Genomic DNA, 56,888 nt, shown 5'->3' with positions numbered 1-56,888 from the left:
CGGACCGGCGAGAAAGGCATGCGGCTCGCCCGGCCCATCCTCGCTGTCGAGGCAGACGACCACCAGGAACGGGCGTGGCGACAGCGGGATGAAGGCTTGGCTGCCGAACGGATGGCGCTCGACCATGGTGAGCTTCAGCGGCATTTCGTAAGGCGTACCGCGCACCATCGAAATCAGCACGCGCGCATTCGGTCCGGCCGCCTCCGCGGTGGCGAGGTCGTGATAGCGCATCGCCTTGCCGGCATTGATCGGGTAGCGGTTGTCGCCGCCCATGTCGATGACGTCGCCGAAGGGCGCGAAGTTCTCGCGGGTCAGCGGTCGGGCGACGATGCGGCTCACCGCGCCTTGCCCCCAAGATAGCCGCCAAGCCTGGCATGACGGTTGACGTCCTTGTACAGCAGATAACGGAAATTACCGGGGCCGCCGGCATAGCAGGCCTGCGGACAAAAGGCGCGCAGCCACATGAAGTCGCCGGCTTCGACCTCGACCCAGTCCCGGTTGAGGCGGTAGACCGCCTTGCCTTCGAGCACATAGAGCCCGTGCTCCATGACATGCGTCTCGGCGAAGGGGATGACCGCGCCCGGCTTCAGCGTCACAATGGTGACGTGCATGTCGTGGCGCATGTCGGCCGGGTCGACGAAGCGGGTCGTTGCCCAGCGCCCCTCCGTGCCCGGCATCGGGCTCGGCGCCACATCCTGGTCGCTCGAGAAGAAGGCTTCCGGCGCGTCGAGGCCGTCGACAGCCTCATAGGTCTTGCGGATCCAGTGGAAGCGGGCAGCAGTGCCGCTTTCATTGCGCACCGTCCAGCCACTGGATGGCGGCAGGAAGGCGAAGCCACCGGGAGCAAGCACGTGTTCTTTGCCGGCAAGCGATACGCTGAGCTCGCCCTCGACCACGAACAGCACGCCCTCGGCGGCGGCATCGAGTTCCGGCCGCCCGCTGCCGCCGCCGGGCAGAACCTCGACGATGTATTGCGAAAAGGTCTCGGCGAAGCCCGACAGCGGCCTTGCGATGATCCAGGCCCTCGTCTCGTCCCAGAACGGCAGCGGGCTGGTGACGATGTCCTGCATCACGCCCTTGGGGATGACAGCATAGGCTTCAGTGAAGACGGCGCGGCCGGTCAAGAGCTCGTTCTGGCCGGGATGGCCGCCATGCGGGGCGTAATAGGTTCGCTCGGCAGTCTTGATCATATCCATGGGGTCCTGGCCCTCAAAACATTACAATGGAAGCATGTCTTTCAGCCGAAGCAGGGCGATGCGTTCGACCTGTCTGCAGGCGGTTTCGAACTCGGTGCCGCGGCTGTTGCCGATCCGCGCCTCGAACTCCGCCAGGATTTCGTCCTTGCTCTTGCCCTTGACCGCGATGATGAAGGGGAAGCCGAAGGTGGTGACGTAGGCGGCGTTGAGTTTCGAGAACAGCTCGCGCTCCTTGTCGGTCAGCGCATCGAGCCCGGCTGAGGCCTGCTCCTTGGCCGATTCCGGCGTCAGGCGCCTGGCCTTGGCCAGCTTGCCGGCGAGGTCCGGGTGGGCGTTCAGCACGGAAAGTCGTTCGGCTTCGCTCGCCGCGCGGAAGACGCGGCAGAGCGCGTTGTGCAGGCCGCCGGCGCTGTCATGCGCCGGGCCGAGCTCCAATTCGTAGGCGCGCTCCGCGATCCAGGGCGAATGCTCGAACACGCCGCCGAAGGCATGCACGAATTCCTCGAATTCCATCCGCGACGGACGCAGCGCCGGCGCCTCGTAGGGGTGCGTTTCGCGCCAGTGTTTGGCGATGTCGATGCGCCGCGTCAGCCATACCTTGTCGTGCGACTTCACATAATCGACGAAGCGCTTCAATGCCGCCACCCGCCCGGGACGGCCGACCAGCCGGCAGTGCAGGCCGATATTCATCATGCGCGGCCGGCCTGCCTTGCCCTCGGCATAGAGCGTGTCGAAACTGTCCTTCAGATAGGCGAAGAACTGGTCGCCTGAGTTGAAGCCCTGCGGCGTCGCAAAACGCATGTCGTTGGCGTCGAGCGTGTAGGGGATGATGAGCTGCGGTTTCTCCAGCCCGTCGCGGTCGAACCAATAGGGCAGTTCGTCGTCATAGGTGTCGGAGACATAGTCGAAGCCGCCTTCCTCGGCGACGAGCCGCACCGTGTTGACCGAGGTCCGGCCGGTGTACCAGCCGGTCGGGCGCGCGCCGGTGACCTCGTAATGCAGCTTGATCGCCTCTTCGAGATCGCGCCGCTCGTCCTCGGCCGCATGGTCGCGATAGTCGATCCATTTCAGCCCGTGCGAAGCGATCTCCCAACCAGCCTCCTGCATGGCGGCCACTTGGTCGGGCGAGCGCGCCAACGCCGTGGCGACGCCGTAGCAGGTCACCGGCACCTGCGCTTCGGTGAACAGCCGGTAGAGCCGCCAGAAGCCGGCCCGCGCCCCGTATTCATAGATCGATTCCATGTTCCAGTGGCGCTGGCCGATCCAGGGAGCCGCCCCAACGATCTCCGAAAGGAAGGCCTCCGAAGCCTTGTCGCCGTGGAGCACGCAGTTCTCGCCGCCTTCTTCATAGTTGACGACGAACTGCACCGCGACATGCGCGCCGGCGGGCCATTTCGGGTCCGGCGGATTGGCCCCATAACCGCGCATGTCCCGATCGTAACGCATTGCCACTCCTGCCCGATGGTTGAGATGAAGATATCGAAAGGAGTGCGCACGCATTCCCCCGAAAATTTTTGAAAGTGCTTTTTGCCGCACTCCGCTCGACCGGGGCTTATGCATCGCCTTTAATTGGCGCACAATCGACCTGAAACGTACCGGGATGGGAGGCGGCCAGTGGCAGAAACGTCGAAAGCCGATGGCGGGCGTCTGACGACCCATGTGCTTGACACCGCAACCGGCCGGCCGGCAAAAGGACTGTCGATCGAGCTTTTCCGCATCGAAGGCCAGAGCCGCGCGCGTCTCAAGACCGTGACCACCAATGACGACGGCCGCTGCGACGCGCCGCTGCTGGCCGACGCCGATTTCCGCACCGGCGAATATGAGCTGGTCTTCGCCGCCGGCGATTATCTGCGCGGCCAGGGTATCGACCTGCCCCAACCCGCCTTTCTCGATATCGTGCCGATCCGCTTCGGTATGGCGGAGCAGCGGCATTATCATGTCCCGCTCTTGATTTCGCCCTATGGCTACTCGACCTATCGGGGGAGCTGAGACATGGCTGAGACCCGCAATCAAATACGCTTCATCCTGAACGGCAGCGACGTGGCTCTGAAGGACGTCGCGCCCGATGCGACGCTGCTCGACTGGCTGCGGCTCAACCGCTCGCTGCGCGGCACCAAGGAAGGTTGCGCCGAGGGCGACTGCGGCGCCTGCACGGTGCTGGTCGGCAAGCTGTCGGCCGAAGGTCTCGTCTACGAAAGCGTGAATGCCTGCATCCGCTTCATGGGGTCGCTCGACGGCACGCATGTCGTGACTGTGGAACACCTGCGCGGCAACGGTGAGAAATTGCATCCGGTGCAGCAGGCGATGGTCGATTTCCACGGCTCGCAATGCGGCTTCTGCACGCCGGGCTTCATCATGTCGCTCTATGGGCTCTGGATGAAGACCCCCGATCCGTCCAACGCCGCGATCGAAAAGGCGCTGCAGGGCAATCTCTGCCGCTGCACCGGCTACGAGGCCATCATGCGCGCCGCGCACGCCATTTCGAGCTACGGCAAGGCGTCGAAGGACCCGCTGGCGGTGGAGCGCAAGGACATCACCGCGCGGCTGAAGGTGTTGCGTGATGGCGCCAGGGTCGAGATCGGGTCGGGCAAGGCGCGATTGATCGTGCCGGCCAGCGTCGACGATTTCGCCGCTTTGCTCGAAAGCGAACCGGGCGCCACCATCGTCGCCGGTTCGACCGATGTCGGCCTGTGGGTCACCAAGCAGATGCGCGACATCTCGCCGGCGATCTTCATCGGTGGCCTCGACGGCTTGCGTACGACGTCGGAGAAGGATGGCGTCATCACCATCGGCGCCGGCGTCACCTACACCGAAGCCTTCGAGACGCTGTCGAAGCGTATCCCGGCATTGGGACCGCTCGTCGACCGCATCGGCGGCGCGCAGGTGCGCAACATGGGCACGATCGGCGGCAACATCGCCAACGGCTCGCCGATCGGCGACACGCCGCCGCCCTTGATCGCTCTCGGCGCGCAGCTGACGCTCCGCAAGGGCAAGGCGCGTCGCACGATACCGCTCGAAACCTTCTTCATCGCCTATGGCAAGCAGGACCGCCAACCCGGCGAATTCGTCGAATCCGTGCATGTGCCCGTGCCGGCAAAAGGAACGAAGTTTGCCGTCTACAAGGTCACCAAGCGCCGGGACGAGGACATCACGGCGACGCTCGGCGCATTCTACCTGACTTTGGCCAAGGATAGCACGGTGGCCGACATCCGCATCGCCTATGGCGGCATGGCGGCGACGCCGAAGCGCGCCACTGCGGTCGAGAAGGCGCTGATCGGCAAGGCCTGGAATGAAGCGACGGTGGAGGCCGCGATGGCTGAGTACGCCAAGGATTTTTCGCCGCTCACCGACATGCGGGCGACCGCCGAATACCGAGCGCTGGCAGCGAAGAACCTTTTGCTACGGTTTTATATCGAGACGACCGGAACGAAGGCGCCGTTCCAGGTCTCGCGCGACGAGGCGGCCTGATGCGTCCGCAATCCAACATATCGAGGCAAAGCGCCGGGCGGTCGCGAGTAGCGTCCTTCTCCCCGTTCACGGGGAGAAGATGCCGGCAGGCAGATGAGAGGCAGCGCCATCGTCGATCGTCTCGCGCGAATTCGTCAACGTCAGCGCTGCCCCTCATCCGACCCTTCGGGCCACCTTCTCTCCGTGAACGGGAAGAAGGAAAGGAGGCTGAATGAACAAGCACGCCACACCCAGCCTCAAGGCTGAAAAGATCGTCGGCGGCGTCGCCACCGACCAGCGGCACGATTCCGCGCACAAGCATGTCAGCGGCACCGCCGTCTATATCGACGACATGCCGGAGCCCGCCGGCACGCTGCATGTCGGCCTCGGCCTCTCCAAGGTCGCGCACGGCGCGTTGAAGAGCGTCGACCTGTCGGCCGTGCGCTCGGCGCCCGGCGTGATCGATGTGCTGACCTATGCCGATGTCCCCGGCGGGAACGATGTCTCGCCGAGCAACATGCATGACGATCCGGTGCTCGCCGAAGCCAACGTGCAGTTTTACGGGCAGCCGATCTTCGCAGTGGTTGCCGGGACGCGCGAGGAAGCGCGACGCGCCGCGCGTCTCGCAAAAATCGAGTATGACGAGCTTCCGGCCGTCATCGACATCTGGAACCTCGATCCGGTCAAGGACAGGCAGGTCACCACGCCGCTGACCCTGAAGCGCGGCGATGCCGCCGCGGCGATCGCGGCGGCTCCCCGCCGCATCAAGAACCGCATGTGGCTCGGCGGCCAGGATCATTTCTATCTCGAAGGCCAGGTCTCGCTGGCGATCCCTGGCGAGGACGACGAGGTGATCGTCTATTGTTCGACGCAGGGCCCGAGCGAAACGCAGCATCTGGTCGCGCATGCGCTCGGCGTGCCGAGCCATGCTGTCACGGTCGAAGTGCGCCGCATGGGCGGCGGCTTCGGCGGCAAGGAAACCCAGGCCAACCAGTGCGCGGCGATCGCCGCCATTGCCGCCAAGAAATTGAAGCGCGCGGTCAAGATCAGGCTCGACCGCGACGAGGACATGACCGCCACCGGCAAGCGGCATGATTTCGCCATCGATTATGAAGTCGGCTTCGACGACGAGGGCAACATCCTCGGCGTCGACTTCACCTATGCGCTGCGTTGCGGCTTTTCCGCCGATCTGTCCGGTCCGGTCGGCGACCGCGCGCTGTTCCACTGCGACAACGCCTATTTCTATCCGGCGGTGCACGCCAAGTCGGCGCCGCTCTACACCAATACCGTCTCCAACACCGCCTTCCGCGGCTTCGGCGGCCCGCAAGGCATGGTCGGCGCCGAGCGCGTCATCGACGAGGTGGCCTTCGCCGTCGGCAAGGACTCGCTCGAAATCCGCAAGCTGAACTTTTACGATCCCATGGAGGCGATCGGCGAGCGCAGCATCACGCCCTACCACCAGAAGGTCGAGGACTGCATCATCCAGCGCATCGTCGCCGAACTGGAGGAAAGCGCGAACTATGCGCGGCGCCGCCGCGAGATCAGCGCCTTCAACAACAACAGCCGGTTCGTCAAGCGCGGGCTGGCGATGACGCCGGTGAAGTTCGGCATCTCATTCACCAAGACGGAGGCCAACCAGGCCGGCGCGCTGGTGCATGTCTATGCCGACGGTTCGGTCCACATGAACCATGGCGGCACCGAGATGGGCCAGGGCCTGCATCTCAAGGTGGCCCAGGTCGTGGCGGAAGAATTCCAGATCGATCTCGACCGGGTCAAGATCACCGCGACCACCACCGCCAAGGTGCCGAACACCTCGCCGACGGCCGCGTCTTCCGGCGCCGACCTCAACGGAATGGCGGCGCAGGACGCCGCCCGCCAGATCCGCAAGCGGCTGACCGACTTCGCCGCCGACAAATACCAGGTGCCGCACGACCAGGTCGTGTTCCTGCCCAACCGGGTGCGCGTCGGCAATCAGGAAGTGGCCTTCAATGATCTTGTCAAGCAGGCCTATATCAACCGCATCCAGCTCTCGGCGGCCGGTTTCTACAAGACGCCGAAGATCCATTGGGACCGTAGCAAGGGCCGCGGCCATGCCTTCTACTATTACGCCTATGGCGCGGCCTGCTCGGAGGTCTCAGTCGACACGCTCACCGGTGAATATGTCGTCGAGCGCACCGATATCCTGCACGACGCCGGCCGCTCGCTGAACCGGGCGATCGACCTCGGCCAGATCGAGGGCGGGTTCATCCAGGGCATGGGCTGGCTGACGACGGAGGAATTGTGGTGGGACGATAGCGGCCGGCTGCGGACGCATGCGCCGTCGACCTACAAGATCCCGCTCGCGTCCGACCGTCCAAAGATCTTCAACGTCAAGCTGACCGACTGGTCGTCGGCCTATGAGCCGACCATCCATCGCTCAAAGGCGGTCGGCGAGCCGCCGCTGCCGCACGGCATGTCGGTGCTGCATGCGCTGTCGGACGCGGTCGCGAGCGTGGCCGACCACAAGATCTGTCCGCGCCTGGACGCGCCGGCGACGCCGGAGCGGGTGCTGACGGCGATCGAGCGGTTGAAGCGGGAAGCCGAAAAGCCGGCCTAAAACGTGCAATTCGGCCGAAAAACACTATATTTCGGCGCTAGGGCATGATCCCGAAAAGTGGGAACCGGTTTTCGGAGAAAGATCATGCTCCAACGAAGAGTTAGATCGTGAGGGCGTTCAATGAAACGCCATCACGATCTAGGAATGCAGACGATGAACTCGAAAGTGCAAAGCCTGAAGACGTTTTTCGGCAAAGCTGGCCGGGTCGCTCTCGTCGAGGTGGCGGCCACCAAAGGCTCGACACCGCGCGAGGCCGGCGCCTTTATGCTTGTCTCTTCGTCATCGATCTTCGGTACGATCGGGGGCGGTCAGCTCGAATATATGGCGATCGACAAGGCGCGGCAGATGCTGCGCTCCTCGCCTCGCGACAATGGGGAGGGTGAACAGGCCCGCATCGAGGTCGATGAGGTCTGCGCCACGCTCGACGTGCCGCTTGGGCCGGAAATCGGCCAATGTTGCGGCGGACGTGTCGAAGTGCTGATCAGATTGGTCGATAGGACAATCGAAGAAAGGCTGATCGCCAACGCAGAAGCCGAAGAGGCGCATCTTCCGCATGTCTATCTCTTTGGCGGCGGCCATGTCGGCCAGGCGCTGGCCGCGTCGCTGGCGCTGCTGCCGATCCACGTCGTCGTCGTCGAAACCCGCGCCGACGCGCTGGAAGGCATGCCGGAAACGGTGGAGACCCGGCTGACGCCGATGCCCGAAGCAGTAGTGCGCGAGGCGCCGGCTGGGTCGGCCTTCGCCATCCTAACGCATGACCATGCCTTGGATTTCCTGATCGTCGCCGAAGCATTGAAGCGCGGAGATACCGCCTATGTCGGCATGATCGGCTCGAAGACAAAGAAGGCCACTTTCAAGAGCTGGTTCCTGAAGTCGGCCGAGGGCAGCGAGGCCGAATTCAATCGCCTCATCTCGCCGATCGGCGGCAATGCGGTGAAGGACAAGCGGCCGCCGGTGATCGCCGCGCTTGCCGCCGCCGAGATCATGACCACGCTGGTGTCGCGCGCCTCGGATACGCCAAGCGCGGCCAGTGCTGAAAAGGCGATGGCCGGCTGATCCGGCCGGCCAAGCAAGAACAGTTCCCGGTTATTCCTTTTCCTGCGTGTGCGCCTCCAGGAACCACAGCAATTTATCGAGCGAGCGAGAATAGGCGGTGAAGATATCGGCGGTGTCGGCATCGCCGGCGTCGTCCGCCTCGTCGATCGCTTCGCGGGTCAGCTTGGCCGCCGCCGCATAGCGGTCGATCAGCGCCGCCAGATGATCCTTGGTCTTGTGGATGTCGGTCGGATAGGGTTTTAGCCTGGTCGTCTTCGACACGTCCTGCGAGGTGCCATGCGCGGTGCCGCCGAGCTGGACGGCGCGCTCGGCGACGATGTCGACATGGCCGTCGATCTCCTCGCGGAATTCATCGAGCATCTCATGGATGGCGATGAATTGCGGGCCTTTGACGTTCCAGTGCGCTTGCTTGGTGATCAGGGCCAGGTCGATAGCGTCGGCAAGCCTGGCGTTGAGCAGGTCGATCGATTCTTTCTTGGCATCGGATTTGAGGTCGTTCTTGGTGACGATGGCGTCCATGGTTGGCTCCTGTCGCGCTGCATCGATGGCTGGGGACTGAAGGACGGCCCGAACGACCGCCAATCGTCAAAACGGCGATGGGTCGAATTTCGTTCCGCATTGGATTGAAGCGCTGGCTCCGATCGCAGATGTGACTGGCGCTCACCGCTGCTCGCCGCTTTCTTCATTTCCCAAGACGGCCCGAAACGTGTTTGTTGCGCCCACGCACAACGAGGCCAGGAACATGGATGTATTGAAGATCGCAGCATTTTCAGACGGCAACACCGGCGGTAATCCGGCCGGCGTGGTGATTGGCGAAGCCTTGCCCGATGCGGCCGACATGCAGCGCGTCGCGGCCGAAGTCGGCTTTTCGGAAACCGCCTTTGCCGCGCCCGAAGGCGATCAATGGCGCGTGCGCTACTTTTCGCCGGAGTCGGAAGTACCGTTCTGCGGCCACGCCACCATCGCGCTTGGCGCGGCGCTGGTCGGAAAATTCGGCGACGGCACTTTCAAGCTGACCCTCAACCAAGCCGACATCACCGTCGAGGGTTTTCGCAATGGCGCCAACTTTGCCGCCGCCCTGCGGTCGCCGCCGACGCGCAGCCGGCCGGCGCCGAAGGAACTGGCCGGCGAGGCGCTCGCCTTGTTCGGCTATGAGCCGGGCGATCTCGATCCGGCCATTCCGCCGGCGCTCATCCATGGCGGCGCCGATCATCTCGTGCTGGCGCTGAAGTCGCGCGAGGCGTTGGCCGCCATGGTCTATGATCTGAAGCAAGGCCAGTCCTTCATGCGGCGCGAAGGCCTGGTCACGATCCTACTCGCTTATGCCGAGACGCCGCGCCTCTTCCACACGCGCAATCCATTCGCTTCCGGCGGCGTCTATGAGGATCCGGCGACAGGGGCGGCGACTGCGGCCTTTGCCGGCTATCTGCGCGATCTCGGCTGGCCGCATGGCGGCTCGATCGACATCGTCCAGGGCGAGGACATGGGCATGCGTTCGCGCCTCCATGCCGATATTCCGCCGACCGCCGGCAGCTCGATCAGGGTGTCCGGAGCAGCCCGGCTGATGGACTGAGCAAACTTAGATCGGCCGCTTGAGGCCGAGATGTTCGCGCAGCGTGCGCCCTTCATAGTCCTTGCGGAACAGCCCGCGCCGCTGCAGTTCGGGCACGACCAGCGTCGCGAAAGCGTCGAGCTCGCCCGGGAACCAGGACGGCATGACGTTGAAACCGTCGGCGGCGCCGCCTTCGAAGCGGGCCTGCAACTCGTCGGCGATCTGCTCCGCCGTGCCGACGATCCGCCAATGGCCGCGCGCGCCGGCAAAATAGCGCGCGAGCTGGCGGATCGACAGGCCATCGCGACGCGCCTGCTCGATGACCAGCGCCTGCCGGCTCTTCATGCCTTCGCCTTCCGGCAGTTCGGGCAGCGGCCCATCGATCGGATAGCGACCGAGGTCGGAAATGCTGAGGTAGCTGGAGAGCAGCGCCACGCCGACATCGTCGGGGATCAATTCCTGCAGCGCGTCGTATTTGGCCTGCGCCTCGGCTTTCGTGGCGGCCACGACCGGCGCGACGCCAGGCATGATCTTCACGTCGTCCGGCTGTCGTCCATAGGCGGCGAGCCGCCCCTTGAGGTCGTCGTAAAAGGCCTTGGCTTCCTCGAAAGTCTGCGCCGCCGAGAACACGACATCGGCGGTGCGCGCGGCAAGATCCTTGCCGTCGTCGGAGGCGCCCGCCTGCACCATCACCGGCGCGCCTTGCGGCGAGGGCGGGATGTCAAGTGGATCGCGCACCGAAAAGCTCTCGCCGTCATGGCCGGGGACGCGCCGGTTCCACAACCCGGTGATCACCGTGGCGAATTCCCGCGCCCGCGCATAACGGTCGGCATGCGGCCGCAAACCCGTCGCGCCGAAATTCGCGGCCTCGATCGGACTGGCCGAGGTGACGAGGTTCCAACCGGCCCGACCGCCGCTCAGATTGTCGAGCGAGGCAAAAGTCCGCGCCAGGCCGTAGGGCTCGTTGTAGCTGGTCGATGCCGTGGACACGAGGCCGATGCGCTCGGTCTGCGCGGCCAGCGCCGAAAGCAGGCTGATCGGCTCGAAGCCGATCGAGCGCGAGGTCTGGCTGGCGATGTTGATATTGGCCTCGCGCAGTCCGGCGGCGTCCTCGCAGAACACCATGTCGAACTTCGCCGCTTCGGCCGTCTGCGCCAGCTTTATGTAATGGTCGATGTCGATGCCGGCTCTCACATGCGCGTCCGGATGACGCCAGGCGGCGATGTGATGGCCGGTCGCCCACAAAAATAGGCCGAGCTTCATCTGACGCGCGCTCATGGCTTGCTATCCTCACTCAACCCAAGGCGATCGCGCAGCGTTTTGCCCTGTGCCTTGGCAAATCCGTGTCGCTTGAGTTCCGGCAGCAATCGCTCGACAAAAGCCTCCACGGCGGCAGCCCGAGGCTGCACAGTCAGAACGATGCCGTCGCAGCCGGATGAGAGGCATAGGTCCTCCAGACTACGGCCATCGTGTTCGGGCCCCCCATCGGCCACCGCCAGCACCTTGATCGCCACCGGGTCGCGCCCTGCTTCGTGCGCCCTGCGTTTGATCTCATCGCGGGTCGCTCTCGCGCCCGACGGTTCAAGCTTGTCCAGCAGCACGACATCGGCGCGGCGGCTGGCGAAATCGAGCTCCGTCCCTGCCAAGCCGGACATCACCAGCACTGGCACGTCTTGCGGCGAACGGGCGACATTGAGCGGCCCGGGCACCGAGAAGAATTCACCGGTGAAGTTCGCCGGGTGCATCTTGTCTGGATCGTGGAAGCGGCCTGATGCCTTGTCGAACAACAAGGCGTCATGTTCCCAGCCGATCCACAAGAGCCGCACAATGTTGATGAACTCCCAGGCGCGGCGGCGAAAATCATCGTCGGAGAAACCTTCCGGCCGGCTGAAATTCGCAGCTTCGCGCGGGTTCTGCGCCGTCGTGGCGTTCCAGCCGACGCGGCCATGGCTGATGATGTCGAGCGAGGCAAAGCGGCGCGCCAGGTTGTAGGGCTGATGCGCGAGCTTCGAGGCGCTGGCGACGAGCCCGATCTTGTCGGTCACCGTCGCCAGGGCGGCCAGCAGCGTGGTCGCTTCGAACGGGCTGCTCGATGGCTTATCGGCGGAGTCGGAAATGATGACCATGTCCACGCCCGCCGCCTCCGCGTTCCGCACCAAGGCGGTGATCTGGCCGAAGTCGAGGACGTCTTGTCCGTCGGCGGCGGCGATGTTGAGCGAAATGGCGAGATGCATGGTGCGGTCCTTCGGTCGCCTTGAAAATCGGCAGCCGTTTTCGCTACCAACCTAGGCTCGCTTTCGCGCAAGGCAACGGGAGCAAGTGGGCCACCGGACTGTCACTTGCCAGCCAGCCTCGCGTGTGTCGAGATGGAGGTCTTGACGGCCCGAAGACGATTGGCCTGAACGCCCGTCAAGTCGTCATTCCATGGCGGAGCAAGGAGCGAAGCGACGCGGCGCAGACCATTCCGTGACTTCGAAGCGTTGCGACGGTGCAGAATTCTGCTCCCCAGCACCCCACGATCAAAGTCACGGAATGGATCCTCGGGTCTGCGCGCCGCTTCGCGTCGCTCCGCCCGTGGATGACGACGTCACGGATGCTTCGGCCAATCGCGACACAACGCTACCAGCCCTTACTTGCCGGCCAAGAGGTCCTTGATCAGCCGCTGGCAGCGCTCGGCCATGAAGTCGAGCAGCAGCCGCACCTTCGGATCCTGCAGCTTCTTGTGCGGATAGACGGCGGCGAATTGCACCGGCGTCGGCGGCGCCTGAGGCAGGATCACCTTCAGCCGCCGGTCGCGGATGAACGGCTCGACCTCGAAACGCGGCTTGTTGATGATGCCGCGCCCCGACAAGGCCCAGCCGGTCAGCACGTCGCCGTCGTCGGTGTCGTAGGGACCGTGCACCTCGAATTTTTGCGGTCCGTTCGGCGTCTGCAGCGTCCAGACATATTCGCGCGCGCCGGCATAGCGCAGCATCAGGCAGTCGTGCTTCTTGCCGATCAGTTCCTGCGCCTCGGCCGGCTCGCCGCGGGCTTCCAGATATTTAGGCGCCGCCACCAGCACGCGCTCGCATTCCATGATGCCGCGCATCCTGAGGCTCGAATCCTCGATGATGCCGAGCCGGAAGGCGACGTCGATGCCTTCCTTCATGATATCGACATTGTGGTCGGAGAGCCTGAGCCGCACCTCGATATCGGGGTATTTGTCGTGGAAATCCGGTATGCCGGAAGCGATCAGCCGCCGGCCGAGGCCGAGCGGCGCCGTGACCCTGATGGTGCCGCGCGGCTGGCCGGAAAGTGCCGCGACCGCGGCTTCCGCTTCGATGATCGCGTCCAGCACCTGCTTGGCGCCGGTATAGAACACCGTGCCGTGCTCGGTCGGCATCAACTGCCTTGTCGTGCGGTTGAACAGCCTGACTCCGAGATGCTTCTCCAGTTCCTTGATGCGATTGGAGGCGACCGCCGGCGAAATGCGCATGTCGCGCCCCGCCGCCGACAGATTGCCGAGCTCGACGACACGGACGAAGACGGCGATGTTGTCGAGATAGGCCATGCGGCGGCTTCCGTGGCTCTGAAAAGGCTGGGCGAAGCAAGCCTAGTATTTTTTATTTTTTTTTGAAAGTCATCGCGCACCTCGCCTCTTTTCGTTTGCGCGCCAGCCCGTAAAGTCCCTCTCATCGGCAAGGACGAGTTCCCAGGGGCCACTCGATGACGGATTTCGCGATTTTCTGGGACTGGCTGAGTTTTGCGGTCCGCTGGCTGCATGTCATTACCGGCATCGCCTGGATCGGCTCGTCCTTCTATTTCGTCGCCCTCGATCTTGGGCTCCGCCAGCGTCCCGGCCTGCCTGCCGGCGCCTTCGGCGAGGAATGGCAGGTGCATGGCGGCGGCTTCTACCATATCCAGAAATATCTGGTGGCGCCGGCCGAGATGCCGGAACACCTCACCTGGTTCAAATGGGAATCCTACGCCACCTGGCTGTCGGGCTTCGCCATGCTCTGCGTGGTCTACTACGCCGGCGCCGATCTCTTCCTGATCGACCCCAATGTGCTCAACATCTCGGTGCCGGTCGGCATCCTTCTGTCGCTGGCCACCATCGGCGTCGGCTGGATCGTCTACGACCTGCTCTGCCGCTCACCGTTGGGTAAAAGCGATACCGGGCTGATGCTGGTGCTCTACTGCGTGCTGGTGTTCATCGCCTGGGGGCTTACACACCTCTTCACCGGCCGCGCCGCCTTCCTGCATCTCGGCGCCATCACCGCCACGATCATGTCGGCCAATGTCTTCATGGTCATCATCCCCAACCAGAAGATCGTCGTCGCCGACCTGATCGCCGGCCGCAAGCCAGACCCGAAATACGGCAAGATCGCCAAGCAGCGCTCGCTGCACAACAACTACCTGACCTTGCCGGTCCTGTTCCTGATGCTGTCGAATCATTATCCGCTGGCTTTCGGCACCCAGTTCAACTGGGTCATCGCCTCGCTGGTCTTCATCATCGGCGTGCTGATCCGGCACTATTTCAACACGGTGCATGCGCGAAAGGGCAACCCGACCTGGACCTGGCTGGGCGCCGCCGTGCTGTTCATGATCATCATCTGGCTGTCGACCGTGCCGAAAGTGCTGACCGGCGAGCCGAAGGCTTCCGCCGCGTCGGCCGCCGCCCAGGTCTACATCGCTTCGGCCCACTTCCCGGCCGTGCGCGACACCGTGCTCGGGCGCTGCTCCATGTGCCATACGGAAGAGCCGGTCTATGAAGGCATCTACCATCCGCCGAAGGGCGTGCTGCTCGACACCGACGAGCGCATCGCCGAGCATGCGCGCGAGATCTATATCCAGGCTGGCCGGGCGCATGCCATGCCGCCCGCCAATGTCAGCCATATAACCGACCAGGAACGGGCCCTTCTGGTCGCCTGGTTCGAAGGCGCCGGAAAGTGAGCATGACATCGAAACTTCTGCGCGGCCGCACGCTGTCTTTCCTGCGCTGGCCCGAAGCGATAGACGACCATTCCGCCTGGCGCTACGAGGAGGATGGCGGGTTGCTGATCGACAACGGCAAGATCGTTGCCGCCGGCTCCTATGCGGAGGTCTTGAAGAAGGCGGGCGCCGGTGTCGAGACGATCGACCATCGTCCGCATCTCATCCTGCCGGGCTTCCTCGACGCCCATGTGCATGTGCCGCAGATGCAGATCATCGCCTCTTACGGCGCCGAGCTGCTCGACTGGCTGAACAAATACACGTTTCCGGAAGAATCGAAATTCCAGAACGCGCAGCACGGGCGCCGCATCGCCAGGCTGTTCCTCGACGAGATGTTGCGGCATGGCACGACGACGGTCGCTGCCTATTGCTCGGTCCACAAATCTTCCGCCGAAGCCTTCTTCGCCGAGTCGCATGAACGCAACATGCTCAACATCGCCGGCAAGGTGATGATGGACCGCAACGCACCGGACGGCGTGCTCGACACGCCTCAGACCGGCTATGACGATACCAAGGCGCTGATCGCCGAATGGCACGGCAAGGGCCGCCAGCTCTACGCCATCACGCCGCGCTTCGCGATCACGTCAACGCCCGAGCAGATGGAGATGGCCGGCGCGCTGTGCCGCGAATATCCCGATCTCCACATGCAGACGCATCTGTCGGAAAACCACGCCGAGATCGCCTTCACCCAGGAGCTCTATCCCTGGTCGCGCGACTACACCGACGTCTATGAGCATTACGGCCTGCTCGGCAAAAAGAGCCTGTTCGGCCACTGCATCCATCTTTCCGAGCGTGAGGCCGATGCGCTCTCGCGATCGGGTTCGGTCGCGGTGTTCTGCCCGACCTCCAATCTTTTCCTGGGCTCCGGCCTGTTCGATTATCAGCGCTATCGCCAGCGCGAGGCACCGCTCAGGATCGCGGCCGCCACCGATGTCGGCGGCGGCACCAACTATTCGATGCTGCGCACCATGGATGAAGGCTACAAGGTCATCGCGCTGAACGGTGAGAAGCTCAACCCTTTCCAGTCCTTCTGGCAGCTGACGCGCGGCAATGCCGAGGCGCTGTCGGTGGCCGACAAGGTCGGCACGCTGGACGAAGGCACCGATGCCGATATCGTCGTGCTCGACGCCCACGCCACGCCGGGCATGCGGCTCAGGATGGAGACGGTGGAAACGCTGGCGGAAGAACTCTTCCTGCTGCAGACGCTGGGCGACGACCGCGCTGTGCGCGAGGTCTATGTGGCGGGGCGGCCGGCGAAGAGCGCCGTTGCGGCGTGAGCTTTGATGCGCTCTCGGCTTGACCCGGCGTCGGTCATCGGCCAAAGCGTGCCTCGACGCTGACAGGGGAACGCCATGGCCACCGCCGACGACATCGCTCTGATCAAGAAACAGGAAGCCACGCTGGTCTTCCCGGCCTTCGACGAGGCCGTCGCTTTCAAGATCGGCTCTGCCATTAGGGACCGGGCGCTGAAGGAAAACCTGCCTGTTATCGTCGACATCAGGACCTTCGACCGGCCGCTCTTCTACGCCGCGATGCCGGGCTCGAATGCTTCCAATCCCGACTGGGCACGGCGCAAGATCAACGTCGTGAAGCGCTATCTGAGAAGCACCTATCGCCTGGTGCTGGAGCAGCAGCGACCGGACCGCACCTTCAAAATCGGTGAAGGCCTGGATATCGCGGACTATGTGTTGGCCGGCGGCGGCTTCCCGGTCACAGTGAAAGGTGCCGGCGTCATCGGTGTCATCGCGGTCTCGGGCCTGCCGGAACGCGAGGATCATGGCGTCGTGGTCGACGCGCTTTGCGCTCATCTTGGCATCGATGCGAGCGGGCTCGCGCTGCCGCCGGAAGAAAAATGACCGACCCGAAAAGCTTCCTGACCTCGATCTTCAACGCCGCCGTCGCCGCCGCCGACCCGGAAAAGACGATCCGCAGTCATTTGCCGGCGAAGCCGAAAGGCCGCACCATCGTCATCGGCGCGGGAAAAGGCTCGGCGCAGATGGCGGCAGCCTTCGAGAAGCTCTGGGACAGTCCCATCGACGGCCTTGTCGTCACCCGCTACGGTTACGGTGCCAGATGCGAGCGTATCGAAATCATCGAGGCGGCGCATCCGGTGCCGGATGCCGCCGGCCTGGAAGCCTCGCGCCGGCTGCTTGAGAAGGTACAGGGCTTAACCGCTGACGATCTGGTGGTAGCGCTGATCTCCGGCGGCGGCTCGGCCCTGCTGCCATCGCCGGCTGCTGGATTGACGCTCGCCGACGAGATCGCTGTCAACGAGGCGCTGCTTGCCTCCGGCGCGCCGATCGCGGCGATGAACACTATCCGCAAGCATGTCTCGACCGTCAAGGGTGGACGCCTGGCCGCGGCCGCTCATCCGGCGCGCTTGGTGTCGCTGGTTGTCTCCGACATCCCCGGCGACAACCCGGCGCTGGTTGCTTCGGGACCGACCATTCCCGACACAGGCAGCCGCGAGGATGCGCTGGCGTCGATCGCCGCCTATGGCATGAAGCTGCCGGCTTCGGTGATGGCGCACATTCAGTCGCCCGCAGCCGACGCGCCGCGCCCCGACGATCCGCGCTTCGCCGGCAACGAAGTTCACCTGACCGCCTCGGCCGGCGTCTCGCTGGAAGCCGCTGCCGCCGAAGCGAAGCGGCAAGGCATCGAGGCCGTCATCCTGTCGGATTCGATCGAAGGCGAGGCGCGTGAGGTCGGCGGCGTGCATGCCGCGATCGCGCGCGAGGTGGCGACCCGCAACCGCCCCTTCGCCAAGCCGGTGCTGATCCTGTCAGGTGGCGAGACCACTGTGACCTTGCGCGCCAAGGGCAAGGGTGGCCGCAACTCGGAATTTCTGCTTGCCTTCGCTATCGGCATCGACGGCGTGAACGGCATACATGCGTTGGCCGCCGACACCGACGGCATCGACGGCTCCGAGAACAATGCCGGCGCCTTCGCCGACGGCTCGACCGTGGCGCGCATGCGTGCGGCAGGCGCCGACGCCAAGGCGATGCTCGCCGGCAACAATGCCTGGACGGCTTTCAATGCGGTCGGGGATCTGTTCGTGCCGGGTCCGACCGGGACGAATGTCAATGATCTACGGGCGATACTCGTCCGTTAGACGACGACCGCCGTGTCATCTTTGCGAGCGTAGGCGCTGCCCCTCATCCGCCCTTTGGGCACCTTCTCCCCGTGAACGGGGAGAAGGCGATAGCCGCGCCACGCTGGCGATTGGCGAAGCGCTGCGCGACAGCTCTTTCTCCCCGTCACTATACGGGGAGAAATGCCCGGCAGGGCAATGAGGGGCAGCGCGGACGATCGCCGCTTAATCGGCATTGCATGAGTGATCGAAAGAGAAGCGGCTAGCAATACCCTATCACGCCCTCATCAGCCCCTTCACCTTCCGCATATCCTGCAAAAACCGGTCCCTCTCCGCCTCCTTGTCCTCCCGATCGCGGATGCGCAGGATGAAGGAGGGGTGGATGGTCACAAACACGCGCAAGCCATCCTCGCGCTCGATCACATCGCCGCGCATCTTGGTGATCGGCACGGCCTTGCCGAGCAGCGACTGCGCCGCCGTCGCGCCGAGCGCCACCACGAGGTTCGGCTTGACGAGGTCGAGCTCCTTGTCCAGCCACCAGCGGCAGGCCTGGATTTCGCCGGCATTGGGCTTCGAATGGATGCGCCTCTTGCCGCGCGGTTCGAATTTGAAGTGCTTCACCGCATTGGTCACATAGACCTTGCGGCGATCGATTTCGGCATCGTCCAGGGTGCTGTCGAATATTCTGCCGGCCGGGCCGACAAATGGCTTGCCGGCCAGATCCTCCTGATCGCCGGGCTGTTCGCCGACGAAGACTACGTCCGCGCTTTCTGGTCCTTCGCCGAACACGGTCTGCGTTGCGTCATGCCAAAGCGGGCAGCGGCGGCAGCCTTTCGCCTCTTCGCGCAACTCCGGAATGTCTTCGGCTTCAGGCGCCACCACATCGGCCGGCTCGGGCGTCGGCCAATGCTTGACCTTCACCTTGGCATGGTGCGGTGCTGGGGTGGTTGGCATCCGGGCGATCATCTCTGACGCGGCTCTGTCTGCTCCTGCTATCAAATCTGGAATGAGCGAGGCCACGGGAAGGTTCCGCCAATATTTCTTCGGCATCTCCTGCCGTCGCCAAAGCGCGATCGCCGCGCCTGTCAGGCCCTGCGCTCACACCTCGTGCAGATAGAGATGATAATCCAGCTCGCTGACGGTGCGGGCGACACGCAGATATTCCGCCTGCTTGATCGCCACGAAGGTGCGATGCAGGTCGGCGCCGAGCGCTGATTTCAGGAAATCGGAGCCCCTGGCCGCCTCGATCGCGGCGCGCCAGTCGGCCGGCATGGTCGACTTCTCCGGGGCCTGCTCGTAGCCATTCCCGGTCGTCTCGGGGCCGGGGTCCAGACCCTCATCCAGGCCTTTGACGATGCCGGCCAGCACCGTTGCGGCGATCAGGTAGGGATTGGCGTCGACGCCCGACGGCCGGTGCTCGATGCGGCGGTTCTTGGCGTCGCCCGCCGGCACGCGCAGCGCCACCGAGCGGTTGTTGACGCCCCATGTCGGCGCCACCGGCGCGTAGGATTGAGCGACGAAGCGCCGCCATGAATTGGCATGCGGGGCAAACACCAGCATCGATTCCGCCATGGTGTGGATGAGGCCGCCAAGCGCATTGAGCAGTGTTGGCGACCACTTTTCACCGGCGGCCTCTGTGAAGACGTTCCGGCCCGCATCGTCCTGCAGCGAGACATGGAAATGCATGCCCGAGCCGGCATAGGCCTCGATCGGCTTGGCCATGAAGCAGGCAGTAACGCCGTGCCGGCGCGCCTGTGCCCTGACCAGCCGCTTCAGCATGACGAGGTCGTCGGCCGCCCGCATCACGTCCTTGCGGTAGTTGAGCGTCAGCTCGTACTGGCCGGGCGCGTACTCGGAGATTACCGTCTCGGTCGGAATGCCTTGCGCCTTGGCGGCCGCGTAGATGTCGGAAAACAGCGGCTCCATGCCATGCAGATGGTCGACCGAATAGACCTCGGTCTTGGCCGAACGGCGGCCGTCGAGCACCGCGCGGGCGGCTTGCACCTTGCCGTCCGCGTCGCGTTCGTTGGCAAGGAGAAAAAATTCGAGTTCGAAGGCGCCGGCCGGATGCAGGCCGCGTGCCGCCAGCAGTTCCACCTGCCTTGCCAGCACCAGCCGTGGGTCTGAGGTCATCGGCTCGCCGTCGAGGTGGTGCATCGACATCAGCACCTGGCCGCGCGGCGGTTTGGTGCCGAAGAGCGGCGCCAACGTGCCTGGGATCGGCCATGCGCGCAGGTCTCCGTCGCCGGTGTCCCAGACCAGCCCGGTTTCGTGCACGTCCTCGCCGGTGATGTCGAGGCCGAGGATCGAGATCGGAAGATGCCGGCCGCTCTCGAAAATGCCCATCAGCTCGTGCCGGCGCACGATCTTGCCGCGACCGATGCCGTTGGCGTCGGTAAGCACGATGTCGAAAGCCTCGATCTCGGGATGCGCGTCGAGAAAGGCCTTCGCCTCGGCGGGCGTCGAGCCGGAGGGCGAAGTTGTTACGGCGTTCGGATTGTCCATCGCCGCTTTTCTCACGCCGTAAGCCTTGCCGCAACCGCGGCGAAGGCGGCGATCAGCCGGCTCACTTGCGCTGAAGTCGTTGCCGGCGAGATAAGCATCATGTTGTGGAACGGCGCGATCAGCACGCCGCGATTGACCAGCGCCACATGGATTGCGGCCTCCAACTCAGGCGCATGCGCCTTTTCCGCCTCGCCGCCATTGTGCAGCGGCCCGGGCGCGCAGATGAACTCGACGCGGGCGCCGATACGCGCGACATGCCAGCGCAGCTTGTTGCGCGCGATAACGGAGGTCAGCCCGGCGTCGAGGCGGCGCGCCAGCCGGTCCATATGCGCATAGGCCTCCTCGGTCATCACCTCTTCCAACGTCGCCCGCATCGCCGCGAATTGCAGCGGGTTCGCCGACAGCGTCGTGCCCATGCCGGAATAGCCGGGCTCCTTCACCCGGTTGTAGGCGCCGTAGCGCGTGGCGGCCTCCTCGCTCATGCCCCAGATGCTCGCCGGCACGCCGCCCGCTACCGGCTTGCCGAGCACGAACAGGTCCGGCTCTAGCCCGTGCTTGCGCGTGTAGCCGCCGGGGCCGGTCGAAATCGTGTGCGTCTCGTCGATCAAAAGCAGCGTGCCGGCATCGCGGGTCAAACGTCGCAGCGCGTCGTGAAAGCCGGGTTCCGGCAGCACCATGCAGGAATTGGTCAGCACCGGCTCGGCGATGACGCAGGCGACGTCGCGGTCAGCCAGCGCTGCTTCCAGTGCGGCAACATCGTTGAATTCGACAACCCTCGTTGCCCGTGGCAGGTCGCGGAATTCGCCGGCCAGGCCCGGCCGGTTCACAGGCTTGCCGTCGATCAGCCGCACCATCGTCTCGTCGACCGAGCCGTGATAGCAGCCGTTGAAGACCAGGATCTTTTCGCGCCCGGTCACGGCACGGGCGACGCGCAGCGCGAAGCGATTGGCGTCGGTGGCGGTCGTGGCGATCTGCCAGTAGGGCAGGCCGAAGCGCTGCTGCAGCAGCGCGCCAATCGCCAGCGCATCCTCGCTGGGCAGCATATAGGTCAGCCCGCGCCCGGACTGCCGGCGGATGGCGCGGGCGACCGCCGGCGGCGAATGGCCGAGCATCGAACCGGTGTCGCCAAGGCAGAAATCGTCGAGCTTGTTGCCGTCGATGTCGGTGATGGTGGCGCCTTTCGCGCCGTCGACCAGGATCGGGAACGGCGTCGGCCAGTCGGTCATCCAGTGCATCGGCACGCCGCCGAGGAAACCGGCGATGCCGTTGCCCAGCTTCGCCTCGGATTTCGGCCGTGCCTTACGGAAGGCGGCCGCCTCTGTCTCGCGCAATTCGGCGATGCGGGCGACGTCGATGCCGCCGATGGAAGTTTGGTCGATTGAATGCATGAAGCCCCCTCAGGCAGTAGGCAGTAGGCAGTAGGCAGTAGGCAGTAGGCAGTAGGCAGTAGGCAGTAGGTGCCGTCGTCCCTAAGCTATTCCCTACTGCCTACGCAGCGATATCGATCACGCCGCAATCGCCGGTCGCGCTGCCGAACACGATGCGGCGCTCTTCCTTGTCCCACATCATGGAGGTGATGGCGCCCTTGCCGGGGCGGCGCAGCAGCACTTCCTTGGCGTCGGCGAAGCGCGCCGCGATCACCATGCCGTCTTCGTAGCCGATCGCCACGACATCCTGGCTCGGATGGCAGGCAACGCATGTCACCATGGTGTTGCCGCGCGTGCCGAGCTCCAGCGGCGCCTTGCCCATCGGCCCGTCTTTGCTGGCGAAGGGCCAGACGATCGCCGCCGGCGCGCCCGAGCTCGCCAGCCATTTGCCCTTCACGCTCCAGGACAGGCTTTTCACCTTGCCCGGATAGCCGCTCATGCGCATGTGCTTGCCGTCGGCAAGCTTCCAGCCATGCAGCGCGTTTTCCTGCATGGTGGTGACGAGGAAGGCGCCGTCCGGCGAAAAGATGATGCCGGTATGGGCGCCCGCCCATTCGAGCTCCACCGGCTTGCCCTCGGCGGCCGGGAAATGCAGCGTCGCGCCATTGTAGCGGGCGACGCCGAAACGCATGCCCTTGGGCGAGAAGGCGAGCCCCTCTACCGAGCGCGGATGGTTAAATTCCTTGATCTTGCCGTCGGCGAAACGCACGAAGGCGGTCTTGCCCGAGGCATAGGCGATAGCGCCCTGCGGCCCCGAGGCGACGCTGGTGATCCACTTTTTGCCGGCGCTGGCCAGTTCGTCCACCTCGCCACCGGCCTTCACGGCAAACACCTTGCCGTCCTCGCCGCCGGTGATCAGCCGGTCGTTGGCCGCGTCGTGGAAGGTGGCAAGCAGGCCGTCATTGGCCTGCACCGTCTTTTGTCCATTGTCCAACCGATGGATCGCGCCGTCGGCCAAAGCGAAATGCGGCACGTCGTTGAGGAACACGGCCGCAACGCAATGGCCTTCGAGATCAAGCGGGGCGACTGTGGGCATGCAAGCGGTCCGTTCGAGAATAGCCAGCGCGGCTGGGTGTGGCTCCACCTTCTCCCCTTGTGGGAGAAGGTGGATTGGCGCGTAGCGCCAAGACGGATGAGGAGTGGGTGACGGATCGCCGTCGCTGCCAAGCTGGAGCACCCTCATCCGACCTCGCTTCGCGAGGCCACCTTCTCCCACAAGGAGAGAAGGACGAAGGGGCAGCGCTAGCGCCTGAAAGTCAGGAAATCAAGCCGCTTGGCAGGCTTCAAAACTCTTGCGCAACCGCTCGGCGTCGAGATCGCGGCCGATGAAGACCAGCCGGCTTTCGTGTTTCTCGCCGTCCTTCCATGCGCGCTGGTGATCGCCCTCGAGGATCATGTGCACGCCTTGCAGCACATAGCGGTCCTCGTCGCCCTTCAGCGCGATGATGCCCTTCAGCCGCAGGATGTTAGGCCCTTCCATCTGGGTCACTTTCTCGATCCAGGGGAAGAATTTCTTCGGGTCCATCTCGCCGCCGCGCAGCGACACCGACTTCACCGTCACGTCGTGGATGTCGGAGGCATGGTGGTGATGGTGATGATCGTGGCCGTCATGATGATGATGGTCGTGGTCGCAGTCCGGCCCGCATTCATGGTCGTGATCGTGGTCGTCCGCGTCGAGGAAGTGCGGATCGTTCTCCAGCGCGCGCGACAGGTCGAAGGCGCCGCGGTCGAGCACTTCGCTAAGCGCCACGCCGGAGCGCTGGGTGCGATGGATCCTGGCCGCCGGGTTGATGGCGCGGATCGTCGCTTCGACCTTTTCCAGCTCTTCGGGCGTGACGAGGTCGGTCTTGTTCAGCACCACCACGTCGGCGAAGGCGATCTGGTCCTCGGCCTCCTTGGAATCCTTCAAGCGCAGCGGCAGGTGCTTGGCGTCGACCAGCGCCACAACCGCGTCGAGCTTGGTCTTGGTGCGCACGTCGTCGTCCATGAAGAAGGTCTGCGCCACCGGCACCGGATCGGCGAGGCCGGTGGTCTCGACGACGATCGCGTCGAAGCGGCCAGGCCGTTTCATCAGGCCTTCGACGACGCGGATCAGGTCGCCGCGCACCGTACAGCACACGCAGCCATTGTTCATCTCGTAGATTTCCTCGTCGGATTCGACGATCAGGTCGTTGTCGATGCCGATCTCGCCGAACTCGTTGACGATGACGGCGTAGCGCTTGCCGTGATTCTCCGACAGGATGCGGTTGAGCAGCGTCGTCTTGCCCGCGCCGAGATAGCCGGTGAGAACGGTTACGGGGATTTGCGTCTGTGTATCGCTCATGGTTTGCCTCGAAAATCTTGGCCTCGAAAATCTTGAATTGTCGGCCTCATATAGGATGGGTGCCGCGCTTTTGCACGCGCCAAACCGATGGACCAGGCCGGCCTCTAGGCGGGATGGCGCCAAGCGCGGATCAGCGGCGGCCGAGGCGGGCCAAACTCAGGAGCCGCGCGGGCGCCCAATGGCCTTCACCAGCGTCCGCTGTGAATCTCTCCGGCGCAAAAGTCGTTTGTCATCTAACTGAAATAAACATCTGGCATCACCTGCGCGGGCACCGCAATGCTTGCCGGCAAAGCGTTCTGCAAGCCGGACTCTTTAGATCGTCATTTGCCAGCCGTCGGACAGCCTCTATGCTTGCCCGCGCCGGTTCGGCCGAAGAGGGAACGACCATGGCCAAGGCGGACAAGACAGCGACAATGAGCCGGCTGCATTCGGCGGCAAGGCTGGCGCGCACGGCGCTCGCCGCGCGGCTTCTGGCGCACGGCTTCTACGCCGGCCAGGACCAGATCATGCTGGCGCTCGACCGCGAGGACGGCCAGACCCCAGGCAATCTCGCCGGCCGGCTAGGCGTGCGCCCGCCGACTATCACCAAGACCATCAACCGGCTGCAGGCCCAGGGTTTCCTCGAAAAGCGCGCCTCCAACGCCGATGCCCGGCAGGCCCATATCTTCCTCACCGAGTCCGGCCGCGAAACCATCCGCGCCATCGAGAAGTCGGTCAAGAAGACCGAGAAGCAGGCGCTGAAGGGCCTCGACAAGAAGGACCAGAAAGCGCTGTTCAAGCTGCTCGCCCGTATCGAGGCGAACCTGTCGAACGAAGACCTGGTGCTTATGGACGACGACGCGGAGTTGGACGAAGCGTAAGCGCGACGCGCAGCGTCGTCGCTTAACCGCGAGACGGTCCCATTAACGAGCGACGCGCAAGCGTCGTCTCGAGCGACCTAAGCGCGATGCGCAGCATCGTCGCTCCACCCACCACCCAAGCATCGGCGGCTTAGCGGAAAGGCGACGATGCTGCGCATCGCGCCTGAGCGCCATCACCGGACGTCTCGCCGTTGAGCGACGATGCTGCGCATCGCGCTTACGCGCTTACCAGCGCCGCCCAGCGCCCTGGCGTCAATCCAAACGCCTTCTTGAAATGCCGGTTGAAATGGCTCTGGTCGCTGAAGCCGGCGGCAGCGGCGATCTCCGCCAGCGCCTCTCCTTCGGCGATCATCCGTCGCGCCCTTTGCAGTCTCCGCATCAGCAGGAAGCGATGCGGGCTGGTCGAATAGGTGGCGCGAAAATGGCGCGACAGCGCGTAACGGTCGAGGCCGGTGACGGCTTCCAGCTCATCGGAGCGCACCGGCCGCTCGGCATTTTCCTCCAGATAGTCGCGGGCAAGCGCGGCGGCACGGAATGCGGTCTTGCCTGTCGACTTTGCCGGCTGTCCGGCGTGGCGTTTCAGCTGTTGCGCCAGCTGCGCAACGAAATCCGCCACGAACAGGTCGCCGAGTGCTTCGTCCAGCGGCGCCAGCGCCGACAACAGCGTGTCGCGCAGCGCCGGATCGTCGACCACGGCGTCACGGACGAAAGGCAGCGGCTCGCCACCGAGGCAGTCGAGCAGCAGGGACGGCTCCAGATACAGGATCCTGTAGCGCAGGCCGTCTTCCGTTCCGGCGCCGCCATCGTGCAATTCGTCCGGGTGCAGCACGATCGCCTGGCCCGGCAGGCTGTGTTGCAGCGCGCCGCGATAATGGAAGCGCTGCACGCCGTGTAACGTCACGCCAATGGCATAGGTGTCGTGCCGGTGCAGCTCGAAGGCATTGCCGTGGAAGCGCGCCTCGATGCGTTCGAGGCCCGAGCCGCCCGGCGCCGAAACGATGCGATCGCCGTTGGCCGCATCCGCGCACGAACGTTCAAGACCTGCTTTCGCTTCTTCGCCTAGAGCCTGCGCCATCGCCTTTCCCGCCCGTCACGGGCCGTCTCGGAGTCTCAATCTTGGTGTTCGATACGAAAATTGCAATTGTCCTGAGAGAGGACCTGCCGGTGTGGCAGAAGCTCAACGTCACCGCGTTCCTGACCAGCGGCATCGTCGCGCAGTTCCCCGAAATCATCGGCGAGGCCTACCGTGACCGCGCCGGCAACCTCTACAACCCGATGTCGATCCAGCCGGTCATCGTCCTCTCGGCCGATGCGGCGACGCTGGGCACGATCCATAGCCGGGCATTGGAGCGCGGCGTGACGACGTCCGCCTATGTCGAGGAGATGTTTTCGACCGGCCATGATGTCGCCAATCGCGCCGTCTTCGCCGAATTCGCGCCGGACGATGCCAGGATCGTCGGCATCGCCTTGCGCGGCGACAAAAAGCTAGTCGACAAGATAACCAAGGGCGCCCGCATGCACGGCTGAACGCCGGAGGCGTTGTTGCAGTGGCCGCTTTTGGTCCGGCCACGTCGGACAATTGCCTTGCCGGCAGGCTTTGATTGCCGCAAAGGTGGGCTTCCGCCTTTGTTTTCCTTTCGGCCTGAATTTGTCTGTTTCCCGAACCCAAGACGACAGCGCAACGCCGCCCGCGGCGATGCTTTTGATGCTTTGCGTCTATGTCTGCTTCACCTTTCTCGACACCTCCAGCAAATACCTGGTGCTGGCCGGCGTCTCGGCGCTGATCGTCGCCTGGACCCGTTTCACCGTGCATGTGCTGTTGGTCGGCCTTTTCCTGCGCGGCTGGCGCGAGCCGGCACGTTTTCGCGCCAACAACCTGCCGGCGCATATCTTGCGCGGATGCATGCTTTTCGGCTCGACCATGTTCAACATCCTGGCGCTCAAGACGCTGCAGCTGGCGGAGACCACGTCGATCTATTTCTTCGGCCCGATGGTCATCACCGCGCTTGCCGGGCCGCTGCTCGGCGAATGGGCGGGCTGGCGGCGCTGGCTGGCGATCCTCACCGGCTTTGTCGGTGTTCTGATCATCACCCGGCCCGGCGTGGGCGTGTTCGGCATCGGCCATCTATTCGCGCTCTGCTCGATGCTGTCGAACAGTTTCTACGTCATCATGACGCGGCGCATGTCGGCGACGGAAACGTCGGAAAGCCTGATCCTGTTCTCGGCGCTGGCGCCGTCGGTGCTGCTGGCTCCGATGCTTGCCTTCTCGCCTGCGCTGCCGCACGGCGGCTTTCAATGGCTCATCGTCCTGATGCTGGGCGTCTTCGGCGCCGGCGGCCACTATTTGCTGGTCCGGGCCTATCGTCTGGCGACCACGACGCAGCTCGCGCCCTATCCCTATTCGCAGATGGTGTGGATGATCATTTCCGGCTGGCTGATCTTCCACCAGTTCCCCGATCGCTGGACGTTGCTGGGTGCTGCCATCATCGTTGCCAGCGGCCTCTACATCATCCACCGCGAGCACCGGCTTCGCGTCCGCAACTCCGCCTCGCTCGACACCGAAGCCGAGGCGCTGGCGAAAAAACTTTGATTTACGCCGAATCCGGTGGCATAAGGCCGTTTTAAAAAATTTAAAGATTTTGAATCCAAGGACCCTGGGGAGCGAAGGGCACTGGCACAGAAGATCAAGCTTTCGACGATCGCGGATGCGCTCGGCGTCTCCACGGCAACGGTATCGCTGGCGCTGCGCGACAGCCCGCTGGTTGCCGGCGCCACGCGCGAGCGCATCAAGGAGCACGCCCGCGCCATCGGCTATATCTACAACCGCCGAGCCGCCTCGCTGCGCACATCGCGCTCCGGCATCGTCGGCGTCGTCGTGCACGACATCATGAATCCGTTCTTCGCCGAGATCCTGCGCTCGATCGAAAGCGAGCTCGATCGCAGCCGCCAGACCTTCATCCTGTCCAACCACTACGACCAGTTGGAGAAGCAGCGCACCTTCATCGACACGCTGCTGCAGCTCGGCGCCGACGGCGTCATCATGTCGCCGGCCATCGGCACGCCGGCCGAGGATATCATCATGGCCGAGGAAAACGGCTTGCCGGCGGTGCTGATCGCGCGCACCGTCGCCGGCGCCGACGTGCCGGTGTTCCGCGGCGACGATGCCTATGGCACCGCACTGGCCACCAATCATCTGATCTCGCTCGGCCACAAGCGCATCGCCATGGTCGGCGGCACCGACCAGACCTCGACCGGCCGCGACCGCTACCAGGGCTATCTCAACGCGATGGAGGCGGCCGGCCTGGAGGTGAAGCCGTCCTGGCGCATTCCCGGGCCGCGCACCAAGCAGGCGGGTTTCGAGGCCGCGGGACAGTTTCTGGCGCTGAAGGACAGGCCCACCGCCGCCTGCTGCTGGAATGATCTGGTCGCGATCGGGCTGATGAACGGCATCGCGCGCGCCGGCCTTGTGCCGGGCGTCGATATCTCCGTGACCGGCTATGATGATCTCGAGGAGGCGGCGATCGCGACGCCGGCCCTGACCACGGTCTGGAACGGTCAGCGCGAGGTCGGCCGCCGCGCCGCGAGCGCCTTGCTCGACAAATTGAACGGGCAGGCGGTGCGGCCCTCGCAGGAGCTGATCAAGCCGGAATTGCACGTGCGGCAGTCGACCGGCAAGCCGGTGGAGCGTGCATGACCAAGGCCGAAGGAAAATTGCCGGTCGCCATCCTGGTGCCGGGCGATTTCAACGACCATGCCGTTGGCCGCATCGACAAGGCGTTCAAGCTTGTGCGGATCGAACGCGCCGACCCTGGGCTGGTGACGGACGAGATGCGCGCCACGGTGCGTGGCATCGCCTCCTATGCAGGCATCGACGCGGCGATGATCGACGCGCTGCCCGATCTCGAGATAATCGCCAGCTTCGGCGTCGGCTATGATTCGGTCGACGCCAATCACGCGGCCAAGCGCGGCGTCATGGTCACCAACACGCCCGACGTCTTGACCGAGGAGGTCGCCGACACCGCCATCGGCCTTTTGATCAACACCGTGCGCGAGCTCTACGCCGCGGAGAAATGGCTGCGCGATGGCGACTGGGTGGAGAAGGGCAATTATCGCCTGAGCCGGCTTACCTTGCGCGGCCGCAGCATTGGCATTTTCGGCATGGGCCGCATCGGCCGTGCCGTCGCCCGTCGCCTTGAAGCCTTCGGCCTGCCGATCGCTTACCACAACCGCCGCAAGGTCGAAGGCCTGCCTTACGAATATCATGCCACGCTGAAAGGCCTCGCCGAAGCCGTCGACACGCTGATCTGCATTGCCCCGGGCGGGGCCGCCACGGAGAAAGCGATCAATGCCGTGATCCTGTCGGCGCTGGGTTCGGACGGCGTCTTGGTCAACATCGGCCGCGGCTCGACGGTGGACGAGGCTGCGCTGGCCGCCGCCCTCGAGAGCGGCACCATCGCGGCCGCCGGGCTCGACGTCTTTGCCGATGAGCCGAACGTGCCGCAGGCTCTGCTCGACGCTCCCAACACCTCGCTTCTGCCGCATGTCGGCTCGGCGTCGGACCACACCCGCCGCGCCATGGCCGATCTGTGCGTCGACAATCTCGTCGCCTGGTTCACCGAGCGCCGGCCGCTGACGTCGGTGCCTGAGACGCTCAACGTCAAGGCGCGCGTCTGAAGCGTTTCGCCGTTTCATGGAAACGGCGAACGCCTATCTCTTTGTTTTGGTGCAATTCCAGACGGAAACCCGACCTGGAATTGCACCAATCCGCATAGGTCGCGACATCTATTAACGCCCACTTAACCCTTTGGAATGATTCTGCATATCTGGTTATGTGCGGAGAGACAGGGTGAAGCTGTTCGTTGGCTTGGTGGCGTCGGTCGTGTTGTTCGGGGGCGTTCAGTTCCTGCATGGCGGCAACGGCCAAAGCGTGGCCACGGAAGTCGCCCCGACAAACACTTACCGGCTGACCGCCAATGGCGATGAGGCGGCCTGCGCCATCCACCGCGGCGCCGAAGTCTCGGACGGTCTGTCGTTGCTTTCCGTCGCCCCGAACTGCCGCAAGCTGATGCCTGGCATCGAGCACGCGAAATTCTGGCGCGAACAGACCGACGGCTCGGTCGCCTTCAGCGAGAACGGCATCGATCCGATCGTCGCCTTCGGCGTTGCCGATGGCGACGGTTATGAATCCTACGCGCCGGCCGCGCCGCTTCTGGCGCTGACAGGTGACGGTCGGTAATCCCAAGGCGTGGTCTTTTTGCAACTTCGGATAGGAAAGCATCCCAGATGTGCTTGCCTGTCTTGCAATGCAACCAAAGTGGAATAAGTTCGTCGTGGCTTTGGGGTGCTTAAATGAAGTCCTTTCTTCTCGCTTCGACCATTATCGCCTTGTTTCCGGCCAGCGCTTTCGCCGCCGACGTGCTTTCTCCTGCTGCTCCGGCAGCTTATGAGTGGAGCGGTTTCTATGCCGGTGTTCAACTCGGCTATGGCTGGGGAAAAGTCGATAGTCACGATTCCTCGATAGCCACTGGCGCTTCCGACTGGGCCGACTCCTGGAACAGCAACGGCGTCCTCGGCGGTATTCATATCGGCTACAACCAGGCTTACGATCAATTCGTTCTTGGCGCCGAAGCCGACATCGAAGCCTCGGGAATGAGCGGCTCGGTGGATTCGGCCTTTGCAGGCAACATCAAGACCAGGATCGACGTGCAGGGGTCGCTGCGAGCGCGCCTTGGCTATGCGATGGGGCCGGCCCTCCTTTACGCCACGGGCGGTCTCGCCGTCGCTCACTTCGACACCAAATATGATGATGGCGGAACGACTGACAGCTCATCCAACACCAAGGCCGGGTGGACGGTGGGCGCTGGCGTCGAATATGCATTCGCACCGAACTGGACGACGCGCGTCGAGTATCGCTACAGCGATTTCGGCAAATTCACCGACAATCCGGCAACCGATAGCAGCTTCCTGTACCCGACGCATGTGACTACAAACGCCGTGCGCGTCGGCTTCAGCTACAAGTTCTGATCTGAATGGTGGAAGGCGGCGCTTGAGGCGCCGCTATCTCTATTCTGCTGCGGCGCGGGCGCCTGCCCTTGCTGCCGCATGCAGGCGTACCGCATCGCCGAATGCGCGGAAGATCTTGTCGGAATTGCTGTCCGACTTCACCCAATATTCGGGATGCCATTGCACTCCGACCGCGAAGGCGCGGGCATCCCTGACGGAGACTGCTTCGATCGTGCCGTCGCTAGCCAAAGCCTCGACCTGGAGCCTGGGGCCCAGCAGGTCGATCGCCTGGCGATGCAGGGAATTCACCTTGATTTCACCGGCGCCGAACACGCCGGCAAGGCAGCTTCCGGGCTTGATCGAAATCGTCTGGTGGATGCCGAAGCGCTCGTCCTGATTGTCGCTCACCGGCGCGCGGTGGTCGAGCGAGCCCTCGCGCTCCTGGATCTCGGTGCCCAGCGTGCCGCCGAGCGCGACGTTCAGCTCCTGGATGCCGCGGCAGATGGCTAAAAGCGGCACGCCGCGCTCGAGTGCCTTGCGGATCAGCGGCAGCGTGGTGGCATCGCGCGCCGGATCGTAAGGACCGTTGGCCTCGCTCGGGTCCCCGCCATAGAGCGAAGGATGCACATTGGACTTCGAGCCCGTCACCATGACGCCGTCGACCGACGACAGCAATTCATCGAGGTCGAGCCGATCGCCGAAGGACGGCACCAGCAAGGGGAACACGCCGGCGCCCGCGACGGCCGCTTCCAGATATTGCTGGGGGGCTGCGTGCCAGGTGTAATTGTCGAACTGGCGGACGTCGGTCGAGACGGCGACGAGCGGCTGCTGCATTTTGGGTTTGGTTTCCATCAGGCCAAGGAATTGTTCTGCCTATAAAATAAGCGATCCGTCGCGGCTTTTCCATGGCAAGTTTGGCTGCCTTGCATAGGCCAGTGGAGAGAACGTTAGACTATAGTTGCAGGCGGTTGCGGAATGGCGGCAACCTCGGCCCGCGGCGCTGGACTCGACTTCTTGCCTGTGTATGTTTCTCCCCCAACCGATCAGGGCACCGAGGATGCCCTCGCATCGGTCAGCTGATCCGCAAGGGAGGAAACTTAATGGATCGTCGTTCATTCATTCGCAAGGCCGGCGCGTCCGGCGTGGGCGCCGCCGCCGCGGCCGCGGCACTTGCCACGCCGGCCATTGCGCAGTCCAACCCGAAAGTGACCTGGCGGCTTGCGTCATCCTTCCCGAAGTCGCTCGACACGATCTATGGCGGCGCTGAAGTCTTCTCCAAGATGCTGTCTGAGGCGACCGACGGCAATTTCCAGATCCAGGTCTTCGCTTCGGGCGAGCTGGTGCCCGGCCTGCAGGCCGCCGACGCCGCCGCCGCTGGCACCGTCGAAGCGGCGCATACGGTCGCCTATTATTACTGGGGCAAGGATCCTACCTGGGCGCTCGGCGCCGCCGTGCCGTTCTCGCTCAACGCGCGCGGCATGAATGCCTGGCACTATCATGGCGGCGGCATCGACCTGTTCAACGAATTCCTTGGGGCGCAAGGGTTGTTCGGCCTGCCGGGCGGCAACACCGGCGTCCAGATGGGCGGCTGGTTCCGCAAGGAAATCAACAGCGTCGCCGATCTGTCGGGCCTCAAGATGCGCATCGGCGGCTTTGCCGGCAAGGTCGTCGAGAAGCTCGGCGTGGTGCCGCAGCAGATCGCCGGCGGCGACATCTACCCGGCACTGGAAAAGGGCACCATCGACGCAGCCGAATGGGTCGGCCCCTATGACGACGAGAAGCTCGGCTTCTACAAGGTCGCGCCCTATTACTACTATCCCGGCTGGTGGGAAGGCGGCCCGACCGTCCACCTGCTCTTCAACAAGGCAAAATACGAAGAACTCTCCCCGACTTACAAATCGCTGGTGCGCACCGCGGCGCAGGCCGCGGATGCCAACATGCTGCAGAAATACGACTATGTGAATCCGCCGGCGGTGCGGCGGCTGGTGGCTGGCGGCGCCAAGCTCAGGCCGTTCAGCCAGGAGATCATGGCCGCCTGCTTCGAGAAGGCCAACGAGGTCTACGCCGAGATGGAATCCAACAACGCGCCGTTCAAGAAGATCTGGGAATCGATCAAGGCCTTCCGCAAGGAGCACTATCTCTGGGCCCAGGTCGCCGAATACAATTACGACACCTTCATGATGGTGCAGCAGCGCAACGGCAAGCTGTAGGCCCAGTCCCTTGTCCCCGTCACTATACGGGGACAAGGTCCCGGCAGGGGACGAGGGGCGGCGCCGGCTTCGGCAGTTTAGAAATTCCCCCTGGAGAGAGGCGCTGGGGGCACAAACGATGGAAGGTCTTAACCTCGGCCCGGCATCACCAGCACCTTGACCTCGCCCGGCGCCGGCGGGCTGGCGATGACCTGGGGCGCTTCCCCCAGGCTGACCTGCCTCGAGATCAATCGGTCGATCTCGATCGCGCCGGAGGCGATCAGCTGAGCCGCCCGTCCGTGCGTGAACGGGTTGAGGAAGGAACCCAGCACTTTCAATTCCCTGAACAGCAGATCGAACGGCTCGATCTCCACCTTCATGCCCTGCGGCACGACGCCGACGATGACGACCGTGCCGCCGGCACGAGCCATCCGCAGCGACTGCTCCACCGTGTCGCGCACGCCGGCGCATTCCAGCACCACGTCGACGCCGCCGGGCGCCAGGCCGGTCGGTCCGGCGATGGCCGCGATTGGATCGCTGGCGCTTGGATCGATCGTCGCGGTCGCGCCAAGTTCCTCGGCAAGCGCGCGTCGCGAGGCCTGTCTTGTCGACAGGATGACGGTCGTTGCGCCCGCCAACTTCGCCAGTTGCACGACAAGCAGGCCGATGACGCCGCCGCCGAGCACCGCCACCGACGAACCCGGCCGGATCGCGGCAAGGTCGATGCCGTGCAGGCAGCAGGCCAGCGGCTCGCAGAAGGCGCCATGCGTCGGCTTGAGATTTGCCGGCAGCCGAAAAGCCTGCTTCTGCGGCATCAGCACATAGTCGGCAAAGCCGCCGTCGCGATGGATGCCGATGGCGCTCAGATTGCTGCAGAGATTGACGCGGCCGGCATGGCAGTGGGCGCAGCGCCCGCAGGCGATGTTGGGATCGCCGGTGACGCGGTCGCCGACGGCAATGCCTGACACCGCCTCGCCGACGGCTTCGACGATGCCGGAGAACTCATGGCCGAGCGTCACCGGCGGCATGCAGGGAAATTCGCCATGGAAAAGGTGCCGGTCGGTGCCGCAGACGCCGCAGGCCTCGATGCGCACGAGAACGTCTTCCGGCCCGGGAACGGGTTTGGGGACCTCTCGCAACCCTATGCTGCCCACTGCCTCCAACCGTATGGCTCTCATGGCGATAACCTCAATTGAATTTGGGCGGCTGCGAGAGATCGGGCGCGGGGGCCGGCTTGGCCGGCGCGTCGCCGAAGCTCGGCGGCTGTGACAGGTCGGGCGTGCTGGGCGCCGCCGGCGCACCGCCCTTGGCCGGCGCCGCGCCATTGTCCGCCGGCGGCGTGCCGAGCGGCGACAGCGAAGGCATGTCGGGCAGTTTGAGGTCGATGGTGCTAGGCTCCACCGCGGGGCCTTTATAGCGCATGACCATCTGCGGGAAGGCGATGGTGAGCCCGATCATGATCACCTGGATCAGGACGAACGGCACGGCGCCCCAATAGATCTGGCCGGTGGTAACCGGCGCGACCTGCTTGCCGGTGATCCTGTCGAGGTATGGCACGCGGGCCGCCACCGAACGCAGATAGAACAGCGCGAAGCCGAAGGGCGGATGCATGAAGCTCGTCTGCATGTTGACACCGAGCAGCACGCCGAACCAGATCAGGTCGATGCCGAGCTTGTCCGCCGCCGGCGCCAAGAGCGGCACGATGATGAAGGCGAGCTCGAAGAAATCGAGGAAGAAGGCGAGCACGAAGACCAGGATGTTGACGCCGATCAGGAAGCCGGTCTCGCCGCCCGGCAGCGAGGTCAGCAGATGCTCGACCCAGATATGGCCGTTGACGCCGTAGAAGGTGAGCGAGAAGACGCGCGCGCCGATCAGGATGAACAGCACGAAGGCGGAAAGCCGGGTCGTCGAGGCCAGAGCCTGATTGACGACGTCCCTCGTCAGGCGGCCCTTCATCGCCGCCATGATGAGCGCGCCGACGGCGCCCATGGCGCCGCCTTCGGTCGGCGTGGCGATGCCGAGGAAGATCGTGCCCAGCACCAGGAAGATCAGCGCCAGCGGCGGGATCAGCACGATCACCACCTGCTGCGCCAGCTTGGACATGAGGTTGAGTCCCAGCCGCTGGTCCGCGATGGCGACGACATAGATGACGATGACGCCGACGGCGAAGCCCAGGATATCGGCATTTTCGCCGTGGTTTGGCGCAAGGTAGCGATAGGCTGCGTAGGAAATCGCGCCCGTCACCACAAGTGCCACCAGCAGAGATATCACGCCGTGACCGAGGGTACGGGCTTCGAGCGGCAGCGCCGGCATCGAGTTCGGCCGGACGATCGACATGATCAGGATGTAGAGCACGTAGATGCCGGTCAGCACGAGGCCAGGGATCAACGCGCCGGCGTACATGTCGCCGACCGAGCGTCCCAGCTGGTCGGCGAGCACGATCAGCACCAGCGACGGCGGAATGATCTGGGCGAGCGTGCCGGAGGCTGCGATGACGCCGGAGGCCACGCGGCGGTCATAGCCGTAGCGCAGCATGATCGGCAGCGAGATCAGCCCCATGGCGATGACGGAAGCGGCGACCACGCCGGTCGTGGCGGCAAGCAGCGCGCCGACAAAGACCACCGCATAGGCAAGGCCGCCGCGGATCGGCCCGAACAGCTGGCCGATCGTGTCGAGCAGGTCCTCGGCCATGCCGGACCGTTCGAGCACGATGCCCATGAAGGTGAAGAAGGGTATCGCCAGCAGCGTGTCGTTGGACATCACCCTGGTGCCGTAGAAATTGTCTGGCAGCGCATGCAGCAGCGGCCAGGCAAGGTTGATCGACCCGCCTGAATAGGGCGAGACCAGCACGCCGATGAAGAAGAACAGCAAGCCGTTGGCGGCGAGCGAGAAGGCGACGGGATAGCCGATCAAAAGAAAGATGACCAGCGAAGCGAACATGATCGGCGCCATGTTCTGCGCGATGAATTCGATCACGGACGGACCTCGCCCGCGATCGCCTTGGCCTCTTCGGCCAGCGCTTCCGCCTCGAGCTTGGCCTGGTCATGCGCCGACACGAAGGGATTGGGATCGTCCATGTCGCCGCGCATGATGGCGATCTTCTTGATGATCTCGGAAACCCCTTGCAGCGCGAGCAGGAAGAAACCGACCAGAAGGATGGCCTTGGCCGGCCACACGATCAGCCCGCCGGCATTGGTCGACATCTCGCCGCTGCGGAAGGACAGCGACACATAGGGCACGAAATAGATCACCATCAGAACCACGAATGGCATCAGGAAGAACAGGTGGCCGAGCAGGTCGATCCAGTGCTGCGCGCGCCGCGAGAGCATGCCGTAGACAATGTCGATGCGGATATGGTCGTTCTGCTTCAGCGTGTAGGCGGCGGCCAGCATGAAGGCGCCGCCGAACAGGTACCACTGCAACTCCAGCCACGCGTTGGAGGACGTGTCGAACACCTTACGGATGACGGCATTGCCGGCGCTCACCAGGATCGCGAGCAGGATCAGCCAGGAGACCCAGCGGCCGATGAACTCGTTGATGCGGTCGATCGTCCTGGATAGAGCGAGCAGCCCTGCCATGCATATCCTCCCTGGCCATGCGGCGCGCCCGATTCCCCCTCCGGTGTCGCGTCGCTTGGCCCAACGGTATGCAGTGCGTGGTCCGGCAGGTCAACATGACAGGCAGGACGAAGCGGGCACGGCGGCGGAAACCCCGCAGGCTCACCGAACGTCATGCAACCAAAGTCTGATGGTTCAGGCGATCTTGGCCTGGTCGCGCCCGGCGCCGATCAGCACCAGCATGGCGACGAGGAAGAGATAGATCCAGGCGTCGCGCCATTCGAGCGGGAAATAGCCGGCCCAAAGCGATTCCGCCATGCCGAAAGCCGCGGCGCCAAGCGCCGCCTTGAGCGGCGACAGATAGCCTCCGACCGCCGTCACGAACAGGATTTTGAGGCCGTAGATCAGCCCGGTGCCGAAGGAGACATTGCCGTAATAGAGGCCGGCAAGCACGCCGGCCAGGGCGGCGCATAAGCCGCCGAACAGCACGGCAAGGCGGAACACAGCGCGCACATCGACACCGCACATCGCCGCCGCTTTCGGATCGTCGGAGACGGCGCGCCAGGCGCGGCCGAAGCGCGAATGCCAAAACAGCCAAGCCGCCAGCGCTACGACCGCGATCACGCCCGCGCAATCGAGCAGCTGGATGACGGTGAGCGTGACCTTGAAGCCGTCGCCCTCAGCGAAGATCACGGGGTTGGCGAGCATCGGCGGCAGCCAGAGATCGTGCGTGTCGGCGGCGATGCGGCTCGCCTCCGACAGGAAGAGCAGGATGCCGAGCGTCGTCACCACGATGGCGTTGGGCGAGCGGTCGGCGAGCCTCTCGAAAACGCTGCGCGACAACACGTGGCTGATCAGCGCCGCATAGAGTACAGCCGCGATCACCCCGAGCGCTACCGCGGCGGCCAGCGTCAGCCACAGCGCCTGGTAGCCGAAAGCGGCGGCCAGGATCATCGTCTGGCCGCAAAAGGCGAACAGCGCGCCATAGGCGAGGTTGGTCCGATGCAGGATGCCGTTGGTCAGCACATAGCCGAAAGCGAGCAGCGCATAGAGCGCGCCCGAATGCAGCCCGTTCAGCACCTGCTGGAAGAAATAGAGCATGCGGCATCCCAGGGGTCGCATGACGCGACCCTGCATGGACCGTTGCATTCGGAATCTAACTTGTCAAATGCGTTTTATCGGTTAGATTCCCGCGCATGACAGTCTCCTGGACCCCGCACCGTTTCACCGGTGGCATCCTTGCGCTCGATACGGCGAACACCGTCGTATTGCGCAACGATCCGGAAAAAACCTTCGACCGTTTCGACGACCCGGCCGAGATCGCCCGTTTCGCCGAGGCGGCGAGCGGCTTTCGCGCCGCCGAACTCGGCGGCAGGCGGCTGCGGGCGCCGGAGCCGGGCGAGATAAAGCAAGCCGTCATCTCGATTCGCGAAACGACTGATCGCCTGTTTCGCCACGCCGTGTCGAACGGCGCGCTCGCGACCAGCCACCTGCCTGATTTCCTCACGGCCTGTGCAAGCGGCCTGTCCGGCAGCGAGACCGAGATCGGAACGCCTGGCCAGCCTTTCGGCGATCCGCAAACACCGATCGCCTTCGAGGCGGCTTTGGCCGTTTCGGCCCTGTCGCTGCTGCGCGACGAAACGGTGGCGAGGCTGAGGATCTGTCCCAATTGCAGCTGGCTGTTCGTCGACCGCAGCCGCAACGCCAGCCGCCTCTGGTGCGACATGGCCGTTTGCGGCAACCGCCAGAAGGCAAACCGTTATTACCGCCGCCGTACAGCGGCGAGGGAGGTCAGCAATGCTTAGGAAACTGTCGCGTTCGGCTCTGGTCGGCGCCGCCTTGATGGCGGCATTCGCGCTCGGCGCCTGCCGCGACACCGGCAACGACCAGCTCTTTGCCATTTCCGGCAAGCTGTTCGAGTTCAATTACCGGCTGGCCATCGCCACCTATGTCATCACGCTGAAGCCGCTGCGCCCGATGGTCGACGGCCAGGTCGCGGTGGTGAGCTTCCAGAACCCGGCTGGCGGCGACCCGCTCATCGTCAACCAGAAGATCTGGCCGAAGCTGCCCCACATCACGCTCACCAGTCCGCCGCTCTCATGCGTGGTCAAGGACAAGCCCTACAGCGTCTCGATCCGCATCGAGGATGCGAGCGGCACGTTGCTGCAGAGCATCGACACCACCATGACCTCGTCGGAAGACCAGACCATGCTGCCGGACCGGCCGCTGGTGATCGGGCCGAACTACGAGCTGAATTCCGATCTGGCCGGCCATCCCGACGGCAGGCTGCCGGGCGAACCGAAGCCGGATTGCTCGAAAGCGACCTGAAACGCCGGCGCCCGCGCGAAATTTTTATTCCTCAGGAAGCGGTTAGCATGATCTTGTATGCGCCGCCGGCCACTCGCCAGACCGTTTGTTGCGTGTTATCTGGCTCCTGCGATTTTGTTTGACCTCTCCCGCAAGGGAAGAAAGACTGCGGCGTCCCACTCCGACGTTGGCTGCCTGATTTGAGGCGCCTCCGCAGAGGAAATACCTGATGACGCTGCACGACGTCGCGCTCGACGACAAGTTCGACCTTGGCAAGGAGAGCGTCTTCCTGTCCGGCGCGCAGGCGGTCGTGCGCATGCTTCTGATGCAGCGCGAGCGCGACCGCCGCGCCGGCCTCAACACGGCAGGCTTCGTCTCCGGCTACCGCGGCTCGCCGCTTGGCGGCCTCGACATGCAGCTGTGGCGGGCCAAGAAACAGCTCGCGCAAGCCGACATCGTCTTCCAGCCCGGCCTCAACGAGGAGCTCGCGGCAACCGCCTGCTGGGGCTCGCAGCAGACCGAATTGCTGGGCGAGGGCACGCATGACGGCGTCTTTTCGGTCTGGTACGGCAAGGGGCCGGGCGTCGACCGTTCCGGCGACGTCTTCCGCCACGCCAATCTAGCCGGCTCGTCGAAGCATGGCGGCGTGCTCGCCCTGATGGGCGACGACCATATGGCCGAATCCTCGACCAACGCGCACGCCACCGAATTCCTGTTCGTCGACACCATGGTGCCGATCCTCAATCCGGCCGGCGTCCAGGAGATCATCGACTACGGCCTCTACGGCTTTGCCATGTCGCGCTTTGCCGGCACCTGGGCGGCGATCAAATGCGTCAAGGACAACATCGAATCGACGGCCTCGGTCGACGCCTCGATCGAGCGTCTGGGCATCGTCATTCCCGAATTCGACATGCCGCCGGGCGGGCTGAACATCCGCCACGAGATCGACATGCTCGGCCAGGAAGAGCGGCTGCATGAGTATAAGCGCGCCGCCGCTTCGGCCTTCATCCAGGCCAATGGTCTCAACCGCGTCGTCTATTCCGGCGGCCGCAATCCCAAGCTCGGCGTCATCACCATCGGCAAGAGCTATCTCGATGTCCGCCAGGCGCTGGAGGATATCGGCATCGACGAACAGGCCGCCAACCGCATCGGCATCCGCCTGTTCAAGGTCGGCTGCCCGTGGCCGCTCGATTTCCAGCATATCGCCGAGTTCGCCCGCGGCCTCGACACCATCGTCGTCGTTGAGGAAAAGCGCTCGCTGATCGAGGTGCAGCTGCGCGAGAACCTCTACGGCACCGCCATCCAGCCGGTGATCGTCGGCAAGAAGGACGAGCGCGGCGATTGGCTGTTTCCGGCCAAGGGCGCGCTCGACCCCAACGAGATCGCCATCGCGCTCGGCGAGCGCATCCTGCGCACCATCGGCCCGTCGGAGGAGATCGCCGCGCGGGTGGCGAAGCTGCGCCAGTTCCAGGCGATGCTCGCCGACACCGTCGATATCGGTTCGCGCACGCCCTTCTTCTGCTCGGGCTGTCCGCACAATTCCTCGACCAAGGTGCCGGACGGCTCGATCGCCGCCGCCGGCATCGGCTGCCATTTCATGGCGCTGTGGATGGACAGGAACACCGTCGGCTTCACCGCCATGGGCGGCGAGGGCGCGCAATGGGTCGGCCAGGCGCCGTTCTCGAAGCGCGGCCACATCTTCCAGAACCTCGGCGACGGCACCTACAACCATTCCGGCGTGCTGGCGATCCGCTTCGCGCTGTCCTCCGGCGCCAACATCACCTACAAGATCCTCTACAACGATGCGGTGGCGATGACCGGCGGCCAACCGCATGAGGGTGGCCTGACCGTCGACATGATAGCGAGACAAGTGCGAGCCGAGGGCGTCGACCGCATCGCCGTCGTCACCGACGAGCCGGACAAATATGCCGGCAAGGCCGATTTCCCGGCCGGCATCAGCATCCATCATCGTGACGACCTCGATCTCGTCCAGCGCGAATTGCGCGACGTGCAGGGCGTTTCGGTGCTCATCTACGACCAGACCTGTGCCGCCGAAAAGCGCCGGCGCCGCAAGCGCGGCACCTTTCCCGATCCCGACAAGCGCGTCTTCATCAACGAACTGGTCTGCGAAGGCTGCGGCGATTGCGGCGTGCAGTCGAACTGCGTCTCCATCCAGCCGGTCGAAACCGAATTCGGCCGCAAGCGCCGGATCGACCAGTCGAGCTGCAACAAGGATTTTTCCTGCCTCAACGGCTTCTGCCCGTCCTTCGTCACCGTGCACGGCGGCAAGATCAGGAAGGCCGAAGGCATCGCCGGCAGGGCCGATCCGCTCGACGGCGTGCCGGCGCCGGCCGAGTTCCGCATGGGCAACCAGGGCTGGGCGGCGATCATCGACGGGGTGGGCGGCACCGGCGTCGTCACCGTCGGCGCGGTGCTTGGCATGGCCGCGCATCTGGAAGGCAAGGGCTGCGGCATGATCGACATGGCGGGCCTCGCCCAGAAGGGCGGCTCGGTCTTCACCCATGTCCGCATCGCCCCGACGCCCGAGGACATCCACGCCATTCGCGTTTCAGCCGGCAAGGCCGACCTCGTGCTCGGCTGCGACCTCGTCGTCTCCGGCGCCAAGAAGGTGCTGGGCGCGGTGCGCGAGGGCCACACCATCTTCCTCGCCAATACTGCCGAGATCATGCCTGGCGAATTCACCCGTTCCGCCGACTTCTCGCTGCCGGTCGAGCGGCTGAAGAAGGCGATTCGGGCGGCTGCCGGCGACGACAAGGCGCATTTCTTCGACGCAACCCGCACCGCGACCGCGCTGTTCGGCAATTCGCTCGGCGCCAACATGTTCATGCTCGGCTTCGCCTTCCAGCATGGCGGCCTGCCGCTTTCGGCGGAAGCGGTTGAAAAGGCGATAGAATTGAACGGCGAAGCGGTGGCGATGAATATCGCCGCCTTCCGCTGGGGCCGCCGCGCCGCGCACCAGCCCGATTTCGTGCGTGGCCTGGTCAGCCAGACGGGCAAGCCGGCGTCCCGACCGGCCGAGACGCTGGACGATGTGATCGCCCGCCGCGTCGCCTTCCTTACCGCCTATCAGAACGCCGTCTATGCCAGGCGCTACGCCGACCGCGTGGCGACGTTGCGCGCCGCCGAAGGCAAGGCCGTGCCCGGCTCGTCCGTGGTGACCGAGGCCGTCGCCAGGAACCTCTTCAAGCTGATGGCGATCAAGGACGAGTATGAGGTGGCGCGACTCTACACCGACGGCACTTTCGCCGCCGACCTCGCCAAGCAGTTCCAGAGCTACGACAAGCTCGAGTTCCATCTCGCGCCGCCGATCGTCGGGCGGCGCGGCAATGACGGCAAGCCCCGGAAATCGAGCTTCGGCCCATGGATGATGAAGGGCTTCCGGCTGCTGGCGGCGATGAAGGGCCTGCGCGGAACCGCCTTCGACCTTTTCGGCTACACGGCCGAGCGGCGCATCGAGCGGCAGTCGCTGAGGCAGTACGAGGCCGATCTTGACCTGATCGCCGGCGCGCTGGCGCCGGGCAGGGTGGAAGCCGCGACGGCTCTGGCCTCCGTGCCGGCGCTCATCCGCGGCTACGGCCACGTCCGGCAGGCCAGCGCCGACAAGGCGGCGGGCGAGCGCTCGCGACTGATCGAGCGTCTGGCTCAGGCTCCGGCGGAGCCGGCGCTTCGGGCAGCGGAATGATCGCGCCGGCGCGTTGACGCCGCGCCAAACCCCCTGAATTTTCCGATCTGTCCCGTCTGCCGCAATCCTCTGCAACCGGGGTGGAGCGCCGTTCTAAGCCTTTCTTAAGGCAGGTGTGGCATGACAAGGCGTAGTGTTGGGCCAACGGCATGGGTAGAACAAAGACCGAGAACATCCCGGCGGATGTTTATATCCAGTTTGTGCGGTCGTTGTTCGACAACGCGCACATGCTGGTGATCGGTGGCGTTTGCTACTGGATCCTCGGATTCATGATCTATTGGCGGACGCACAATCCGCTGTTTCTGGCCTTTTCTTTCGGCCTGCTCTCCATCAGCCTTTTCCGTTACTTCGGCATTCGCACCTTCCTGAAGGCGGGCGGCACCATAGCCAATGTCGAAGAGGCCAGGCGGTGGGAGCGCATCTATATCCTCAAGGGCAGCCTGCAGGGCCTGGGCCTGGGTTCGCTGTGCTTCATATCGATCTACGTTTACCCCGATCCCTTCGCCGAGCTGGCCGCGACGTCGCTGACGATCGCGACCCTGGTCACGGTTGTCGGCCGCAACTACGGCTCCCCGCAGATGGTGCGGATTTTCTCCGTGACCTTCATCGGTCCGGCCGCGCTCGGACTTCTGCTGCGCATGGATTTCCCATCGGTCCTGCTCGGCCTGATGATCATCCCGCTGACCTTCATCACCATCAACAGCGCCGACCATGTCCGCAACGTGCTCTTCTCCGCCGTCATCGGACACAAGCAGGCCAGGAATCTGACGCGCCGGTTCGATCGCGCGCTCAACACCATGTCGCACGGCTTGGTCATGCTGGGGCCAGACGGGCGCGTCGCGGTGGCCAATGCCGAAGCCGCCCGCCTGATGTCGCTGAAATCGGGCGATGCCTTGCTCGGGCGCTCGATCCACGGTCTTTTGATGCGCGGCGTCGCCGGTGGCATGCTGGCGCCGAAAGACTGCCGCTACATCGAGGCGCAGCTGACACGCGCCTTGCGCGAAGGCCGCGACCGCAAGGTGCTCGTTTCGCTGGCCAATGGCCAGCACTACGAATTCTCCGCCCGCGAAGGCAGCCAGGAACTGGGCGTCATCACCTTCGAGGATGTGACGGCCCGCGTCGAGGCGGAGGAAAAGATCCGCTTCATGGCGCGCTACGACAATTTGACCGGGCTGCCGAACCGCGCCTATTTCCACGAACTGGTCGGCGAGGCGATGGCCTCTGGCGACCAGGACCGGCTGTGCGGCCTCGCGGTGCTCGATCTCGACGACTTCAAGAGCGTCAACGACACGCTCGGCCATCCGGTCGGCGACGGGCTGATCTATGCCGTGGCCGAGCGCCTCGCGGCGATTGCCGGACCGGGCATCACCGTCAGCCGCTTCGGCGGCGACGAGTTCATGATCTTCTTCGACCGTGTCGAGGACGAGAGCCATCTCAGCACCCTGCTTGACCAGATTTTCGCGGACCTGCAGGGCGAGGTGGACGTTGCCGGCCACGGGTTGCGCATCCAGACCAGCGGCGGCGCGGTGCTTTCCAGGGTCAAGGACACCGACGCGGACGCCATGATCGTCAAGGCGGACCTTGCCCTCTACAAGGCCAAGGAACTCGGCAAGAACAGCTGGCGGCTGTTCGAGGCGGCCATGGATGCCGCCTTCCGCAATCGCCAGTTGATGAAGGCCGACCTGCGCAATGCCGTGCAGGCCAGGGAATTGCGCGTCGTCTACCAGCCGATCGTGGCTGTCAGCACCATGCGCATCGCCAGTTGCGAGGCGCTCTGCCGCTGGGACCATCCCGACCTCGGCCCGATCTCGCCCAGCGTCTTCATCCCGCTCGCCGAGGAGATGGGCATCGTTTCCGACATCAGCACTTTCGTGCTGGAGGCCGCGTGCGCCGAATGCGCCAAATGGCCGGCCCAGACCAGCGTGTCGGTCAACCTGTCGGCCAAGGATTTCCGCAGTCGCGACATCGTCCAGAAGGTCAGGGACGCCTTGGCCAAGTCGGGACTGGCGGCGCACCGGCTCGAAATCGAGGTCACCGAGACCGCGCTGCTCGACGACAAGTCGCTGACGCGCGAGTCGATCGAGGAACTGAAGGCGCTCGGCGTGCGCATCGCGCTTGACGACTTCGGCACCGGCTACTCCAGCCTGAGCTATCTCCACAAGCTGCCGCTCGACAAGATCAAGATCGACCGCTCGTTCCTGGTCGATGTGAACCAGAACCGGCAGTCGCTCGATCTGCTGAAGGGCATCGTCAGCCTCTCCCGGACGTTGGGTCTTTCGGTCACCATCGAAGGGGTTGAGACCTTCGAACAGCTGAAGACGCTGGTTCATTTGGTCAAGCCGGACTTCGTGCAGGGCTTTCTCTTCGGCGCCGCGCTCAGCGCGTCCGGCATCGAGACGATGTCGAGCGTCACATGGCCGTTTGCCGCGGACCTTCACATCGCCGGCAAAAGAACAGCCAGCTAGAAGCAAATCCAGGAAAAGTGCGAAGCGGTTTTCCGTCCGGAATTGCGTCAAACAAGAGCAAATCCAGGAAAAGTGCGAAGCGGTTTTCCGTCCGGAATTGCGTCAAACAAGAGAAAATCCAGGAAAAGTGCGAAGTGGTTTCCCGTCCGAAACTGCGCTGAAATAGAGAGCAATCGCAGAAAAAATGGAATCCGGATTTCCGTCTGGAGCGGATATGCGCTCCGTGAAACGATAGCCGTTCCGGCGTAGTATAATTCTGTGATGCACTGACGCTTTCAAGCTCTGGATACGGATTGATCTTGATGACCCGCCGTCAGGCCGGATCAGACAATCGCTGGCTGCGGTATTTGTTTTTTCGCGTGTAAGATCGATGAAAACGATCGCAGCTATTAAGGTTAACAGACGGTAAATCAGCAATCTCGAATTTTCAGCTTGTGTCTCATTTCAACTCGAATAGCTTGTCCTCAGGCGGAATTCGAGGACGGACAATAATGGAAGCTGCGGCTAAGGGTGCGTCGGCTGGCGCCAGCTCAAAAGCTGATTCCCTGCTCAACCGAACGATGATGCAGCTCCTGGAGCACGTCGAATATCGCCTCATCACCGGGGGCGAGGATCTGGAAGCGATCTACCGGCTTCGATATCAGTCCTACCTCAAATCAGGCATGTGCGGTCCGATCGCCAGCGGGATGTTCGAGGATCGCTGGGATAATCTTCCCAACTCCTACCGCTTCGGCGTCTATTGTTACGGCGAATTGGTCAGCACATTGCGCTTTCACTATATTTCCAGTGAACAGCCATACTCACCTTCGGTGGACGCCTATCCCGAAGTGTTGCTCCCGCGGCTCGCCCGGGGGGAAACCTTCATCGACGGCACCCGCTTCGCAACTGATCCCGATGCCGCGCCGGCGCCCGGCGTTCTGCCTTTCCTGACGCTCAGGATCGCCATGGTGGCCTCCAATTATTTTGGCCAGGACTCGGTGCTGACCCCGGTCAAGGTCGAGCATTCTCATTTCTATGCCCGGTTCTTCAATGCCGTGCAGAAGAGCGAAGCCAAGCAGTTCCCGGGCGTTCTTGCTCCGATCGCGCTGTTCGAGATCCCTGCCGGCGAGAATATGCGCCGCACGCTCGAGCGGTTCCCGTTCTACAATTCGACGCCGATGGAGCAGCGGCTGATGTTCGGCAATCCGGCCATCAACCGGCTGACGCCCCTCTCCATTCTGCCGACGGCGAAATACTATCGCGCCGCTGCCTGAACGCAGGCCATGAACCTTTCGCCGGCTGCTCCGTTATCAAGGTCGCAGCCCGGTCTGCCAGGCGATCGCGCCTGTCACAGGAAAGGATCCCCGCATGACCATCCACTCGCTCGCGCTGACGCCGCTGATCTCGCTGATCGCCGGCGTACTGATCCTGGTGATGCCGCGGCTCCTCAACTACATCGTCGCGCTTTACCTGATCGTTGTCGGTCTGCTCGGCCTTTTTCCCCACCTCGCCAGCTGAAATCCCGCGCCGGCCGCGTGGACACGGCTGCGGCATTCAATTTCAACTTTCGTTTGAGGCTGTTGTCGCCGGCTATGCGGCAATAGCGCCATTGCTCTTGGTTCGGCTTTTCGCTATGTGCCTCAAAGGCATTTTCGAAGGGGTACTTCCATGGCTGATCACACGCCGACCGGTCCTGTCGAGCTGGGCGCGCAAATGGACTATGCCGAGCACGACCGTACCTACAAGGGCTTCCTCGGTCTTGCCAAATACGGCTCGCTGTTCTGTGCCGCCATCCTTATCGCAATGGCCTTCGGCTTCTTCGTCGGCGGCTTCTTCTCGGCGACCGTCCTGTTCATCCTGATCATGGCCGTCGGCACTCTCATTCTGCGGTAGACTTCCCAAGCCCATTGCCCTCGACGTCGCCGGACGTCCGGCCGACGCCTTGCGCAATCAAGGTTCCAGCCGAAAGGATCATCCGGTGGGACAAATAGTATTCATCCCTCGTGAGGTTGACCCGAACGAGCCGCGCGTCGCGGCCTCGCCGGAGACGGTCAAGCGCCTGACGGGTCTCGGCTTCGACGTGATCGTCGAGAAGGGCGCCGGCCTCGGCTCCCGCATCCCCGACCAGGACTTCACTGCTGCCGGCGGTGCGATCGGAACGGCGGCCGACGCCAAGAAGGCCGATGTTGTGCTGAAAGTGCGCCGGCCGACGGATGCGGAGCTCAAGGGCTACAAGTCGGGCGCCGCCGTGATCGCCATCATGGATCCCTACGGCAACGATGCCGCGGTGGCCGCGATGGCCAAGGCCGGCATCACCGCCTTTTCCATGGAGTTCATGCCGCGCATCACCCGTGCGCAATCGATGGACGTGCTGTCCTCGCAGGCCAACCTCGCCGGCTACCAGGCGGTGATCGATGCCGCCGCCGAATATGACCGCGCGCTGCCGATGATGATGACGGCGGCCGGCACCGTGCCGGCGGCAAAGACCTTCATCATGGGGGTCGGCGTCGCCGGCCTGCAGGCCATCGCCACCGCGCGCCGCCTCGGCTCTGTCGTCACCGCCACCGACGTGCGCCCGGCGGTGAAGGAGCAGGTGCAGTCGCTCGGCGCAAAATTTCTGGCGGTCGAGGACGAGGAGTTCAAGGCGGCCGAGACGGCCGGCGGCTACGCCAAGGAAATGTCGAAGGAATACCAGGCCAAGCAGGCGGCGCTCACCGCCGAGCACATCGCCAAGCAGGACATCGTTATCACCACCGCGCTGATACCGGGCCGTCCGGCGCCGAAGCTGGTCTCGGCCGCCATGGTTGCCTCGATGAAGCCGGGCTCGGTGATCGTCGACCTCGCCGTCGAGCGCGGCGGCAATGTCGAGGGCGCGGTGCCGGGCAAGGTCGTGATGACTGGGAATGGCGTCAAGATCGTCGGCCACCTCAACGTGCCGGGCCGTGTCGCCGCATCCGCCTCGCTGCTCTACGCCAAGAACCTATACGCCTTCCTCGAGACGATGGTCGACAAGGCGGCGAAGCAGCTTGCCATCAGGCGCGACGACGATCTGGTCAAGGCCACGATGCTGACCGACGCCGGCAAGGTGGTGCATCCGAACTTCGCCAAGGCGGTCGAGCAGCCGCGCACCGAGCCGGCGGCCATTCCGGCGACGAGCATGGTCGCCGACGCCAGACCGGCGCCGAAGAAGAAGTCCGCAGCCAAGCCTAAGGGGACCGCGTGATGGACGCCTTGCAGAAAGCCCTCGACCAACTCGATCAGGCGACTGCCGCCGTTCGCCTTGCGGTGCAGGATCTTGCCAACGCGCCCGCAGGCGAGGCTGCCGGTAACGCGGCGCACGCGCTGTCTGGTGGCGCCGTCGATCCCTTCGTCTTCCAACTCGCCATCTTCGTGCTGGCGATCTTCGTCGGCTATTATGTCGTCTGGTCGGTGACGCCGGCGCTGCACACACCGCTGATGGCCGTCACCAACGCCATTTCATCGGTCATTGTCGTCGGCGCGCTGCTCGCCGTCGGCATCTCGGCCTCCGGGCTCGCCGCCGGCTTCGGTTTCGTCGCCCTGGTGCTGGTCTCGGTCAACATCTTCGGCGGCTTCCTGGTCACCCAGCGCATGCTCGCCATGTACAAGAAGAAGGAAAAGTGACGTGACCGTCAATCTGGCTTCCTTCCTCTATCTCGTCTCCGGCATCCTGTTCATCCTGGCGCTGCGCGGGCTGTCGCATCCCACCACCAGCCGGCGAGGCAATCTCTTCGGCATGATCGGTATGGCGATCGCTATCGCCACCACGCTGGCATTGGCTTTGCCTTTGGCTCCCTCGGTCGGCCGTTTCGGCTGGATCGTGCTCGGGCTGGCCATCGGTGGCGGCATCGGCGCGGTCACCGCGCGCCGCATCGCCATGACCTCGATGCCGCAGCTGGTCGCCGCCTTCCACTCGCTCGTCGGCTTCGCCGCCGTGATGGTGGCGGCTGCCGCCATGTACGCGCCGGAGAGCTTCGGCATCGGCACGGCGGGCGACATCCATGCGCAGGCGCTGGTCGAAATGAGCCTGGGCGTAGCCATCGGCGCCATCACCTTCACCGGCTCGGTCATCGCCTTCCTCAAGCTCGACGGCCGCATGTCCGGCAAGCCGATCATGATCGGCGGCCGACATCTCATCAACATCGCGCTCGGCATCGCGTTGGTGGTGCTGATCGTGCTGTTGGTCACCACGGAATCGAAGCTCGTCTTCTGGCTGATCGTCGCCGCCTCGCTGGTGCTCGGCGTGCTCTTGATCATCCCGATCGGCGGCGCCGACATGCCGGTCGTGGTGTCGATGCTGAATTCCTACTCGGGCTGGGCGGCTGCCGCGCTTGGTTTCACCCTCGGCAATCTGGCGCTGATCATCACCGGCGCGCTGGTCGGCTCGTCCGGCGCGATCCTGTCCTACATCATGTGCAAGGGCATGAACCGCTCCTTCATCTCGGTCATCCTCGGCGGCTTCGGCGGCGAGACGGCCGCGGTTGCCGACGACGGCATCGAGCGCACCGTCAAGCAGGGCTCGGCCGATGACGCCGCCTATCTGATGATGAACGCGCAGAAGGTCATCATCGTGCCCGGCTACGGCATGGCGGTCGCCCAGGCGCAGCACGCGCTGCGCGAGATGGCCGACAAGCTCAAGGCCGCCGGCGTCGAGGTGAAATACGCCATCCATCCGGTGGCCGGCCGTATGCCCGGCCACATGAACGTGCTCTTGGCCGAGGCCAACGTGCCTTACGACGAGGTGTTCGAGCTGGAGGACATCAACTCGGAGTTCGCGCAGGCGGACGTCGCCTATGTCATCGGCGCCAACGACGTCACCAACCCGTCCGCGCGCGACGATAAGTCCTCGCCGATCTACGGCATGCCGATCCTCGACGTCGACAAGGCCCGCACCTGCCTATTCGTCAAGCGCTCGCTCGGCTCCGGCTATGCCGGCATCGACAACACGCTGTTCTACAAGGACGGCACCATGATGCTATTGGGCGACGCCAAGAAGATGACCGAGGAAATCGTCAAGGCGTTTGATCACTGAGGCGACTGTGGCCGACTGACCGAAACAGAAAAGCCCGGCAGCGACAGGCCGTGGTTTTTCGTTGATCGGATGGCCTCGGTGCCGATGCGTCACGAGCAGCCCACCGCGCAGACACTCAGGTCTACTCCGTGGCGAATGCTCAAGGCGCAGCCGAAACCTGGCCGCTCTCCAATCAGTGTTCGCGGCGAAGGCGGCGGTCTGTCACCACCTGCGCCAGCATTTCTGTCGGGTCGCGGTCGACCGGCAAGGCAAAGGCGTTCTCGAGATCGCAGCTGGTAAGGCCGATATCGCGACGCTCGCATTCGCTCATGGCGGCCAGACATGCGAGCTGGCTGCGCGCCTTCCAGAACCGTGGCAGCCACAACAGCGTCCATTTCACCGCCTCGTACATCCGGAAAAGCGAGACGAGAGCGTGCCGCCGGTAGCCGGTTTCGGCACCAATCGAATGATCGGTCGTTGTCATGGCGTTTGTCTCCGTGCTCGACATGGTTGCCTCCTGTTGCGATCGCCGGCATTCGGCGCGGCCTTGGCCTGCGCACCGGTTGCAGCGATCTTGCCCACGCGTTGCGGCTTGGGTTTCTTGCCACCTTCATCGTTGAGTGCGAGATTGCGCCGTTTCGAGATGCTTGTCCGGAAAGCGGCCTGAAAGAGTACTGACGAAGCTCTGAAAATTCTGAGGATCAGACAGTCGCGATGAACGTCGAGCCACAGCCGATCTACAGCTTCGCCGGCTTCAGCCTCGACACGCGCGCCGGAGTGTTGCGCGACGGTTCAGGCGAGATCGCGCTGCGACCGAAATCGCTCGATCTGCTGATTTTTCTTATCCGCAACGCCGGCCGGCTGGTGCCGAAGGACGAGCTTCTGCATGCGGTGTGGAGCGACGTGATCGTCACCGAAGATTCGCTCACCCAATGCATCAGCGACATCCGCCGCGCGCTAGGCGACAAAGCGCAGACGCTGATCCGCACCATGCCGCGCCGCGGCTACATGTTCCCCGGCGAAGTGCTGGAGGGACCGCCAGCCGTCGATGCGCGTCCGTCGCCTCAGCTCCCCGACAAGCCGTCGCTCGTCGTGCTTCCATTCGAGAATCTGTCATCGGACCCCGAGCAATCCTACCTCGCCGACGGCACGGTAGAGGAGATCACGGCGGCGCTAGCGCGCATTCGCGGCCTGTTCGTCATCTCGCGCAACTCGGCCTTTGCTTACCGAGGCCAGGCGCTTGATCTGCCGCGCATCGGCCGCGAGCTCGGCGTCCGCTACGTGCTGGAAGGAAGCGTGCGCCGGCATCTCGACCAGATCCGCATCTCGGCGCGGCTGGTCGAGGCAGAGACCGGCAGTCTAATCTGGGCGGAAGGTTTCAAAGGTGACATCGCGGATGCGTTCGCGCTGCAGGACAATGTGACGGCGGGTGTCGCAGGCGCGATTCTGCCGTCAATCCAGATGGCGGAAATCGAGCGTGCGCGCCGCAAGCGGCCGGGCGACCTGCAAACCTACGATCTGGTGATGCGCAGTCTGCCGCATGTCTGGGCGCTCGGCCGCCAGGACAATGCGATTGCCATCGAGACGCTTGAGAAGGCTTTGCTGGGCGATCCCGATTATCCGCTGGCTCTGTCCCTGCTGTCCTGGTGTCATGCGCAGCGCAAGATCTACAGTTGGTCGACCTCGCCAGAGGCCGACCGGCGCCGTGCGCTGGGGCTGGCGGAGCGATCTGCCGAACTCAACGGTGACGATCCATTTTCCCTGGCCGTGCTCGGCGCTGCCCACACCGTGTCGGGCAATTTCGTCACCGCAGGCGCGCTGCTTGAAAAGGCGTGTTCGATCGATCCCAATTCGGCCTTTGCCTGGAACAGGAGCGGGTGGGTTGCAGCCTACAGAGACGAGGTCGAGCGGGCGGCGGAATGCTTCGAGCGGTCGCTGCGACTGGGGCCGTTCGATCCCATGGTTTATACCTGTCACTTGGGCCTGGCTGTCGTGCATTTCAGCGCCAGGCGGCCCGGTCAGGCGGCGGACCTGTATCTGCGTATCCTGGCGGAGCATCCGAATGCCTTGTGGATACTGCGTACGCTGATGCCGGCCCTTGTCGAAGCGGGACGCCTCGACGAAGCCCGGCAGCAAATGGTGCGTTGTCAGCGCGAATATCCGGAGCTCACCTTGCGGACGGTTCGCGACTCGATGCCCTTTAGAGCTGAAATTCTCGACCGACACGAAAACGCGCTGAGAAGCCTTGGAATGCCGGAATAGAGGACCACTTGCCGGATCGGTGGCCGGAACAGACAGCCGGAAGCAGGCCATGAGGCTATTTCATCGCCTGGAGCCACTGGCTAGAATCGCCGCATCGGCAACGGTGCGACCAATTTCACGAGCTATATCGTCGGAGTGGATCGTGGTCAGGCGGCGCTGCTGAACGCCGCTTTGGCAAGCTTCTTTAGAGCATCGCTACGGTCTCAAATATCCAGATTGGCCACCGACAGCGCATTGTCCTGGATGAATTCGCGGCGCGGCTCCACCTCGTCGCCCATCAGCCGCGAGAACAGCGAGTCGGCGTCGGTCGCGTCATTGACCTTGACCTGCAGCAGCGAACGCACATTCGGATCGAGCGTCGTTTCCCAGAGCTGCTCGGCATTCATCTCGCCAAGGCCCTTGTAGCGCTGCATGGTCAGCCCCTTGCGGCCGGTAGCGAACACTGCGTTGAGCAGCGCCAGTGGTCCCGAAAGCAGCTCGGAGCTTTCCTTGCGGCGCAAGGTCGGCTGCTCGCCATAGACTTCCGCCAGGCGCGAGGCATAGCGGTCGAGCTGGCGCGCATCGGCCGAAGCGATCAGCCCGGCATCGAGCTGCGCCACGTCCTTCACGCCGCGCACGGTGCGCTCGAACACATAGCCGCCGGAGCCGTCATTGGAGGCCGACGGGCGCCCGGTCCAGCCGCGCTCGGTCTCTTCGGCGATCATATCGAGCCGCCCGGCGACGCGCTCGGCCATCGCATTGGCGCGGCCGAGATCGGCAAGCACATCGGCGTTGAGCGCGCCGGCGATCGCCGCCTGCTCGACGACGCTGCGGTTGTAGCGCGTGTGCAGCCCGTTGATCAGCTGGCGCACGGCAATTGCGTCGTCGATGGCGCTGCGCAGATCCTGGCCTGTCCGCACCTCGCCGGAGGCGAGCGTCAGCGAAGCCTCGTCCAGCCCGGACTCGATCAGATATTCCTCATAGGCGTTTTCGTCCTTGAGGTATTGCGAGCTCTTGCCCCGGGTCACTTTGTAGAGCGGCGGCTGGGCGATGTAGAGATGGCCGCGCTCGATCAGCTCCGGCATCTGCCGGAAGAAGAAGGTGAGCAGCAGCGTGCGGATGTGGGCGCCGTCGACGTCGGCGTCGGTCATCAGGATGATCTTGTGGTAGCGCAGCTTGTCGGCGTTGAACTCGTCCTTGCCGATCGAGGTGCCGAGCGCGGTGATCAGCGTGCCGATCATGTCGGAGGAGAGCATGCGGTCGAAGCGCGCGCGCTCGACATTCAGGATCTTGCCGCGCAGCGGCAGGATCGCCTGGTTCTGGCGCGAGCGCCCGCCCTTGGCCGAGCCGCCGGCCGAGTCACCCTCGACGATGAAGATTTCGGACTTGGCCGGGTCGCGCTCCTGGCAGTCGGCAAGCTTGCCGGGCAGCGAGGTGACGCCGAGCGAGCTCTTGCGCGTGATGTCGCGCGCCTTGCGCGCGGCCTCGCGCGCCGCGGCCGCCTGGATCACTTTCTCGACCACGACCTTGCCTTCGGCGGGATGTTCTTCCAGCCAGGTGCCGAGCGCCTCGTTGACCAGGCTTTCCACCACCGGGCGCACCTCGGACGAGACCAGCTTGTCCTTCGTCTGCGAGGAGAATTTCGGGTCCGGCACCTTGACCGAGAGGACCGCGGTCAGACCTTCGCGGCAATCGTCGCCGGTCAGCGATACCTTTTCCTTCTTGGTCTGGCCGGACGATTCGCCGTAGCCGGTGACCTGTCTGGTCAGCGCCGCGCGAAAGCCCGCCAGATGCGTGCCGCCGTCTCGCTGCGGGATGTTGTTGGTGAAGGCCAGCACATTCTCGTGGTAGCTGTCGTTCCACCACATCGCGACTTCGACGGTGATGCCGTCGCGCTCGGCGCGGATGGCGATCGGCGTCTCGATCAGCGGCTTCTTCACCCGGTCGAGATATTTGACGAACTCCTCCAGGCCGCCGTCGTAATGCAGCTCATGGCGCACGATGTCGGCATGGCGGGCGTCGGTCAGCACGATGCGCACGCCGGAATTGAGGAAGGCAAGCTCGCGCAGTCGATGCTCCAGCGTGCTGTAGTCGAACTCGACCATGGTGAAGGTCTCGGCCGACGGGAAGAACGTGATTTCGCTGCCGCTGCGGCCCTCATAGGTGCCCGGGCGCTTGTCCTGCTCGTAGCTTCCGGTCACCTTCAGCGGTGCGTCGGCATTGCCGTGCGTGAAGCTCATCTCGAAGATCTCGCCGTTGCGGCGGACCTTGATCTTCAGCCATGCCGAAAGCGCATTGACCACCGAGACGCCGACGCCGTGCAGGCCGCCCGAGACCTTGTAGGAGTTCTGGTCGAATTTGCCGCCGGCATGCAGCTGCGTCATGATCACTTCGGCCGCCGAAACGCCCTCCGAGGGGTGGATATCGGTCGGAATGCCGCGGCCATTGTCGATCACGGTGACGGAACCGTCGGGGTTGAGCGTCACGGAGACGAGGTCGGCGTGGCCGGCCAGCGCCTCGTCGATGGCGTTGTCCACCACCTCATAGACCATGTGATGCAGGCCCGAGCCGTCATCGGTGTCGCCGATATACATGCCCGGCCGCTTGCGCACGGCATCCAACCCCTTCAAAACCTTGATGGAATCGGCGCCGTACTCGGCTTCCGCGCCATTGGCGCTTTCGGTCTGGTCGCTCATGAAAACCTGTCTGATTGATGCCGCTGGTACAGCGCGGAAAAATGGCCCCGAATCGCGCCGTTTTGATGTCCTAGATATAGGCGCAAACGGTTGCTTTTCCAAGGTTTGCGGCCATTTTGCCGGCTTGGCGAGCGACCCCGTCACGTCCGCGCGAGATGCTGGCGAGCGCATTGGGGCGTCCGACAGTGAAAGCCGTGCCGAAGCGCGGCCTCGCAAGTGTCTTCGCGGGGAGCCTCGCGCCTATCCGGCGGCACGCAACGTCTTCAGCGCCTCGCTCCATCGGGACAGTTCGTCCAGCATCGTCCTGGCGCCTCCCTGCACCTGTTCGCTCGGATGAAATGCTCGGTTCTGGTCGAGCAGCGTCGCATAGGCGGGCAGCGCCACGCCCTCCGGGATCGGCATGACGCCGACGGAGGTGAGCAACGGCTTCAAGGCCTGCGCCGCGCGCAGGCCGCCTGACACGCCGCCATAGCTGAAGATCGCTGCCGGCTTGTAGCGCCATTCATGGACCAGGTAGTCGATGGCGTTCACGATCGCGGGCGCCACGAAGTAGTTATACTCCGGCGCGACGAACACGAAGGCATCGGCGGCATCGATCGCCTTCGACCAGGCCTTGGTGTGGTCGTTCTCGTATTTGCGCAGGCGCGGATGGTGCGGCTCGTCGAGCATCGGCAGGTTGAACGCCGCGATGTCGGTCAGCACCGGCTCGAACTTGCCATGCTCGCGGGCGAAGCCCTCCAGCCATTCGCCGAAGATCGGGCCGGCGCGTCCCGGCCGCGTGCTGCCGATGATGATGTCCAGGCGTTGCTTCACTTGGGGCTCCTTGCTTGACGGTATCCGTTGGTGACTAAAGCAAGCCTCCACCCGCAACAAGCAGGCATCGGCGGACGTCGTTCACATTCCGGCGAGGCGCCGGGCCGCTCGGTCACATGGACGTCCGCTTCGTCGGACACTACATTCGGCGCTGTCAGCGGAGCACGCTTCATGGACACCAAGCCCGCCCCCTTCGTGCCGCCGGCGCCGACGCCGCGCACAAAGCCGCCTTCGACGCTGGAGATGATGCGTATCATCTACCGCAACCCGCTCGAATTATGGGGCGAGCACACCTACAACGAGCCCTGGATTTCGGTCACCGGCGTCGGCGGGCCGCTGGTGGTCGCCAATGATCCGGGCCTTATCCGCCATGTGCTGGTCGACAACGCCAGGAACTACAAGATGGCGACCGTGCGCCAACTGGTGCTGCGGCCGATCCTGCGCGACGGACTGCTGACCGCCGAGGGCGAGGTCTGGAAGCGCTCGCGCAAGGCGATGGCGCCGGTGTTCACGCCGCGCCACATCTTCGGCTTCGCCGAGCCGATGCTGAGACGCACGCTGGAATTCGCCACCCGCTACGAGGCCGGCGGTGAGACCGATGTCGCCCATGACATGACGCTGCTCACCTATGACATTCTGGCCGAGACGCTGTTTTCCGGCGAGATCGCCGGCGAGCCCGGCAGCTTCGCCAAGGAGATCGATCGCCTGTTCGAGACGATGGGCCGCGTCGATCCGCTCGACCTGTTGCGCGCGCCGGAATGGCTGCCGCGTCTCACCCGCATCCGCGGCCGCAAGACCATGGCCTATTTCCGCAACATCGTCGCCGGCACGGTGAGGATGCGCGAAGAGCGGATGAAGCGCGATCCCGACGGCGTGCCTCAG

The 56,888-nt window shown here is 64.3% G+C and carries 50 protein-coding genes (2 of these 50 only partly in view); 29 read left to right on the top strand and 21 right to left on the bottom strand.

What is annotated here, in order from left to right; all coding sequences use genetic code 11:
- The 3 genes in view from FJ430_RS01855 to puuE are tightly spaced (at most 21 nt apart) and all read right to left on the bottom strand, a layout consistent with a single transcriptional unit that may run on beyond the window.
- On the bottom strand, window positions 1-339 hold the 5' portion of the coding sequence (locus FJ430_RS01855; RefSeq protein WP_140702237.1) for an ureidoglycolate lyase. Its footprint begins 153 nt before the window's first position; 339 of the gene's 492 nt are visible here — the first part of the coding sequence; its start codon is at window positions 337-339; the stop codon falls past the left edge of the window.
- The gene (locus FJ430_RS01850) at window positions 336-1,196 is read right to left on the bottom strand and encodes a bifunctional allantoicase/(S)-ureidoglycine aminohydrolase (RefSeq protein ID WP_140702239.1); all 861 of its coding nucleotides are present in this window, start codon (window positions 1,194-1,196) and stop codon (window positions 336-338) included. The genes FJ430_RS01855 and FJ430_RS01850 overlap by 4 nt, the downstream gene beginning before the upstream one ends.
- 21 nt (window positions 1,197-1,217) lie before the next feature.
- On the bottom strand, window positions 1,218-2,642 hold the full coding sequence (puuE, locus tag FJ430_RS01845; protein WP_140702241.1) for an allantoinase PuuE: 1,425 nt from the start codon (window positions 2,640-2,642) through the stop codon (window positions 1,218-1,220).
- 168 nt (window positions 2,643-2,810) lie between these two features.
- On the opposite strand from puuE, the gene uraH reads away from it, so the two are divergent.
- From uraH to xdhC, 4 genes are all read left to right on the top strand, one after another.
- Complete coding sequence (gene uraH / locus FJ430_RS01840) at window positions 2,811-3,185, top strand: hydroxyisourate hydrolase (protein ID WP_140702243.1); 375 nt, start codon at window positions 2,811-2,813, stop codon at window positions 3,183-3,185.
- 3 nt (window positions 3,186-3,188) lie between these two features.
- Window positions 3,189-4,664 (top strand): xanthine dehydrogenase small subunit, encoded by a 1,476-nt coding sequence (xdhA, locus tag FJ430_RS01835; RefSeq protein WP_140702246.1) that lies wholly within the window; start codon window positions 3,189-3,191, stop codon window positions 4,662-4,664.
- 211 nt (window positions 4,665-4,875) lie between these two features.
- Entirely contained in the window at window positions 4,876-7,239 is a 2,364-nt protein-coding gene (xdhB, locus tag FJ430_RS01830; RefSeq protein WP_140702248.1) for a xanthine dehydrogenase molybdopterin binding subunit, read from the top strand.
- A 153-nt stretch (window positions 7,240-7,392) separates the two neighbouring features.
- Window positions 7,393-8,295: a xanthine dehydrogenase accessory protein XdhC gene (gene xdhC / locus FJ430_RS01825; protein WP_140702252.1), complete on the top strand. Its 903-nt coding sequence runs from the start codon at window positions 7,393-7,395 to the stop codon at window positions 8,293-8,295.
- Window positions 8,296-8,325: 30 nt separating this feature from the next.
- Here the strand turns inward: xdhC and dps are convergent, their stop codons facing one another.
- Entirely contained in the window at window positions 8,326-8,814 is a 489-nt protein-coding gene (dps, locus tag FJ430_RS01820; RefSeq protein WP_140650693.1) for a DNA starvation/stationary phase protection protein Dps, read from the bottom strand.
- Between the two features lie 223 nt (window positions 8,815-9,037).
- On the opposite strand from dps, the gene FJ430_RS01815 reads away from it, so the two are divergent.
- On the top strand, window positions 9,038-9,868 hold the full coding sequence (locus FJ430_RS01815; protein WP_140702257.1) for a PhzF family phenazine biosynthesis protein: 831 nt from the start codon (window positions 9,038-9,040) through the stop codon (window positions 9,866-9,868).
- Window positions 9,869-9,874: 6 nt separating this feature from the next.
- On the opposite strand, the gene FJ430_RS01810 is transcribed toward FJ430_RS01815, so the two are convergent.
- The 3 genes from FJ430_RS01810 to FJ430_RS01800 all read right to left on the bottom strand — a co-directional run bounded on the left by FJ430_RS01810 (window position 9,875) and on the right by FJ430_RS01800 (window position 13,397).
- Window positions 9,875-11,125: an LLM class flavin-dependent oxidoreductase gene (locus tag FJ430_RS01810; protein WP_140702259.1), complete on the bottom strand. Its 1,251-nt coding sequence runs from the start codon at window positions 11,123-11,125 to the stop codon at window positions 9,875-9,877.
- The gene (locus FJ430_RS01805) at window positions 11,122-12,081 is read right to left on the bottom strand and encodes an LLM class flavin-dependent oxidoreductase (RefSeq protein ID WP_140702260.1); all 960 of its coding nucleotides are present in this window, start codon (window positions 12,079-12,081) and stop codon (window positions 11,122-11,124) included. Before FJ430_RS01805 ends, FJ430_RS01810 begins: the two co-directional genes overlap by 4 nt.
- Window positions 12,082-12,476: 395 nt before the next feature.
- Window positions 12,477-13,397, bottom strand: coding sequence for a LysR family transcriptional regulator (locus FJ430_RS01800; RefSeq protein WP_140702262.1), 921 nt, complete (start codon window positions 13,395-13,397; stop codon window positions 12,477-12,479).
- 155 nt (window positions 13,398-13,552) lie between these two features.
- Between FJ430_RS01800 and FJ430_RS01795 the strand changes: the two genes are divergently transcribed.
- The 4 genes from FJ430_RS01795 (at window position 13,553) to FJ430_RS01780 (ending at window position 17,930) form a co-directional block, all read left to right on the top strand.
- The gene (locus tag FJ430_RS01795; protein ID WP_140702263.1) at window positions 13,553-14,779 is read left to right on the top strand and encodes a urate hydroxylase PuuD; all 1,227 of its coding nucleotides are present in this window, start codon (window positions 13,553-13,555) and stop codon (window positions 14,777-14,779) included.
- 2 nt (window positions 14,780-14,781) lie between these two features.
- Window positions 14,782-16,095 (top strand): guanine deaminase, encoded by a 1,314-nt coding sequence (gene guaD, locus FJ430_RS01790; RefSeq protein ID WP_140702264.1) that lies wholly within the window; start codon window positions 14,782-14,784, stop codon window positions 16,093-16,095.
- Window positions 16,096-16,170: 75 nt separating this feature from the next.
- The gene (locus tag FJ430_RS01785; RefSeq protein ID WP_140650681.1) at window positions 16,171-16,674 is read left to right on the top strand and encodes a heme-degrading domain-containing protein; all 504 of its coding nucleotides are present in this window, start codon (window positions 16,171-16,173) and stop codon (window positions 16,672-16,674) included.
- Window positions 16,671-17,930, top strand: coding sequence for a glycerate kinase (locus FJ430_RS01780; protein WP_140702266.1), 1,260 nt, complete (start codon window positions 16,671-16,673; stop codon window positions 17,928-17,930). The genes FJ430_RS01785 and FJ430_RS01780 overlap by 4 nt, the downstream gene beginning before the upstream one ends.
- Window positions 17,931-18,185: 255 nt before the next feature.
- Here FJ430_RS01780 and FJ430_RS01775 read toward each other — a convergent pair whose 3' ends face one another.
- The 5 genes from FJ430_RS01775 to FJ430_RS01755 all read right to left on the bottom strand — a co-directional run bounded on the left by FJ430_RS01775 (window position 18,186) and on the right by FJ430_RS01755 (window position 24,164).
- Window positions 18,186-18,863 carry a UdgX family uracil-DNA binding protein gene (locus FJ430_RS01775; protein WP_413467822.1) on the bottom strand — a complete coding sequence of 226 codons (678 nt, stop codon included), beginning with the start codon at window positions 18,861-18,863 and terminating at the stop codon, window positions 18,186-18,188.
- Window positions 18,864-19,007: 144 nt separating this feature from the next.
- The gene (locus FJ430_RS01770; protein WP_140702269.1) at window positions 19,008-20,414 is read right to left on the bottom strand and encodes a glutamine synthetase family protein; all 1,407 of its coding nucleotides are present in this window, start codon (window positions 20,412-20,414) and stop codon (window positions 19,008-19,010) included.
- Between the two features lie 11 nt (window positions 20,415-20,425).
- On the bottom strand, window positions 20,426-21,802 hold the full coding sequence (locus tag FJ430_RS01765) for an aspartate aminotransferase family protein (protein WP_140702270.1): 1,377 nt from the start codon (window positions 21,800-21,802) through the stop codon (window positions 20,426-20,428).
- Between the two features lie 100 nt (window positions 21,803-21,902).
- Window positions 21,903-22,877, bottom strand: a complete 975-nt coding sequence (locus tag FJ430_RS01760; protein WP_140702272.1) for a WD40 repeat domain-containing protein — start codon at window positions 22,875-22,877, stop codon at window positions 21,903-21,905.
- A gap of 228 nt (window positions 22,878-23,105) precedes the next feature.
- Window positions 23,106-24,164, bottom strand: coding sequence for a CobW family GTP-binding protein (locus tag FJ430_RS01755; RefSeq protein WP_140644702.1), 1,059 nt, complete (start codon window positions 24,162-24,164; stop codon window positions 23,106-23,108).
- 386 nt (window positions 24,165-24,550) lie between these two features.
- Between FJ430_RS01755 and FJ430_RS01750 the strand changes: the two genes are divergently transcribed.
- On the top strand, window positions 24,551-25,024 hold the full coding sequence (locus FJ430_RS01750) for a MarR family winged helix-turn-helix transcriptional regulator (protein WP_040988911.1): 474 nt from the start codon (window positions 24,551-24,553) through the stop codon (window positions 25,022-25,024).
- A 217-nt stretch (window positions 25,025-25,241) separates the two neighbouring features.
- Here the strand turns inward: FJ430_RS01750 and FJ430_RS01745 are convergent, their stop codons facing one another.
- Window positions 25,242-26,099, bottom strand: coding sequence for an AraC family transcriptional regulator (locus FJ430_RS01745; RefSeq protein ID WP_140702273.1), 858 nt, complete (start codon window positions 26,097-26,099; stop codon window positions 25,242-25,244).
- Between the two features lie 44 nt (window positions 26,100-26,143).
- Here FJ430_RS01745 and FJ430_RS01740 point away from each other — a divergent pair, with 44 nt between their 5' ends.
- The 6 genes from FJ430_RS01740 to FJ430_RS01715 all read left to right on the top strand — a co-directional run bounded on the left by FJ430_RS01740 (window position 26,144) and on the right by FJ430_RS01715 (window position 31,048).
- Entirely contained in the window at window positions 26,144-26,551 is a 408-nt protein-coding gene (locus tag FJ430_RS01740) for a DUF2000 family protein (protein ID WP_140702274.1), read from the top strand.
- A gap of 178 nt (window positions 26,552-26,729) precedes the next feature.
- The gene (locus FJ430_RS01735; RefSeq protein ID WP_140702846.1) at window positions 26,730-27,614 is read left to right on the top strand and encodes a DMT family transporter; all 885 of its coding nucleotides are present in this window, start codon (window positions 26,730-26,732) and stop codon (window positions 27,612-27,614) included.
- Window positions 27,615-27,695: 81 nt separating this feature from the next.
- Window positions 27,696-28,718: a LacI family DNA-binding transcriptional regulator gene (locus FJ430_RS01730; RefSeq protein WP_140644706.1), complete on the top strand. Its 1,023-nt coding sequence runs from the start codon at window positions 27,696-27,698 to the stop codon at window positions 28,716-28,718.
- Window positions 28,715-29,698, top strand: coding sequence for a 2-hydroxyacid dehydrogenase (locus FJ430_RS01725; protein ID WP_140702275.1), 984 nt, complete (start codon window positions 28,715-28,717; stop codon window positions 29,696-29,698). Before FJ430_RS01730 ends, FJ430_RS01725 begins: the two co-directional genes overlap by 4 nt.
- Before the next feature lie 172 nt (window positions 29,699-29,870).
- Entirely contained in the window at window positions 29,871-30,260 is a 390-nt protein-coding gene (locus FJ430_RS01720; RefSeq protein WP_140702276.1) for a hypothetical protein, read from the top strand.
- A 149-nt stretch (window positions 30,261-30,409) separates the two neighbouring features.
- Window positions 30,410-31,048, top strand: coding sequence for an outer membrane protein (locus FJ430_RS01715; RefSeq protein ID WP_181175211.1), 639 nt, complete (start codon window positions 30,410-30,412; stop codon window positions 31,046-31,048).
- Between the two features lie 39 nt (window positions 31,049-31,087).
- On the opposite strand, the gene FJ430_RS01710 is transcribed toward FJ430_RS01715, so the two are convergent.
- A complete protein-coding gene (locus FJ430_RS01710; RefSeq protein WP_140702278.1) occupies window positions 31,088-31,861 on the bottom strand; it encodes a gamma-glutamyl-gamma-aminobutyrate hydrolase family protein in 774 nt (257 codons plus the stop codon).
- Between the two features lie 266 nt (window positions 31,862-32,127).
- Between FJ430_RS01710 and FJ430_RS01705 the strand changes: the two genes are divergently transcribed.
- Entirely contained in the window at window positions 32,128-33,237 is a 1,110-nt protein-coding gene (locus tag FJ430_RS01705; RefSeq protein ID WP_140644711.1) for a TRAP transporter substrate-binding protein, read from the top strand.
- A 128-nt stretch (window positions 33,238-33,365) separates the two neighbouring features.
- On the opposite strand, the gene FJ430_RS01700 is transcribed toward FJ430_RS01705, so the two are convergent.
- The 4 genes from FJ430_RS01700 to FJ430_RS01685 form a co-directional block, all read right to left on the bottom strand.
- Window positions 33,366-34,394 (bottom strand): zinc-dependent alcohol dehydrogenase family protein, encoded by a 1,029-nt coding sequence (locus FJ430_RS01700; RefSeq protein ID WP_140702280.1) that lies wholly within the window; start codon window positions 34,392-34,394, stop codon window positions 33,366-33,368.
- 10 nt (window positions 34,395-34,404) lie between these two features.
- Window positions 34,405-36,189, bottom strand: coding sequence for a TRAP transporter large permease (locus FJ430_RS01695; RefSeq protein ID WP_140702848.1), 1,785 nt, complete (start codon window positions 36,187-36,189; stop codon window positions 34,405-34,407).
- The gene (locus FJ430_RS01690) at window positions 36,189-36,794 is read right to left on the bottom strand and encodes a TRAP transporter small permease subunit (protein WP_140702282.1); all 606 of its coding nucleotides are present in this window, start codon (window positions 36,792-36,794) and stop codon (window positions 36,189-36,191) included. The genes FJ430_RS01695 and FJ430_RS01690 overlap by 1 nt, the downstream gene beginning before the upstream one ends.
- Window positions 36,795-36,968: 174 nt before the next feature.
- Window positions 36,969-37,874, bottom strand: coding sequence for a branched-chain amino acid ABC transporter permease (locus FJ430_RS01685; protein ID WP_140702284.1), 906 nt, complete (start codon window positions 37,872-37,874; stop codon window positions 36,969-36,971).
- Window positions 37,875-37,969: 95 nt separating this feature from the next.
- Here FJ430_RS01685 and FJ430_RS01680 point away from each other — a divergent pair, with 95 nt between their 5' ends.
- The 10 genes from FJ430_RS01680 to FJ430_RS01635 all read left to right on the top strand — a co-directional run bounded on the left by FJ430_RS01680 (window position 37,970) and on the right by FJ430_RS01635 (window position 50,277).
- Window positions 37,970-38,578: a CGNR zinc finger domain-containing protein gene (locus FJ430_RS01680; RefSeq protein ID WP_140644715.1), complete on the top strand. Its 609-nt coding sequence runs from the start codon at window positions 37,970-37,972 to the stop codon at window positions 38,576-38,578.
- On the top strand, window positions 38,571-39,101 hold the full coding sequence (locus FJ430_RS01675; RefSeq protein WP_140702286.1) for a hypothetical protein: 531 nt from the start codon (window positions 38,571-38,573) through the stop codon (window positions 39,099-39,101). Before FJ430_RS01680 ends, FJ430_RS01675 begins: the two co-directional genes overlap by 8 nt.
- Before the next feature lie 208 nt (window positions 39,102-39,309).
- Window positions 39,310-42,783 (top strand): indolepyruvate ferredoxin oxidoreductase family protein, encoded by a 3,474-nt coding sequence (locus tag FJ430_RS01670; RefSeq protein WP_140702288.1) that lies wholly within the window; start codon window positions 39,310-39,312, stop codon window positions 42,781-42,783.
- A gap of 149 nt (window positions 42,784-42,932) precedes the next feature.
- On the top strand, window positions 42,933-45,248 hold the full coding sequence (locus FJ430_RS01665; RefSeq protein ID WP_140650634.1) for a putative bifunctional diguanylate cyclase/phosphodiesterase: 2,316 nt from the start codon (window positions 42,933-42,935) through the stop codon (window positions 45,246-45,248).
- 560 nt (window positions 45,249-45,808) lie between these two features.
- On the top strand, window positions 45,809-46,501 hold the full coding sequence (locus tag FJ430_RS01660; protein ID WP_226892035.1) for an N-acyl amino acid synthase FeeM domain-containing protein: 693 nt from the start codon (window positions 45,809-45,811) through the stop codon (window positions 46,499-46,501).
- 94 nt (window positions 46,502-46,595) lie between these two features.
- Complete coding sequence (locus FJ430_RS01655; protein ID WP_127866594.1) at window positions 46,596-46,745, top strand: DUF3096 domain-containing protein; 150 nt, start codon at window positions 46,596-46,598, stop codon at window positions 46,743-46,745.
- Window positions 46,746-46,895: 150 nt separating this feature from the next.
- Window positions 46,896-47,120 (top strand): aa3-type cytochrome c oxidase subunit IV, encoded by a 225-nt coding sequence (locus FJ430_RS01650; protein WP_140650631.1) that lies wholly within the window; start codon window positions 46,896-46,898, stop codon window positions 47,118-47,120.
- Window positions 47,121-47,205: 85 nt separating this feature from the next.
- Window positions 47,206-48,450: a Re/Si-specific NAD(P)(+) transhydrogenase subunit alpha gene (locus FJ430_RS01645; RefSeq protein WP_140702290.1), complete on the top strand. Its 1,245-nt coding sequence runs from the start codon at window positions 47,206-47,208 to the stop codon at window positions 48,448-48,450.
- Window positions 48,450-48,869: an NAD(P) transhydrogenase subunit alpha gene (locus FJ430_RS01640; protein WP_140644722.1), complete on the top strand. Its 420-nt coding sequence runs from the start codon at window positions 48,450-48,452 to the stop codon at window positions 48,867-48,869. The genes FJ430_RS01645 and FJ430_RS01640 overlap by 1 nt, the downstream gene beginning before the upstream one ends.
- Window position 48,870: 1 nt before the next feature.
- Window positions 48,871-50,277 (top strand): NAD(P)(+) transhydrogenase (Re/Si-specific) subunit beta, encoded by a 1,407-nt coding sequence (locus FJ430_RS01635; RefSeq protein WP_140644723.1) that lies wholly within the window; start codon window positions 48,871-48,873, stop codon window positions 50,275-50,277.
- Between the two features lie 172 nt (window positions 50,278-50,449).
- Here the strand turns inward: FJ430_RS01635 and FJ430_RS01630 are convergent, their stop codons facing one another.
- On the bottom strand, window positions 50,450-50,740 hold the full coding sequence (locus FJ430_RS01630) for a hypothetical protein (protein ID WP_140644724.1): 291 nt from the start codon (window positions 50,738-50,740) through the stop codon (window positions 50,450-50,452).
- Between the two features lie 230 nt (window positions 50,741-50,970).
- Here FJ430_RS01630 and FJ430_RS01625 point away from each other — a divergent pair, with 230 nt between their 5' ends.
- Window positions 50,971-52,518: a winged helix-turn-helix domain-containing tetratricopeptide repeat protein gene (locus tag FJ430_RS01625; protein WP_140644725.1), complete on the top strand. Its 1,548-nt coding sequence runs from the start codon at window positions 50,971-50,973 to the stop codon at window positions 52,516-52,518.
- Between the two features lie 203 nt (window positions 52,519-52,721).
- On the opposite strand, the gene gyrB is transcribed toward FJ430_RS01625, so the two are convergent.
- Together gyrB and FJ430_RS01615 are read right to left on the bottom strand one after the other, a co-directional pair.
- On the bottom strand, window positions 52,722-55,193 hold the full coding sequence (gene gyrB, locus FJ430_RS01620; protein ID WP_140702292.1) for a DNA topoisomerase (ATP-hydrolyzing) subunit B: 2,472 nt from the start codon (window positions 55,191-55,193) through the stop codon (window positions 52,722-52,724).
- 240 nt (window positions 55,194-55,433) lie between these two features.
- Window positions 55,434-56,006, bottom strand: coding sequence for an NADPH-dependent FMN reductase (locus FJ430_RS01615; RefSeq protein WP_140702294.1), 573 nt, complete (start codon window positions 56,004-56,006; stop codon window positions 55,434-55,436).
- A 171-nt stretch (window positions 56,007-56,177) separates the two neighbouring features.
- On the opposite strand from FJ430_RS01615, the gene FJ430_RS01610 reads away from it, so the two are divergent.
- Window positions 56,178-56,888, top strand: the 5' portion of a protein-coding gene (locus FJ430_RS01610) for a cytochrome P450 (protein WP_140702297.1). Its footprint extends 660 nt past the window's final position; 711 of the gene's 1,371 nt are visible here — the first part of the coding sequence; it begins with the start codon at window positions 56,178-56,180; its stop codon lies off the right edge, out of view.

The organism is Mesorhizobium sp. B2-8-5, assembly GCF_006440675.2.
Taxonomy (GTDB): Bacteria; Pseudomonadota; Alphaproteobacteria; order Rhizobiales; family Rhizobiaceae; genus Mesorhizobium.
The sequence above is the reverse complement of the archived record's forward strand: the minus strand, read 5'-3'. Positions and strand labels throughout refer to the sequence as shown.

What these genes read in the sequence shown, in the direction of transcription:
- FJ430_RS01850 (WP_140702239.1), bottom strand. Translation starts at nt 1,196, where the DNA reads ATGGATATGATCAAGACTGCCGAGCGAACCTATTACGCCCCGCATGGC.
- puuE (WP_140702241.1), bottom strand. Translation starts at nt 2,642, where the DNA reads ATGCGTTACGATCGGGACATGCGCGGTTATGGGGCCAATCCGCCGGAC.
- xdhA (WP_140702246.1), top strand. Translation starts at nt 3,189, where the DNA reads ATGGCTGAGACCCGCAATCAAATACGCTTCATCCTGAACGGCAGCGAC.
- xdhB (WP_140702248.1), top strand. Translation starts at nt 4,876, where the DNA reads ATGAACAAGCACGCCACACCCAGCCTCAAGGCTGAAAAGATCGTCGGC.
- xdhC (WP_140702252.1), top strand. Translation starts at nt 7,393, where the DNA reads ATGAACTCGAAAGTGCAAAGCCTGAAGACGTTTTTCGGCAAAGCTGGC.
- dps (WP_140650693.1), bottom strand. Translation starts at nt 8,814, where the DNA reads ATGGACGCCATCGTCACCAAGAACGACCTCAAATCCGATGCCAAGAAA.
- FJ430_RS01815 (WP_140702257.1), top strand. Translation starts at nt 9,038, where the DNA reads ATGGATGTATTGAAGATCGCAGCATTTTCAGACGGCAACACCGGCGGT.
- FJ430_RS01810 (WP_140702259.1), bottom strand. Translation starts at nt 11,125, where the DNA reads ATGAGCGCGCGTCAGATGAAGCTCGGCCTATTTTTGTGGGCGACCGGC.
- FJ430_RS01805 (WP_140702260.1), bottom strand. Translation starts at nt 12,081, where the DNA reads ATGCATCTCGCCATTTCGCTCAACATCGCCGCCGCCGACGGACAAGAC.
- FJ430_RS01800 (WP_140702262.1), bottom strand. Translation starts at nt 13,397, where the DNA reads ATGGCCTATCTCGACAACATCGCCGTCTTCGTCCGTGTCGTCGAGCTC.
- FJ430_RS01795 (WP_140702263.1), top strand. Translation starts at nt 13,553, where the DNA reads ATGACGGATTTCGCGATTTTCTGGGACTGGCTGAGTTTTGCGGTCCGC.
- guaD (WP_140702264.1), top strand. Translation starts at nt 14,782, where the DNA reads ATGACATCGAAACTTCTGCGCGGCCGCACGCTGTCTTTCCTGCGCTGG.
- FJ430_RS01785 (WP_140650681.1), top strand. Translation starts at nt 16,171, where the DNA reads ATGGCCACCGCCGACGACATCGCTCTGATCAAGAAACAGGAAGCCACG.
- FJ430_RS01780 (WP_140702266.1), top strand. Translation starts at nt 16,671, where the DNA reads ATGACCGACCCGAAAAGCTTCCTGACCTCGATCTTCAACGCCGCCGTC.
- FJ430_RS01775 (WP_413467822.1), bottom strand. Translation starts at nt 18,863, where the DNA reads ATGCCAACCACCCCAGCACCGCACCATGCCAAGGTGAAGGTCAAGCAT.
- FJ430_RS01770 (WP_140702269.1), bottom strand. Translation starts at nt 20,414, where the DNA reads ATGGACAATCCGAACGCCGTAACAACTTCGCCCTCCGGCTCGACGCCC.
- FJ430_RS01765 (WP_140702270.1), bottom strand. Translation starts at nt 21,802, where the DNA reads ATGCATTCAATCGACCAAACTTCCATCGGCGGCATCGACGTCGCCCGC.
- FJ430_RS01760 (WP_140702272.1), bottom strand. Translation starts at nt 22,877, where the DNA reads ATGCCCACAGTCGCCCCGCTTGATCTCGAAGGCCATTGCGTTGCGGCC.
- FJ430_RS01755 (WP_140644702.1), bottom strand. Translation starts at nt 24,164, where the DNA reads ATGAGCGATACACAGACGCAAATCCCCGTAACCGTTCTCACCGGCTAT.
- FJ430_RS01750 (WP_040988911.1), top strand. Translation starts at nt 24,551, where the DNA reads ATGGCCAAGGCGGACAAGACAGCGACAATGAGCCGGCTGCATTCGGCG.
- FJ430_RS01745 (WP_140702273.1), bottom strand. Translation starts at nt 26,099, where the DNA reads ATGGCGCAGGCTCTAGGCGAAGAAGCGAAAGCAGGTCTTGAACGTTCG.
- FJ430_RS01735 (WP_140702846.1), top strand. Translation starts at nt 26,730, where the DNA reads ATGCTTTGCGTCTATGTCTGCTTCACCTTTCTCGACACCTCCAGCAAA.
- FJ430_RS01725 (WP_140702275.1), top strand. Translation starts at nt 28,715, where the DNA reads ATGACCAAGGCCGAAGGAAAATTGCCGGTCGCCATCCTGGTGCCGGGC.
- FJ430_RS01710 (WP_140702278.1), bottom strand. Translation starts at nt 31,861, where the DNA reads ATGCAGCAGCCGCTCGTCGCCGTCTCGACCGACGTCCGCCAGTTCGAC.
- FJ430_RS01705 (WP_140644711.1), top strand. Translation starts at nt 32,128, where the DNA reads ATGGATCGTCGTTCATTCATTCGCAAGGCCGGCGCGTCCGGCGTGGGC.
- FJ430_RS01700 (WP_140702280.1), bottom strand. Translation starts at nt 34,394, where the DNA reads ATGAGAGCCATACGGTTGGAGGCAGTGGGCAGCATAGGGTTGCGAGAG.
- FJ430_RS01690 (WP_140702282.1), bottom strand. Translation starts at nt 36,794, where the DNA reads ATGGCAGGGCTGCTCGCTCTATCCAGGACGATCGACCGCATCAACGAG.
- FJ430_RS01685 (WP_140702284.1), bottom strand. Translation starts at nt 37,874, where the DNA reads ATGCTCTATTTCTTCCAGCAGGTGCTGAACGGGCTGCATTCGGGCGCG.
- FJ430_RS01680 (WP_140644715.1), top strand. Translation starts at nt 37,970, where the DNA reads ATGACAGTCTCCTGGACCCCGCACCGTTTCACCGGTGGCATCCTTGCG.
- FJ430_RS01675 (WP_140702286.1), top strand. Translation starts at nt 38,571, where the DNA reads ATGCTTAGGAAACTGTCGCGTTCGGCTCTGGTCGGCGCCGCCTTGATG.
- FJ430_RS01670 (WP_140702288.1), top strand. Translation starts at nt 39,310, where the DNA reads ATGACGCTGCACGACGTCGCGCTCGACGACAAGTTCGACCTTGGCAAG.
- FJ430_RS01665 (WP_140650634.1), top strand. Translation starts at nt 42,933, where the DNA reads ATGGGTAGAACAAAGACCGAGAACATCCCGGCGGATGTTTATATCCAG.
- FJ430_RS01660 (WP_226892035.1), top strand. Translation starts at nt 45,809, where the DNA reads ATGATGCAGCTCCTGGAGCACGTCGAATATCGCCTCATCACCGGGGGC.
- FJ430_RS01655 (WP_127866594.1), top strand. Translation starts at nt 46,596, where the DNA reads ATGACCATCCACTCGCTCGCGCTGACGCCGCTGATCTCGCTGATCGCC.
- FJ430_RS01650 (WP_140650631.1), top strand. Translation starts at nt 46,896, where the DNA reads ATGGCTGATCACACGCCGACCGGTCCTGTCGAGCTGGGCGCGCAAATG.
- FJ430_RS01640 (WP_140644722.1), top strand. Translation starts at nt 48,450, where the DNA reads ATGGACGCCTTGCAGAAAGCCCTCGACCAACTCGATCAGGCGACTGCC.
- FJ430_RS01630 (WP_140644724.1), bottom strand. Translation starts at nt 50,740, where the DNA reads ATGACAACGACCGATCATTCGATTGGTGCCGAAACCGGCTACCGGCGG.
- FJ430_RS01625 (WP_140644725.1), top strand. Translation starts at nt 50,971, where the DNA reads ATGAACGTCGAGCCACAGCCGATCTACAGCTTCGCCGGCTTCAGCCTC.
- gyrB (WP_140702292.1), bottom strand. Translation starts at nt 55,193, where the DNA reads ATGAGCGACCAGACCGAAAGCGCCAATGGCGCGGAAGCCGAGTACGGC.